The following is a 57,671-nucleotide window of genomic DNA, read 5'->3' as shown; positions in this document are numbered from 1 at the left end:
GAAAAAGAGTTATTTGCTACATAATTACTACGGGGGCATGATGAGCGAAAAGAAAATCGTGACAATCGGATGCGAGCTGGCATCTGGTAGCGTCAAACATGTCCAGTTTAAGTCGAAGTCCTCCCTATTAGACTTTGATATTGTGCTTTTTAGGCCGTTGATCAGCGATTTTTTGATCTATGGAGTCGACTACTTCCAAGGCAAGCCGAGTCTTAGCGACACACAATCCTTTCAACTTCGGGAATGTTGTGAGCACTGGCGTCGGGAGCTTAAGGAGGCCGTGGCCTCTGGAAAGACTGCCCTCGTCTTTCTCCCAGAGCTAACGTCGGTGTACATCGACACTGGCCAAAGAACTTATTCGGGTACCGGGAGGAATCAGAAGACAACTCGTCACGTTACTGAATATAACAACTACAACTCGATTCCCGCCGATTTAAAGCCTGTAATAGCGAACGGGTCAGAAATGAAATTGGCGTCATCTGTTGCGCCAGCACTCGCCGCATTCTGGAATCAGTTTCGAGAGTTTTTTACATATCACGTACTGCTTTCTCCTGAAAAAGCATCAACCGCAATACTGACCAGAACGGGCGACAAGCCAGTGGGGGCGATTTTTCCGAGCAAAGCGTCCACAGGCAGTCTAGTGGTGCTCCCGGACGTCGATTTTTATCCTGATGCCTTTGTAACTGAGAGGAACGAAAAGCAGGTTTGGACGAAGAAGGCGACGATCTTTGCCGATCGCTTTGTAGCTGCAATCGTCGAGTTGGACAAAGCCTTACGCTCCGAGAGTGACCTCACTGAGGAGCCCGCTTGGGCATCTAGTGACCTATATCTCATGGCTCCGGAGCGCACTTTACGCGCTGAGTTGATGGCTGCTGAGCTGGCTGTCGAAACGGCACAGCAGACTAAAGAAGAACTTACTGAGCGACTGCGGGTTGAAGGTCATCTTCGAGGCTTGCTCTTCGAGAAGGGAAAGCCACTGGAGGAAGCCATTATCGAAGCGCTGCGGAAGCTCGGCTTCACCGCAGAGCCTTTTAAAGATGTTGGGTCGGAGTTTGATGTTGTCTTTGAGTCAGCTGAGGGACGTCTCATAGGAGAAGCTGAGGGTAAAGACAACAAGGCAGTGAACGTCGACAAATTACGACAGCTACAAATGAATATTCACGAGGATTTGCTCAGGGAGTCGGTGGAAGTACCGGCGAAGCCAGTGCTATTTGGGAATGCGTACAGGATATTACCTATAGACCAGCGAACGCATCCGTTCACAGAGAAATGCTCCGCTTCGGCACTTACTATGAACACCGCATTAGTGTCCACGCCAGATCTTTTCCTCGCGGTGCAAAGCTACGTAGATTGCCAGGACGCTGATTTTGCAGCCGCCTGTCGCCAAGCAATATTGTCGTCCGTAGGGCAAGTGATTTTCCCCGGCCCACCAACTAAAGATCCAGAGCAGGAGACTGAAATTGAAACTGGTGGCGCATAACTATTCGTCAATTCTGAAGCCGCTCCTCGGCGCGGTTTAGTTACGATGTGGGCATCTACGCAATGCTTGGCTGACTCAGTCTTAGAATTAAGGAGTGCTTAATGAGAATCGAATTGTTGATACTTATACCTGAGTCAGAGTCCTTCTGCATAAGTAAAAAATCGTTTGTCGAGTTTTTGAAAATTGACTCTTTAATAAGCGTCGATGGACAGAAAATCTCTTACAGAAGATCCTCAAAAGCGAAGGATCTTACTGTCGCAAAATTTCGCGTGGAAACTGGCCTTATTATGTCTAAGCAGGAGCGTTACTTCACCTTGCTACTCGAAGCGATTGACGAGTCCGAAATGGATAATTTTAATGAGCTTTGCGATAGAGTGAGATCAATTGCGGAGAGAATATCCCCAGGAAAAACAACAATAAACACATTGTGGGATGACATTGGTCGAATGTATGCGGAGAAATCGTACCCGTTAATTAATGAGGTTGAAAATCTCATGCGTAGGCTGATCGCAAAATTCATGCTGATCACTGTAGGCGTAAATTGGTCAAAAGATACAATCCATCCAGATTTATTCAAAAAAATTGATAATTTCAGCGATGATGACCCACATGTAAATGACCTTTTTAAACTTGATTTCATTCATCTAAAAGAGGTTCTGTTTGGAAATAAGCGGGATATATCAATCGAAGAGCTAGATAGGTTGCTAACAAAAACAAAATTCTCACCAGATGATCAAGAGACGATAAAAAAATATCTACCCACCTCCAATTGGGAAAAATATTTTTCATCCGTAATCGATGAAGAAAGTGGCAGCGTAGATACCAAGTGGGCCTTGCTTTACAAACTTAGAAACAAGGTCGCCCATAATAGGCATGTTAAGCGCGGCGAGTTTGAGCAAATCAGAGGCCTCTGTGATAAGCTGAAGCAAATAATAAATAAGGCGTCAGCCAAGGTGGGTGAAATTGATATAAACGAGGAAGACCGAGATTTAATGATTTACACATACAACCTTGATTCCCCAGTCGCAATAGGTTATTTGTCAGAGAAGGCCGTTGCGGAGTTTTATACAAAGCAAGGCTACAATATAAATACAAATTCATCGCCTAACGAATTCGGCTTTGACTTTGTTGCAGATCGCACCGGCGAGCACATTGGAGTGGAAGTTAAGTCGGTATCATCACGGCATTTCTCCTCCTTTGCTCGAGTTATTCTACGAAAGCAGATGCCTCGTTTGCAGAACTCGTTGAAGAGAAACAACCTCACCAAGTGTCACGTGGTAATTCTTGTTCGAGACAGTGATGATTTAATACGGGAAGAACAAATCCTCCAGAAACTTTCCACCATGTATGGAGAGTTGGATCATAGGGTTGAATTCAAGCTTGGACGAGTCGGCGAAGATCATTCAATTAGTGCGCTTCAAGATATCATCCTTACGCATAATTTATGAGCGGGCTATCTTTGCATTTGACCTGAACGCCCAAGCCATGCAAGAGCGCCAACTAATTCATACAGTAGCGGTTTCAGCAGATGATGCGAGTGACCGCTAGTGGCCCAGAGTGTGTAAAAACGCATTTGTACACTGTCGGCGCGAAGCGCCGACGGCTGTTAGCTGAGTAATTGCTCACAACAAGTCCTGCGGATCATCACTTGGGTCTGGGAGCCCCCTGCGTCGCTTCTACCTTGCTGGGTGGTCAAAATAAAGACCTCTTCAGGCCGACAGTGCCTTCATTAAACTGCTGATACCGAGAATTTTCATGACTCGCTTCAAGTTGTAGGCGAGCACATTCAAGCTCATCTCCGCGCTCACCCCGGCCAGCTTTCGGGTCAGGAAGTGCGTCGCACCCATCCATTGCTTGAGCGTGCCGAAGGGATGCTCAACAGTCCGTTTTCGGACTCGCATCATCTCCGGTGCTTTGCTTAACCGGGCCTGCATTTCCTCCAGTACAGCTTCATGTTCCCAGCGTCGAATTCGTCGTTCCGTGCTCGGGGTGCACTGCGATTTCATTGTGCAGCCCCTGCATTTCGAACTCCAGTAACGGTGCAGCGTTAGGCCTTTTTCAACGTTGGTATAGCGCCAGATCAGTGCTTCTCCGGCTGGGCAAATATATTCGTTTTTTGCCGCGTCATAGATGAAGGCATCATTATTGAAACGCCCGTCCGCTTTGGCTCCAGAGGTCATCGGCTTGGGCACATAGGCCGTGATGCCTGCATCGTGACAAGTCAGGATCTCTTCGCTTTTGAAGTAACCTCGATCAGCCACTACCGACAACGTTTCTGACGCGACAGCCTCGCGGACCTGCATGGCCATCGAGCTGAGTTGATCGCGGTCGGAACCGACGTTAGTGACTTCATGTGCAACGATCAAATGATGTTGGGTATCGACCGCTGTCTGTACGTTATAGCCGACGATTCCGGTGCCGCGTGTCATCATGGAACGGCTGTCTGGATCGGTCAGTGAGACCTGTTTATCCGGCGATTCATTGAGCTGGATTTCGATCGATTGAAGCTCCTTCATTTGAGTTTTGAGCTTGGCGATTTTCTCTTCCAGCCGCACGGCACTGGGCTCGGAAGCTGTGGGTTCTTGCCGATCGGCAGCATCGAGTGCCACCAGGTAACGGTTGATACTCGATTCAATTTCTTCCATACGCCGCTTCAGTTTGGCGCTGGTGAAATTGCGGTCGCGGTTGTTGACTGCTTTGAATTTACTGCCATCAATGGCGACCAGATGTTCTCCAAACAGTCCCAACTGCTGACACAGCATAACGAACTGGCGACAGACGCCTCGGATAGCCTTGCTGTTGTCTTTTCGGAAGTTGGCGATGGTCTTGAAATCCGGCATCAAACGCCCGGTCAACCACATCAGCTCGACGTTGCGTTGAGCTTCTCGTTCCAGCCGCCGACTCGACTGAATGCGGTTGAGATAGCCGTAGATGTAGATCTTTAGCAGGATCGCGGGGTGGTAAGCCGGTCGTCCAGTATCGGCTGGAATGGCACCTTCAAAACCTAGATTAACCAAGTTGAGTTCGTCGACGAAAACGTCAACTACTCGTACCGGATTGGTATCGCTGACGTAGTCGTCGAGGCTTTCGGGAAGTAGGGTGCCTTGGCCTCGGTGTTCACCTTGGATAAAGCGCTTCATAGGCAATCCCCGCGATAAAATCCTCAGCAATCATAGCAAGGGATCACGGATTCGTTTCTACATACGCCGGGGCAATCGCAGACACCAATGGATGTCTATATATAGACGGTGTGAGGGCAGCGACTCTGATTGCTCAGCCTCAGGCTCCGAGATACCCTTTCTCCTCCTGACAGATAGGCACGGCCAACAAATCATGTCTACTTGCTATTCCATTCAAATCACGCCAGAAAGACCATTGCCGGCCTTCTATTGCATTGCTGAACATCTATGGGGAACCGGATGTGATGTTGACTCTGACGGTGACTGCGCAGGTTCAGATGATCGCCAATGGACGGAACTGACATTGTCGCTTCGCGGCACATCAGGAGAACGTATCGACATTGACCCGCTCTCGCTCATGCCTCTTACCCTCGTAATCCGTTCATCGCACGCCACCCTTTGCCAAAGAGCGGCCGACTACATCGTATCTGTTTCCGGAGGCACTATCGGCGCAGCTGTTAACGTCAAGACGGTATGAGTGCGGGGACACGAGGCTTATAGATTTCCGACAGGTGAAGAACCTAAAAGTGAGACCCCTTAGCGTTTTTACACACTCTGGGCCGATAGCCGCCATTGCCAAAGGCCGCTTCTGGCCAAAAAACGGACGATTTCAGACGCCTGCTTTCGACTCGTAGCTGCGGTCAGCACCCCACACCGTAGCCGTTGCATAACTAAAGGTGGGGGCTGATGGCCGGCTGTGAGGGAAGTGCTAGCTCAAGTAGTCAACAGTGGTGTGCCCAATGAGCCCGATCTCTGTCGTATCGGCAACCACCAGGTCGGCATTGGTGATCAAGTGCGTGTAATCGAATCCGGCTAGCGTGACCTGAAAGGCGTGCCCATCGGCACCTGGCTCGCTACTACGCAGGTAAGTGCGTTCGTTGATTTCATCGTAGGTCATGCGCAAGGTGCCGTTACGGCCGTCGCCCAAACCGGTTACGCCGAGCGCGGAGACGTCGAGCTTGTCTTCGCCCCAGATGAAGTCAGTGATCAGGTCGCTGCTGCCTGCATAGCTGTCGCCGCTGCTGGTGAACACGAAACGGTCGTTGCCTGTGCCGCCGGTGAGCTTGTCCGCGCCCAACCCACCGGTCAGCACGTCGTTGCCAGCGTTACCCTCAAGGGTGTCGTTTCCGGCACCGGCGGCCAGAGTATCGTCGCCCCAGTAGCCATACAGGGTATTGGCCTTATCGTCGCCGGCCAGATTCACCGGTGTGATCGGCTGCGGGGTAATCACAGTTGTCGCATTACTGGGCGGGGCGAACAGCACGCTGCTGGCATTAAGTTCACTGACGTGGTTCCCACTGAGCAGGATTTCGAAGCGGTTACCGTTGGCATCGGCCTCCAGTGATTTAAGCGCGGTGGTGTCGCCCGCCAGGTTGAGGACCACCTTCAGCGTGCCGTTGTAGCCGTTACCCAACCCGGTGAAGGTCAGCGCGGACACGTCGATCATGTCATGGTCGTTGCCATTGAAATCGGTGATCAGGTCGCGGTGGCTGTAGCTGCCACTGGCATCGTTGCGGTAGCTGTCGCTGAGCTGGTTATACACAAAGGTGTCGGCACCCGCGCCGCCGCTCAGTGTGTCGCCGCCGGCGCCTCCAAATAGCCGGTCATTGCCCGCACTCGCTTCGATAGTGTCGCGGCCAGCGCCGGCCTTGATGGTTTCGCCAGCGTCGGTTCCCACCAGCAGGTCGTCGTGCGAGGTACCGTTGATCAGCGGTTGCAAGTTGGCATCGGTAATCAGGCCGCTGTTGGACAGGAACTGCACGGCAAAATGCCGGCCATTATGGTCTTGCTCGTAGTTTTCCAAAATGTAGATGCCGCGCAGGGGCTCGCTACGTATGTGCAGGGTATCGCCGTAGCCATTGCCCAGATGGCTAAAGCCCAGAGCTGACAGGTCGAGGACATCGTGGGCGGGATCAAAATAGCTGATGGCATCGGTGAACTCGCTTCCGGCCTTGATATAGCTGTCGCCGAGGCGGTCGAAGCGAAATACATCGCTGCCGGCGCCACCGTACAAGGTGTCGAATCCGGCACCGGGGACCATCACGTCATTGCCACCCCCGCTGACTATCTGGTCGTTGCCGGCTCCGCCCATCAACAGCTCGTTGGCCAGCCCACCGCGCAGGTAATCACTGCCAGGGGTACCCTGCACGATGAGTTCGATCGGGTTCTTGCTGACCCGGCTACTGGCGCTCGTGACCTGCAAATCGTCAGGCACGGAGTGCTTGGTGAGATCGCTGATGTTGAAAGCTTGGGTCATGCGTGCTCCTTACCTGCGGTTGGTCCACTGCTAGTGTGGTTCAACGCCAATAACGCTGTTTCGTTGATAGCAGTGGGCCGCGTTTGATGAACGGTTATAAGCGCCGTCCCAGGGGAGTCGCTCGCTGAGTGCTCAGATTTGCGCCTGGCCGCCGTCGACAAACAGTTCGATACCGTTGACGAAGCTGGCGTCATCCGAGGCCAGGAACAACGCTGCGCTGGCGATTTCTTCGGCTTCACCGACACGTCCCATTGGGATCAGCGATGCCAAGTAGTCGAGTAAGCCTTGTTGCTGAGCGGCATCGGGGCCGGCCAATTCAACCAGGCCAGGCGTGCGCGTGGCGCCGGGGCTGATCGTGTTGATGCGTACCTGTCGGTCTTTCAAATCCAGAATCCAGTTGCGTGCAAAGGCGCGCACGGCGGCCTTGGACGCGGCGTAGACACTGAAGGCGGCGGTGCCCGAGCTGCCTGCCGTGGAGCCGGTGAGAATCACCGAGGCTTTTGGGGCCAGCAGCGGCAGCGCCTTTTGCACCGTGAACAGCACGCCTTTTACGTTGCGATTGAAGGTGTCGTCGTACTGCTGTTCCGTGATCTCGCCCAGTGGCAGCATGGAGCCGCCGCCGGCATTGACGAACAGCACATCAATGCGGCCGTGGGTCGCGCCAATCTGGCGGTACAACGCGTCCAACTGATCGAGCTTGGAGGAATCCACCTGCACGCCGGTGGCGTTGCCGACAGCGGCGAGGGCAGCGTTCAGTTCGGCTTGGCGACGGCCCGTGATATAGACGTGGGCGCCTTCTTGAGCGAAGCGTTTTGCAGTGGCCAGGCCGATGCCGGTAGTGCCGCCGGTCACCAATGCAATTTTGCCTTCGAGTTTGTTCGTCATGGTGTTTCTCCCGTATTTCGATTGAGTGATTTGCGGTGTGAGAGAAGCTTATCGACGGGGCGGGACTTTCAAAATAGAATTGTCTGAAACCTATCGTTGCAGAAATGAAATGAGCAAGCTTCCAGATTTCGAAGGGTTGGCGATGTTTGCCAAGGTGGCCGAAGAGGGCTCGTTCGCCGGTGCGGCACGTGTCATGAGCGTGTCGGTGCCTACGGTATCGCGGGCGGTCGCGCGGCTGGAGGAGCGCCTGGGTGGACGCTTGTTCAACCGCACCTCGCGGCAACTGGCCCTCACAGAATTCGGCGCGAGCATGGCAGCCAGGGCAGGGGAGATCTATCGGCAGGCTGAAGCGGTGGAAAGCGAGGCTCAGGCGTTATCGATCCAGCCCCGCGGCCAGGTGCGCCTGGCGATCCCCATGTCGTTTGGACTGCGTTGGGTGGCACCGCTGATGCCGCAGTTGATCCGGCTGTATCCCGAGCTTTCGATTGACCTGCACCTTTCAGACGCCTCGGTAGACCTGATCGCCGAGGGCTTCGATGCGGCACTGCGCATTGCCGTATTGCCGGATTCGTCGCTGGTTGCGCGGCATCTGTGCGCGGTCACCCAATACCTGGTTGCCTCACCGGCGTATCTAGCTGCCCACGGCCACCCCAGCCATCCCCGCGAACTGGCGACCCGTACATGCCTGAGCTATGCCTATCGAGCCCGCAGCCAAGTGTGGCGGTTTACCCACAAAGACGGCACCGAAGAAGACGTGGTGCCCAGCGGCCCGTTAAGAGTGACCAACTCGGATGCGTTATTGCCAGTGTTGCTTGAAGGACTGGCCATTGCCGAACTGCCGGAATTCATAGCCAGCGAATACCTGGCCGATGGGCGCTTGGTCGTGGTGCTGCCGGAATGGAGCATGACGCGTGGCGGCTTGTATTTCGTCACCCCCTCGGCCCGCACCCGGCCGGTAAAAATCAAGGCGCTGTCGGACTTTTTTGCCGAGCGTTTAAGTGAGCCTGTGTGGCGATGGGTGTAGTGATTGATGATCCACGGCATGTCTTTGTCGTGAGCAACTGTGCGCCGCTCATGACTTCCGAGAAGAGCGGATAGTTTTTTCGTCTGAATAAAATAAATGCAAATGAAGATATTACCTGTTGTTCTGCTTGGCTTTTCATGTGTTTTTCAGCCCTCGTTATCCTATGCGGATAATGCCAATGGAAAGAATCTCTATACACAGCGATGCGCCGTGTGCCATGGCGCCGACGTCAAAGGAACAGGGCCGTTGGCGAAAAAGAGCAATCCGCCAACGCCTGACCTGACCACGTCCGCCTTCAAGAAGCGACTCAATGATTATCCCGGCGTGATTGTTTCATCGGTCATTCTTCGCCCGAGTGGAAGCCTGATTCCAAAAACCTTGCGAGAAAACAACGTGAAGATTGCTCCGCACGCCTGGAGCATCAACGATCTGCGTGACTTGAATCAGTACATGAGTGAACTCATTACCCGGAAAAGATGAGCAGAGCGGACAAAGGTTGCAACCGTAGGAGCAGGTGTAAACGTTGAAAGTATTCCGGACAGATAGAATTTTCATATTTATCAATTGGTTATATTAGGGTCACGTTCTATTATCGGAAAACAGATTTCTGTTTTCCGATAATAGAACGCATTTTTCATTTTTCCGGTTAAGAACCGTCAGTAGTACCCCTTAACTCCGGGCGTACTTCGGGCGCATAAAGCCCTATCTATGAAGGGGCTTAAATACGCTAATGCGATGCCCTGCTACACAGACTCGTGAGAAACTCGAATTGGGTGATGAAATTCTCAGCACGATTCGGAGTTCGACCTTGAAGCGGGCTTGGCTGCGACAATCGAATATCCCTTTGCGCCTTTGGGTAGACCTTCGGTAGTGCTTCCACGACATTCTTAGAGTCGTCGAATACCTAAAACCAAAATAAATCGAGTTCGTCTAATGCGCGGGCTCGTACAAATAGAATATTTTGGAACTAAAAATGAAATTGCTATGCGCGCAGATGAAAGTGATGGGTAGTTGATTATCACATATATTGAATTTGATTTTTTTGTACTTTATTTTACAACTTTCTGATATTCAAAAAGTTTTCTGATTTTACACAATCTGACTACATAAAAGTTTTGGCTTTCAATATTCATAATAATCGAGATTTGGTCATCTAACAACGTTTTTGTGAGTTTCCGACAGCTTGCGCGAAGGGTGTCTTTGACTATGATGGACGTCATTCAATCTGAGTGAGAATCTAGATTTGGTTATGGATAAGAAGCCATTAGGCACAGAGGAAGCTATCGAGAATAACCTACCCTCCACGGAAGTAATCATTAATCCAAATCACGGCATCCCCAGAGACTGGAAAGAGTCCGGAGTTCCGCCAAGCAAAGAACTCATCCCTTACTATGAAAGAACTATTGATGAACGAGAGGAAGCAATCGCGCGTGAGCGTGCCTCTATTTTCGATCAAGTGATTCTAGGAATGCCACCCCAAAGAGGCATGAGCCTTTTGGGGTTAAAGCATAGTCAGTTTTATAAACTGCTGAATGATTACCGCAATGGTAAAAGTATCGTTCGAGAAAACAAGGGTACACCGAAAGGTAGTCATCGCTCTACAACAGGCCAAATAGCTGCACTAGAAAAATCTTTTCAAAATGATTACAAGGGCTCGAAGGCATCTATTAGCGTTCTGTTGAAATACGCACGGAGATATTGTGTTGTGTCGGGAGAGCGACCTGTCACCCGGCATGCTGCTCGAAGGTTTCTACTAGCGAAGCCAGAAAAGGAAAGAGATCGACAAAAACTCACGGAAGAAGCTTTCAATCAAAAATACGGATTCAGGCCAAAAAAACTTGTAATAGATCTATTGCTCCAGCGTGTATCAATGGATCACACCCGCGTTGACTTGCTGCTAGTGGACGAACAAAACAGAGACGTAATCATTGGGCGGCCATGGGTCACAATGATTCTGTGCGACAAATCAAGAGTAGTGCTAGGTTTTTATTTAAGTCTCGAAGCCCCTAACTTGGACACGGTAGCAGCTGCACTGGCATTTGCAGTTCTGACGAAAGATTTTCATTTGTTCACATTCCTAAAGAACCCAAATGAGTATCCATTTTTTGGCGTGCCGGTTGTGATATTTACTGACAATGCTGCGGAGTTTACTAGCGAAAGATTTATCCAGCAGTGCAGAGAGTGGGGGATGGAGTGGGATCATCGCCCGAAAGATAAAAAATGGTATGGAGGGATCATCGAACGAGTAATAGGGACATTCATGACAACTGCAGTGCACTTTCTTCCTGGATCAACTGGCAGTAACCCTGTAGAACGAGAGAGCTTTGAAAGTGAGCTGAATGCAACCATGGATTTCCGTCAGTTCACGGAGTGGTTTCTAAAGCAGGTCACAATTTACCACGGAACGATCCATAGATCTCTGGGGTGCACCCCTCGCCAAGCCTGGAGTCATTACCGTGATCAAGGAAAATATGATCCAACTCGCGTGATTGACGCAAAGGATCAATATCGTTTTATCTTGGATTTCATGCCGACGGGTTTTGATTACAAAATACATCCATATGGGATTAACTTTGCTGGTCGGAGGTTTGTTTGCGAGGAATTGAAAAAGTATGTAGGAAGCAGGCTAGATATAAAATATTCTCGTTATGACCTTAGCTATATCTGGGCCAAGACTCCAGATGGCTTCTTGAAGGTTCCATGTTCATATACCAAGGATGGTCTTTCTCTGAGCTGGGAGTCCTATGCAAACCATAAACAAATGTCGAAACGTAAAGAGGGTTTGATCAATATGCCGAGCGGTGTCATAGATGATGAGTTTGCCTATGACGCTATGGATCATCAGGCAGAAATAATTCAAGAAGCTGTCGCCCTGAAAACTTCCTTTATGAACTCCCCTAAACCACCAGTCCAGCCAGCACCTACTGTCCCGGCAATAGATCTTGCGGTGGTGGAGTCGAACGTTTCCGAGGCTGAAGTGATCGATGACTCCAAAATATATACGATGATGAGTGCTGATAGTGCTGAACAAGAGCATCAGTTTCTTTTGCCCAGAATAATTGAAGCGGATCTCGTAGAGGATATTTTTGTTCCTAGAATCATTGAAGACAAAGATCAGTCGTAAATACCATAGGGAAAAATATTATGCCATATGCTCATATCAAAGAAATTTTGAGGCACCAAGCAGACTTGCCGAATGAAGAACGTATCAGAATCGCACGTCATGATATCTGGATTGACACGCCTCGCTACGAGCCGCTATTTACTTGCTTGAAGCATATGTTATATACGGATAATCAGATACAAGCCTCCAGTATATTCATCCATGGAGAGGGAGGGGATGGGAAGTCCGCGCTATTTTATAGACTTCAACATCTCGGTGAGCTCTCTGGAAGGAAAATGATATTTATAACCCTCACGGAAAATATAAATCGTTATAAGTTGCACGATGCTTTATGCGAGCGATTTGGTGTGCAAGTTGGAAAGCGGACTACCGCTGCGAACCGTGTCGATATGATCGTAAGAAAGATTCAAGCAGAAAATATTGGAGCTATTGTCATTGATGAGTTGTCTGATGGGATGCTTGAAGCCTATGGCAACAAACGAACTCTTCTATCTCTGATGCGAAGTCTCGCCGAAGGAAATATTAAGCTTTGTATTATCGCCTTTGGGAACTCGGTTGCTAATGAAGCAATAGCTTTGGATAGAATTTTAGATCGACGGTTTGTTCAGTGGCCATTACGAGCTTGGAAGCTTGATCAGGATTTTGTTGACTTCATTGCCACTTATGAAACCTACCTGCCACTCAAGTTGCCGTCGAATGTTGCAGGTCAGAAGCTTAGATCTTTGATTCATGCGCATTCGCATGGGATACTCGATAATATCGTGAAAATACTAAAGTGCCTTACAATGGACGCAATCGAACAAGGCATTGAGCGTATTACGGCGGCTCAATTTTCTAAACTTGATATGATCGCCATGAGATATGGTTTTAATATCCACGATCCAAAAAAAATGAAGAAAAAAACAGTATGAACCTTTCGCCCTCGCAACTAATTGCAGTGAATTCAATATCCGGCGCTTTGGCTTGCGAAGGCACTTTGTGCCACGTCTTATCTCAGCCAGGGTTTGGGCTAACAACATGCTTGGGTTATATGAAGCATCGATCTCTCCGCCCCGTCATGTGTATCGCAGAGCATCCGGATCTTTCCGGGCTGGATCTGCTTGGACAGTTTTACGACTGCTTAGGCCTTGACATTGAGTTCCAGGAAAAATTTGGCATTCCAAGGTTTGTTGATGAGCTGTTTTCTCTAAGAAATTTTTCAACTATCTATATTGACGATTTTGGATTTTTTTCGCTATCAGAATCGTCTAAGCGACGATCTATTATACAGCTACAATGGATTTTGGGGGCGCTACCAAAAACTAATATTGTGATTTCAAGCAATGGAGAGGGGTCTCTTGAGCTGCTGAAGCTTTCGACGCTTTGCCAACATTCGTATAGATGCGTTGAGTTATCTGGGTTTCTAGATCTAGTTGAGTATAAGGATTTCTTTGAGTCTGTGATTGCGGAGAGATCAGGTGCTGAATTTTGCAGGCAGGCACTTGATCACCTTTTCAGGGTGACTGAAGGAAACTTGGCTAAAACAATGCTCAGACTATTTCACCCTGCTTACACATATCAGCAAAGTCATCGAGGCGACCGAAAATGAAATGCTTTGATTGGCCAACGCATGAAAGTGAAATTTTCTCCAGCTGGGTTTACAGGCAGAGCCTATTCTCGAAGACCTCTACGCTTGACCGCGAAGATCTTGCGCAGCTATGGACTTCCTGTGCGCTGTCAGAAGACTTTGATCCAGATTTCACGGCGTCATCGGCTTTTGCACGTTTGGCATGCGACGCACTTAATATAAGGGCGGATGAGCGGGCTATATTATTTCAGGCGCCCAGTGCATGGGTTATACCACGGTACTATCGTAGGAGTTTCTGTTATGGTTGCCTTTGTGAAAGCATTGCGAATTTTCAGTTTCCTGTGTTCAGGAAGGAATGGTGTTCGGTAGCTACCGTTGTATGCGCCCAACACAATACACCTTTGCTTGATGCTGTCGATCTCACCGCCCCAAATCTCAACATAGCAATGAAGGTGTTCCAGCTGTATCACGAACAGGGACTGCGGTGTATTTCAGCTTCTCGCTATGATGAAGCTAGCCAGTTATTCGATTCTTTGCTTCGAATGCAATCGCTATTGCGTGAGTTTGAATTTCGTGGAGGTAGGGATGCTCGCCTAGTCAATGAGAGTGGTGGAGTTGAGCTGCCCGAGTGGAGATCATCGAAATTTTTAATTTCTTTATTTCTATACCCAAAATTTGGCTTAGTGAACCGCTTAATACCGTATCGCGCTCTGCACAATCATAATCTCGCATTTCAGCAGGCTTTCAATTTGGGGCCGTTGATTGCCGGTGTTGCCCATAGGAGAGCTGCAATAATAATCCTTGGTTGGCTCCATGAGGTCTTTTCCTCTAACGACGATCATGGCATTGAGCAGTTTATTCGCTCAACTGGTAGTACGTTAGGTTTTACGGATGCCAAGGAGCTTGGAGCGGCAAGCAATGGCTTTTCGCCTGAGCACAGTGCTCTAATCAGCCGACGGCTCATGCAGTGGAAGATCGAATGCATTAATAGCAGGATGCAGCAGTTCGTATCCGGCTTTATGGAGTCGGCTCATGTCAAGAATTGGAATGACTGATTATCAAATTTGCTTCTGTGCTGATGGAGTTGGTGAGTCATGACTGGTAAATTCTCCTACGTGATAGACGTATCGATTCCCTTAGGTGCAATCTGCGTTGGGTCGCATGGAGAAAATACTGGAGCTTGGATAAACTGCATCGTATCGGTTCCGGTTGTTCATGTTATTAAGTACTCGGTGCAGCCCAGCATGAGCTCCGTGGGAACTGGTTGTTCGACTGCCGGCTATTTCAGGTCAAAAACAAACCATGCCTCACGCACTCATCAGCGCCCAATGCGCTTCAATCAGATTGATATCTATTCACCTTGGCCGACTGGGCGCCACTTCAGCTTGGCTCGCGACTTTGCGGATCTGTTTCTGTTTGAGTTTTATCAGTGGCCAGTGGGGATGATTGGATCCAGGGCCAATATCTACCAAGCAAACCTTGATCACATTAGATCAAAGGCTTCAGCTGCTTTGGCGAAAATTCATCGTACACGTTTACAGGGACAGGCTACCCCGGCGAGCTGTGATCAGTCCTAGCGAGAAGTTGATATGGTCAATTCCAATAGCGCGCCAGTTTAAAGCCTTCGTTCGCAGAACCTCCAGATGCATCGCCTTTGTTAATGGTACAGGTTAATTTCAACCTGATAATTGGATACCCGCGTCAGACCTGCGTGCATATCTCAATCTCGAAGACGCAGTTAAAACGGATTTTCCAAATTGAGTAGAGAGTTCTCCTTGTCTTCAGCAGAAGATAATCGTCACCCACAATATTATTGAGTGTCATAGGTCGGTGAGGCCACGGCGCCGCCGTTGGGGTTGCTAGAGTGAGGGGTACTCCGCGCAAACATCCGAAAGTCACTGATGTTCCTTCTGTTCTCCGCCCGCCAGTGCTGACACTTTCTCCTGTGTCGGAGTCTGATCGGTAGAGTCAGGTGCTCCTGGAGCTATCTGGCTGGCAGGGGTGTTTGGTGGTGTGGCGAGAGCCGCCATACCGCCAAACGATATGCGCGCATCGACATAACGCAAGGCTGACTTCACATCCTTCCAGCCCACATAACTCATCAGTCCCTTGATATCCCAGCCATTCGCTGAAGCCCAAGTGGCAAAGCCACGACGCATGGAGTGGCTGCTGTAAAGGTCAGCCGAGACACCCGCCTGCTTGAAGATACGGCGAAGTAGAGGTATCAGGCTGCCGGAGTTGATGCCGTCCTCAGCAAGATTTCCCCAGCGATCCACTTTCCTAAACACCGGCCCGCGCGTAATGCCGGCTACGGTGATCCAATTGATGTAAGCCTGCACAGGGCAAAGCCCCTTCAGGGCAGGGGTGTGGAATGAAGCACCCAGATGCTGCCGATCGCCCTTCGTGTGCGGCAGATAGAAGGTGATACCTACCCCTGATTCTGCTTGGGTGTGTTCTACCTGCAGACGCGCCAGTTCATCCCCGCGGAATCCCCGCCAGAATCCAATCAGCACCAGGGCGATGTCGCGCCGATGCCTCATCACGTTTCTATAGTTTCCACGCTCAGCCGCAAGACCCGCTTCGCGCTCCAGCCAGCTCACCGCTTGTTCCAAGTGAAGTAGAAGGAGAGGGGTCGCCTGTTTCTCTTGGGCTGGATGCAATGTCCGAATGCCCTTGATCATCTGCTTAACGGTGGGTGTCTTCGTGGGATCAGGGAAGCCCTGCGTGATGTGCCACTGGGCCAAAGCGGCCAGGCGCTGCTTCAGCGTGTTTATGGTGTGCTTGTCCGCGTACTCGGCGAGGTAGCGCACGATGCCGTCGCCAGTCGCCGGCAGAAACCCGCCCCATGTCACTTCAAAGTGTTCTATCGCTGCGCGGTAGCTGCGCCGGGTGTTTTCCCGTGTGCCGGCCTGCAGGTACCGATCTGCCTTGTTCATCTCGACCCTTCTACGCAAAACGTACTTTTTCCAGCGACGGAAAAGGCAAAAATCTGCTCTATGATGTGATAAGCCTCCATTATTTGATCATAGAAATGCGAATTATGTGACTGTATTTTTAGGAAAGTGTAAGATGTATTTACGTAATACGTTACACACTACGAAATCGTAGGAGATGGCATGGCACGCGGCGGTATAAATAAGGCAATCGTCCAGATCGCACGAGATGCGCTGATCGCTCGGGGTGTAAATCCGAGCCTCAACGCTGTGCGCGTCGAGCTTGGAAATACTGGCTCAATGACGACCATTGCCCGGTATCTAGGTGAGCTCGGAAAAGGGGCGGCGCTCCCGAAGGAGCGCCGCGAACGCTTGAGTGATGAACTCACCGGGCTGGTCGGCCAGTTGCTGGATCGATTGCTTGAAGAAGGTGCCGAAGAAGTAGCCGAGGCGCGAGCTGAGCTCGATAAACACCGTGCATCAGTCAATGAAGAGCTTGCGAAGGTACAAGTTGCCATGGCGGACTTGCAGCGCCGTCACGATAGCCTTCAGGCAGCCCTCGACGTTCAAACAAGTGAATTGAGCACGAGCCAAAGCAGCTTGCAGTCTGAGCTAACGCGTAACGCTCGTCTGAGCCAGAGCTGTGCTGATCTCGAAGTACGGGTGCATGAGAAGGATGAGCAGATTCGTTCGCTGGAAGAAAAGCACCTGCATGCCCGTGACGCACTTGAGCATTACCGCACAGCCGTGAAGGATCAGCGGGAACAAGAACAGCGCCGGCATGAAGGCCAGCTCCAGCAAATCCAGGTTGAGCATCGTCAGTTGCAACAGACACTGTCGGTGAAACAGGACGACCTCAGCCGCCTGAATCGTGACAACGAGCGCCTGCTTAGCGACTCCCGCCAACAGGCCAAGGTAATGGCCACCCAAGACAACACCATCGCGCAACTGACCAGTGATCTCAATGCCTTGGCCATCGCGTCAGCTAGAGAGGAGGGGGCCAAAGAGCAGCTTATCGATCAGCTTGCCCAATACCGCGAAGAATCCGCCTCTCTTCGCCAATCCGCCAGCCAGGCCGATGCACGAGCTAAGAATACGCAGGCGCTGCTGCAAACGACTCAGAGCGAGGTCGAACAGTTGCGACATGAGCTGAAGCAACTTCAACATGAAACCAATCCATCACGGAGCGAACGAACAGATGATCAACGCCAAGAGTGATATTCGTAGGGATGAATCACGCGTTGCTGGATTTCGGGATGCCCTTCAGCGGCTCAGGGAATATGCGATTGCTGGACATCTGCAGCTACGGGGAAAGCAGTGCTCTGGTGAACACTTTTCGAAGGACGGAGCCGTGGCGAGTTTGCGCGAGAGATAAATCGACAATCATCGTGTCTGTTATGCCAGCCCCGATGCCAGTTAATACCCTCGGAATAACTTTGGTAAGCCCTGTTCCCCAGGCAGGCGCAACCGCAACGTGCGGATTGCTCGTTCATAACTGCTCCGATCTCGGGTTGTATGAATTGCTTGAAAATAGGGTGGGGCTCGCAATCTACGTCTGAAGCAATTGCAAAGTCATCCGCTGGATGAAAATCCAGGCGGTTACCAGGTGCCATGAACTGCATACTCAAGGGCGCGTGAGCATTGAGGACACATTGAGTAATTTGATGATTAGGCCCGCGAACACCCAGTGTTAACAGAGCTAGCCCTCAATTTTTTCCCCCGCTGTAGACGCAAGTGGCGGAGAAGGGGCAGAAGGGGTGCCCGATTTCCTGGCGCGACTTGTTGCAGTGCTGCGAGTTTCGATTTGAAGACGCCATGCTTCCAAGGCCTGAATGTCATTGAGCAGTTCATCCGGATCCGGTACCGCTACGTCACCTGCCATTGCCTTATCATGAGCATAATTGGAGCACTTGCTCATTCCGGCAGATACCTGCACGTAATCATTGTCATCCACGGTAACTTCAGACAGTCGCTGGGTTTCTATACCCTTGCGGAATCGTAGTACAACGCGTCGCAAAAGCACTTCCTCGACCGCACGCTCCCACGCCATTCGGAGGAGGACATATGCCTCGACTGTTTGTCTGCGATGCTCATCCTCTTCACCCTGTCTGAACAGCTTCGCTATGTGTTGATGGCGAGTCTTGAGCGATCCGATGCGCCCAGTCGTATTTTTGCCCTCAAAGGGCAGTTCAGGCGTTGAGACACCAAAACCTTCAGCACGCCGAGAGATACTTTGGGTCAGCGCGGTAACACCGGCGGAGTCTGCTTGCTCCGCTAGTACACATAAAAAGTAGATATCGTGGGTGAAAACGACTACCTGCCTGCGTGCCGCTTCCTTTACCAGCCGTGCGGCTACTCGCTCACGGCGTTGGTGATCCAAAGACGAAACCGGGTCATCAAAGATGATGCCTCCAGAACTTTCGCTCAGTTCAACCTCGGCCAGAAACGACGCTAACGCAATGGCCCTCTGCTCACCTTCACTGAGTAAGTCTTTTGGATTTCGGCTCTGAGGCAGTTCCAGCTTTAGCTTATGCAGCATTTTTCCACGCCCTGATCGACTCTGGAGGGCAACCTGGAGACCTCCCACACCTAGCGCTTTGAACTCGGCATTAAGAGCGTCCTGGAGTGACGTGGAGATTACAGTCTCACCAATCTGAGTGGCTTTGGTTGAGATGGCATTTGTCCGAAGCGAGGTGATGCATTTGGCCAAAATGGCCGTGTGATTCATTCGGGAAATGGCGTTTATGACTGCGTCTTTTACCTTGCTCAGCAGCACGCGTGCTTCCAGTTCTGCGTACGTCTGCTGAAGTTGAATTCTTGCCACCTCATCGGACGCCTGCTCAAGGTTGAGAGCTTGTTGATTGAGTTGGTTTACCAGTGCCTGTAATCCAGATGAGGGATTTGACGAGGGAGGCGTGATACCTGTCCAGTTGTTGGACTTCACAGCGTCAACCAATTGGTCACGACGCTCCCCTAATGCACGCTCATACGCCCGACAGTCCGCCGCGACCTTTGGAGCCAGTACGTGGATTTCCGCATGCGTGGCCTCATCGAGTCCAATCGTCACATCCAGTGTCGTGAGCGGTGTGTATTTCTCAACCATTGCTTTACGGCGGGCGCGCGACGTTTTTTCAGCCTCTTGTTGGATGAACTCCTCAAAGCGAGCAAGTCGCGTAGCGCCATCATTGAGGGTTTGTTGGCAGAGTGGACATGGGCTGTTTGGATCGAGCGATACGAAGTCCTGTCCTGGGTGGGATTCGAGAGCGAATTTACGGGCTGCGTCGAAAAGCTCCCGCCACGCATCACCACCAGTGCCTGGTAGTAGATTTTGCTGCTCTTTGAATTTATTCGCGGCGAGTTCAGCCGCCGATTTTGCTAATAGATAATCCTCAACCGATTGCCTGAGGCCTTGTTCAACGTCCTGGTCAACCTGTGGCGATTTGTTCAAGGCGGTGCCGGCAACCACAGATATACGTTGTGCCAGTAGCCTCAACTGGTTGGCCTTTTCTTTGGGATTATTTTCCTGAAGGCTCTTGCCAATGGTCGTGTGCTGGGTGAGCTCGCCTTCTGAAAAGGTGCCGAGCGTTTGAACAGTATCTGGATTGGTCTTGGCGGAGAGAGCGGCAATCATCCTTCCAACTTCAGTCTTGCCTTGCATCGGGGAGAAGGCAGTGAGGTCAACGGAGTACTCTCTCTGCTCCTGCTCGATCGCCGTTTTTAACTGTTGCTGAAGCGCGGCGAGTCGTTCAAAAACATCCAGACCGTGAGGGACATAAGAGTAGTCGGCTTCGTTTACCAGGTATGCATTTGCACAGCGAGAGTCAAAAATTGAAAGGCTGGAGAGTTCCGGCGGCGCAGGCTGGTTATCCGTCCACATCACATCGATACCGACACCATTTACGCTAATGCTAAAGGTGGCCCGGGCATTGGCATCCACTGGTAGGGGATGATTGGCATTCGGGTAGATGGTTTCTGACTGATCCCGCGCCCGGCATGCTCGTTTCAAAACTCGGGAGTACCCTGATTTACCAGAGCCATTTCCTCCGTAAATTACAGTCAGCCCCTGCGGCGCGAATGCCAGGCTGTGTTCTGGCGCAATCGCGTTGACGTTCACCAGGTTTTTGACTGCAAGCAGTTCGATGTGAGTCGTTGGTTTTATTGCAACGGGAATCTGATCCTCATTCAGTGGCGAGGCAATACGTCCCTGCGGGTCAGTGATTCCATGATCCGCTTTGAGCAGGGCGAGCACATCCTCGAAGTCCTGCTGGGTCAAAGACTCCTGCCCCAGCAAGCGCCTCACACAGTCCCCTTGCCAGGCTGGTAAACCTTTCGACCACATCAACACTTCCTGCAGAACTGACATGGAACCTCCTTTTCCGTGCGATACCATCCAGCTCTAAGTCTGTGGTTTCGCCCAAGCTGCGATGTAGGTGACCAGCAAGACTGCGGGGGAGTATTTCGCGGTACGCGATCACACCTGATCCACATGGATTGTGAGTCTAGCCTGGCCGTGAGATTCGCGTTGCAATGCCAGTGGCTACCTCAGGTACATAGTTCACAGTTTATCTGGTGGCTAGTGCCGCATCATTCGGGTGCGAAGCCATCGCTGGGACGAACTGTTAGATATCCTCTCCTGATGTTGCCACCTTCAGACTGTCGTTCTTGAACCGTGGCGTATCTTCCGCCAGATCCAAGAGGTCAGCCAAACATGCGCCTCTGACATCTTGAATCACTTGGTAGCTGTCAATGATCTCTCCACCCAGCATCTCCAGAAGATGCTCAAACAGCTGATAGTGATGGTGCTCCTGATCCGGATTCTGCCATTCCCCCAAAAAATCTCGGGGCAATGCAAGTGATGAGGAGGTTGCCTGTGGGATGAAGAAGGGACAAAACAGATCGGAAGTAACATCAAATCCATCGGCGCTCGCCGTGGCGGCAAAGTCCATAGTCATGAGATGCGGGCGGTGCAATAGCTGCACCGGGGCATGGAGTGCATCACTGTCGATAAAGTCTTTCAGTGCCCAATTGTCAAAGCTGCTGCTGAATTCCCCAGGTATCAAGTAGATGTCAGGGCGGAATTTTTTTAGAAAACCATTGATGTTTGCTTTGAGGCGATCCCCCGTTTTTTTGCGGGGAAGGAACGAGTCTTGGGTGATGCTCTTGGCAACGTCAACAATCACGATCTCACCTGCAGAGGGGCGGTAGGTGAGAATCTCGTCTAGATCGAGCGCGGGGCAGTTGATCCGGAGTGCTTCCAATCTGTGAAAGATGTGTTCTGCGTTTTGTCTGCCTTTGGGGTATTCGGCAAAGAGAAAGGTCGTTTTCAACCGAAGGGATTTTGCTATCGCGGCAAGGTACATGGCCACGGTTGTCTTGCCGACGCCACCTTTCAGATTGGCGATCGCAATGATCAAGCCCTCTTTGGGTAGGTGCACTCGGGGCTCATCGCTCGTCATAAGCTTAGATCGCACCAATTCCGCAATCCAGCCCATGAGAAACGGGTCAACCGGTCTCGTCCCATTCAGCCAGCGGCTGATCGTCTCAGGTGCGGTGCGTTTGCCGTCGTCTCGCAATGCGCTGACCTTTTCAGCCAATGCCACGCCACTTAGATTGAGATACTTCATCGCGCGCTTGAGAAGCAGTGCATTCATCATGATGAATTGACTCTCGATCAATCTTGAATTTATTGTTATTGATCGTAGGTCAATTAAATGGACGTCGCAAGCAAGATCATGCGAGCAATCCGAGTTTATCCTCAAGCTCGGAGCGCTTCGTGCCTCAAGCTGGCCTGACCACCACCCCGCGTGCCATTCCTTCTACCCTGAGCACATAGGCACCACCTTCTTGGATAACCTTTGCTCGTGGCATGTAGGCGTAGAAGTACTCGTACTGGTAAACGGCTTGTCGCCATTTTCGACCGCCGTAGAATTCGAAGATGGTGTCGGTGTTCTTGAAGCCCTTGAAAGCTCCGCGCAACTGACCTTCAGAAATGATCATACGTTTATCCTTGTTGGAATTGGCTACCCGGAAGCGGATAGCCCCTGAGATGAAAAGACAGCCGAACTCGCTGCGCGAGGATCAGGCGAGTTCGGTCGACCTTTCTGGAGGGCTAGTAACCTCGTGAACTTGTCTGCTTTTGTCCGCATCGGTTTTTTCTGCCTTCTCGCGATTTTTCTCGTTTAACTCCTGGTGTTTGATAGCCAGGTCAGTCAATGAAATCATCCGTTGATAGCGGACTACGTAGACGCTACCGAGAATGCCTAAAGTGGAGATGACGACGTTCGCCCATGCAACCGAGGTGGCCAATATGGGTGGTGCACCTGCGCTCCCAGTTGCAAAAAGGATCGCCATGCACCCTGGAATGAGACCTATTTTTTCGATTGAACCGACGACCCAGCCAATACGTTTTTCGAAAAAGAGCGCCTCGTATTTCAAGCTATTCAGGCCCACATCAAGGTCGATCCGAGGCAATGCCACAAGCCTTGGAAGATGGCGTTTATCGATCTCCATTGGGTTCTGAACGTTTGCCCGAACGCATGCGCTGAAGGGCAGCCTTAATGTTTCATGCAGTGCGTGCCGGTGAATCCAGGCGAGCAGAAACGGTTGCAACAAGATGATGAGATAGCAGGCTGCGATACAGCCCAGAGCCGCTGTTGCTGTCCACTGCGGGCCGCCGAATTTTGCCCATCCACCGAGTAAAAGCGTGAGTAGCATGAGCGCAAACAACGCGCCTACCGAAAGGTATCGATGCAGGCGTGCTCCTGGCCTCTCGCGCTCCAAAGTGCGTTTGGATTTCACGAGTTGTTTTTCGTCACGCTCGATGTCTGACAGGATCGACAAGAAGTTTCCATTGTCTTGAGTCATGGAGCTTTAGTTTCCTTTCTTTGTTATCAACCCAAGGCTGCGTGCTCGAAATCGCCCATGGGGAAATGGTGTTGCCAGACTAATAGCATTGCCAAGATCATCGTCGTAAACGATCGTATATCCGGTAATCATGATTCTCTGGGTGCTCTGAAGCAATCTCCATGAAGACGCACAACATCCTAGCGAGGCTGAGTTGAGACGACACGACTATCTGCAAGGCGACGTTGCACGATTTTGCGAATGGCTATCCCAGCGACTGGAAGGGCACCCCATTCATTTTTCGATCGCGGGATACCATAGGCAATTTTCAACGCTGCAGGACGCGCTGAGCGCATACAGTTGGCCAGTGAAGAAGGTGTCCGGTCGACCGAATCCTGATGGCAGTTTTCCCTACATACACCCCACAGTACCTACGTTAGTGGCGAACAGTACTTTGGCTGCCAATTCGGCCGTCCTTGACGTTATCCAGAAGGCATTACGTGCTGCGTACGTTAACGTTCCAGCGATGAGCAACGCGCTTGCTGGGGCAGTGGCAGCCACGCTCCACTGGGGTGGCGTTTATACGACAACCAAACATGGTGGTAACAAGCCGTGGCTTGCTCAAAACCACGGCAATTTGTTGTCCATCCTTCAAAATGTAGTGAATGATCATGCCTTGGGAGACGATGTCAGCGGGGTCACCTCTCTGCGCTTCAATGCCGGGATGACAAAGGTATATTCGCTCCTCATAGATGACTTCATTATCTACGACAGCCGGGTAGCTGCGGCTTTGGCATGGTTGGCCCTGAAATGGTGGACGGTTGTCGAAGACAAGCCGCAAAACCAAATAAATGAGCACCTCCGCTTCCTATGTCTTCCTGGCAACGGAAAAGCGCTGAAACTTCGAAATCCTGCGCCCTCATTGTTTACGACCCACGCAACCAAGCCCTATGAGCACTACAAATGGAACGTGCGAGCCAACTGGTTGCTACATCATGCCCAGGGGCTAGCAGGCACGAACAGTCGCTTCAGTTCATTGCGCGAAGTTGAGGCGGCGCTGTTTCAGATGGGTGAGAGGGTGGTTTAGAGCAGCGAGTGATTAAGGCGCTCCAATTAAAAAAGCTTGTGTGGTTATCTCTAGATCCTTGGTCGCTGCGCAAGAGGTTCAGTGTGGTGATCCAGTAGGTGTAATCCTGGCCCGTAGTTGAGGCCGAGGGCGATGCACCTGCGTGCATAACTGCAAATAGTGGAGGCGGGGTATTTCGGGTGGGAGCGCGGTGTAGCGCTCCTGCACCGCGCTTCCATACTTCAGCGGAAGTGTTCATTCGGAAGTGCCCGCTCTTCCCACCAACCTGGCGATCCCCTGCTTGATGTGCCCGGCGTTCTCACCAATCCTTTCAAGCGCACCACGCGCGTTCTCACAAGCCTCAGATGACCCGCGCTGTTCCTCTAACAGGACGAGCTACATCAGCGCGGCTTCGATCGCCAGTTGGTTTTCGTACAGCCTAGCCAGCACGTCAGGAAGGGAATATTGCTCGGCCATGACTCGACTCCGTTCGGATGGAGAACACAGCATAGCAGCGGCGTCATGATGGGCTGGAGTGGTCAGTGGGTGAGGGCGCAAGCAAAAAAGAAAAAGCTCAGCTCGAACGATGCCAATGGCGCTGAACCGTGGTCTTTGCCATCCCCAGCTCTCTCGCGATTTCAGCCTGCGTAAAGCCTTTCCCTTTGAGTGCCTGGACAGTCTCTCGTGCCTGTGCGGCAGAAACAACACGAGGGTGAGGCGACTCCTCAATTTCCAGCGGAATCGAATCCTTTAGTAGCGCGATGTCCTGGAGATCTTTTTCGGCGATTTTCAGGACATCGCCTGCGCTTTGTGAGTCTTGTGCTCCGCACACCAGTGCCATGAGGGCGACAGGACTTAGCTCCAATACCCTAGCGAGCTCGAAAATTGATTCGAGACTGGGGGAGGTCTTTTCATTTTCGATGCGGCTTACATGCGATTGATCGACCTTCTTGCTCAGGTCGTCCTGCGTGAGGCCACGCTTTGTTCGCAAAAGCTTCAGCGCTACGGCAAATGCGGTGCGGACAGACATTTTTCCGTTCCGTAAAAACAAAGCTGTATGCCGCGATTGCCATGATCCACTCAAATGTATATATTCATACGAGTGGATCTGGTGGCGAAATTGTGCGTTATCAATCTATGAGAACCAGCCGCGTACCTGTCTTCAGGTATTCAATTTAGCTGTAAATCGAGATCGGGCTACAGATGAAGCTCTACGTGCTTTCAGATCTGCATAACGAATTTTCTCCATTTGCCCCTGAGCCTGGAGACTACGACCTGGTGATTTTGGCCGGGGATATCGACGTCCACACTTGCGGTGTGAAATGGGCAAACGAAAGCTTTCGTTGCCCAGTAATTTATTGCGCAGGAATCACGAATTCTACAGAGGTCACATCGACCACACGCTTCGCAAAATGCGAGAGGCTGCTTCGCAGCATGTTCACGCCCTGGAAAATCAGATGTGGGTTTGCAACCAAACGCGGTTTTTGGTGACAACGTCGTGGACGGATTTTTCATCGACCGGCGACGGTGTAGCTGCGTCGACGATGTGCGGGCAGTGGATGAATGACTTCCAGGTGATCCGAGCAGAGGAGTGTTTTCGACGGCTACGCCCGGCAGATGTGATTGAACGAAACCGGGTTGCGTTTGACTTTTTGGTGAGTGAACTCAACAAGCCAATTGAAGGGGCAACGGTTGTTGTTACACACCGTTGTCCGATCCCGGAAGTTGTAGGCGACAAGCATGACGGTCATCTCAGCGCGGCTTATACAAATCGATGGCACTCGCTTCTGCCGATGGTGGACGTTTGGATTTTTGGGCATACGCATCGTGCTATCGATGTCGAGTTGGATGGGTGTCGGCTCATCTCAAATCCTCGCGGTTATCCCCAAGAGGCCACTGGATTCATTTCTGATTTCACGATTGAAATCTGACCCATTTAAGGAATGGTAGCCGGGATGTACTGGATAAAAACTTATGGAGCCAAGCTCTGCGATCTTCGCTTTCACAGGTACCCAACGGTCATTGACAAAGCACGTGAAGCCATTACTGATCCGGATGTCGTCGGGTACCTGCTCTGCGCCTTGGAGCGACCTCCAAAAATCACAGGTCTGTTGTTTTGCGACCCGGCGAAAAAGTACCCGGAAGGTCTGCCCATCCATGCTCTGCCGGTCATCAACCGGTGTCGGCGTGCAGGCTACGACCTTTTCACGATAATCGATGGCGGGATTTTCGTCGTTGCTCATTGGTTGCATGAAAATGGCGCTTTAGACCGTTTCGACCGGGTTCATTGATGTCGCCTTCGGTGGCGTTTGCAGGCAAAAAAGGTAGGGAAATGGGGCTTCCACAATGCGTGCGGGACGCAAAGAAAATCGATTTCGGTGTGCCGATTAGTGGGTATCTATGCTGCGCTGAGTTTCAACCTCCCTGCGTGATTGGAGTCGTTTTTTCTGAAACGAGAGGTCGTTTTACGGATGGGAAGACAATCCGTACGTCGCTGGTCGAAAGAGTGTATGAGCTTCGGGGGTATCAGCTTTGCGAGACGCACAACGGCAGCCGGTATGTCGTTTGTCACTGGTGGTACGAAAATGGCGCCGCGCCCGAGGTCAACATGATTCACTGACGTAGCCCAGGCTTTTCGAACAGCAGGTGAATCTAAAACAATACTCACGATGCAAGGCCAGCAGATGCCTGGATGGCTTTCGTGCAGCTTTAAAATTTCCAAAGAGTTGGGCAGCAGTGTGCAAACCGAATTGATTGAAGATGTGCTTTATGGCCCGGCGCTTATGCTAGGGGGATCGCGATTAGAGGATGACGAGCTGATCAAACTGGCACGCGAGGCGCTCGATGGCCAACCATTTTGCATCGTTCGAAACTGGATGCTCCTGGACATCTTGCTCCCTGAAACTGAAGAGAGGGAAGTCAGAAAACGAGGCCTGCAACCTTCTGTTCTGCTCGTCCACGAAGCAGTATTCGACAGCGAAGGGCGAGTTACAGCACCCGACAGTTTCATCACTGGATTTCAAAAAGACCTCCACGGATGTTTTTTTGAAAGCGAAGACGCCCTTTACATCTTGTCCGGCAGAGGCTTTCGCAAGCATGTGAGCTTGCCAGCTTTTCAAGCGCTGAATGCATACAGTAAGGCACGCTGATCGTAACTGCCTTCCTGGTTCGCGAACACTTTCCAGAGTCTTCCCATTACTCACTTAGGATATTGTGAATGCTTGATTCACGCAACGAGCTCCCCTTGTGTGCCAGCCACTACATACAAGCGGTTGAGGCTGTGCGGGGACGGGGGGCCGCTCTACAACTTCTAAGGAAGTTTTTATGCCTGAGCGCTGGCGCCGAAATGGTTTATGCGCCAGGTATCAATGCCTACTTTCTTCGCTTGGACGACGTCGATCGGTGGAGCAACAAACGCGTCGGAATGCTCGATGCCACGGCCACCATGCCATTTAAATCTGTGGAAGTGTTCCAGGCGGAAATTGCGACTTGGACGCTTCAGGACTACGCACACGTCCATGACGCCACGGGGATGAATGCCTTGATCAGATTAGGATTGCTTCCGGGCAACTGATCTCGGTTTCACATCAGGTTCGAATCATCGGTCACTCCAGTCCCTGCGAAGCGACGTACTCCAACACTGCGAGATACCCCTATGCTCGATCCCAAACTTTTACGTAGCAACCTTCAGGGCGTGGCGGATCGCCTGGCATCTCGTGGCTTTGCCCTGGATGTAGCGCGCATCGAAGCGCTGGAAGAACAGCGTAAGGCCGCCCAGATCCGAACCGAAGCACTGCAGGCCGAGCGTAACGCGATTTCCAAGAGCATTGATCAGGCCAAGCAACGCGGCGAAGACATCGCACCGCTGATGGCCAATGTCGAGAACAGGGGCAGCCAGCTGAACGAGAACAAGGCTGCGCTGGACAAGATCCAGGCCGAGCTGGAGGCGATCCTACTGGGTATTCCCAACCTGCCGCACGAGTCCGTGCCGTTCGGCAAAGACGAAGACGATAACGTCGAAGTGCACCGTTGGGGCACTCCACGAATCTTCGATTTTGAGATCAAAGACCACTCCGTCCTGGGCGAGAAGTTCGGTTGGGTGGACTTCGAAACCGCCGCCAAGTTGTCCGGCGGGCGCTTCACTCTGCTGCGCGGCCCGATCGCCCGTCTGCACCGCGCCCTGGCGCAGTTCATGATCAACCTACATACCAGCGAGCACGGCTACGAAGAGGCCTACCACCCGTACCTGGTGCGGGCTCCGGCGCTGCAAGGTACCGGTCAACTGCCGAAGTTCGAGGAAGACCTGTTCAAGATCGGGCGCGACGACGAAGCCGACCTGTACCTGATCCCTACCTCCGAAGTCCCATTGACCAACCTGGCGGCAGGGCAGATTCTCGATGCAGAACAACTGCCCCTCAAGTTTGTTGCCCATACCCCGTGTTTCCGCAGCGAAGCCGGCGCGTCGAGTCGCGACACCCGTGGCATGCTCCGCCTGCACCAGTTCGACACGGTCGAGATGGTACAGATCGTCGAGCCGTCGACGTCGATGGAAGCCCTGGCAAGCCTGACTACCAACGCCGAGAGAGTCCTGCAACTGCTGGGCCTGCCTTACCGAACCCTGGCGCTGTGCACCGGCGACCTAGGCTTTAGCGCAGTTAAAACCTACGATCTGGAAGTGTGGATTCCGAGCCAGAATGCATACCGCAAGGTCAGCTCTTGCTCCAGTTGCGGGGATTTCCAGGCCCGTCGCATGCAGGCGCGTTTCCGCAATCCGGAAACCGGCAAGCCGGAACTGGTGCACACCTTGAACGGTTCTGGCCTGGCGGTCGGTCGTACGTTGGTGGCGGTACTGGAAAACTATCAGCAGGCCGACGGTTCAATCCGCGTGCCGAACGTGCTGAAGCCGTATATGGACGAACCCTTATTGGACATTTTCAGCTCAGAGCGTGTATCCGTGTAGTGATCTCTCATTCCCAAGCCCCCTTTTCATGGGGGGGTAGTCGTCTTCTCCACTGTGCACCACGGTATCCCCGGAGCCAATTGCAACGCAACCCTCGCTCAAGGCTGTCCGATCTGCAGTTCCTGTCGCGGTTTTTGCTCGGCGGCTCCAACCTGAGAATTCGATGTAAATTGCCCCCCAAATCAGAGCTGCCAGAGGTACTGAAGCAGCGCGACGAGGAAATGGCCAATGGCTACAAATGGCGTTTGAATCTATGGTAGCGTGGGCCCATCCCAACGGCTTTGGTATGACGGCCTGGCCGTGTCAGTTTGCCTTCAACGTAGCCCAACCGACCCCATGTATTAGGATTTGAGTAGATGGATCTCAACACTCTGGAAGAGCGCTTGGAGCAATATGGATCGGGCGGATATCTTTTCTTAGAAGCATTTATCATCAAGCTTCTACAGGTCGAGGGAGAGCAGCTAGGCCAGAAAATTGAAGGGCAAGATAGCCATGGTTCGACTTTTGACGCCATTGCTCCAAGTGGCATCGGTGAAATTTCTTCACCGCTATTAGTGGAAATCGTATTTTCAGTTTCCAGATCAAAACTCGATGCTACTGTTGAAAAGTTTAGAGGGTATGGTACGCGCGGTTATAGCTTGCTGATTATCGCTCCTAAAATATCAGATCTGAAGAAAAGTATTTATATCAGTGAAGAAAATCCAAGAGCGGACAGTCTTGTTTATCTATGGGGTGAGAAGGAAGTTAACGAGCTGATGCTTAAGCATCAAGCGGCTGTTGAGATGCTCACGACTAATCTGTTTTCGTTGCGTTTAAAAATGGCTGCGGAGCGCACTGTCAGATCTTGGAAAGAGGATCGTGATCAGCTAGTGAAGGTGGTCGCGGAAAAATACCGAGCGGGCAGATTTTCTCTAATACTAGGCGCCGGAGTATCTAGTAGCGCTGGATTGCCTGATTGGAATACGCTGCTGAATTCCTTATTTGTTTCCATGCTATCGCAGGAGAATTTTGGCGGCGCTCAAGGCGATCCGGTGAAAGTATCTGCAATCGTTGCCAGGCTAATGGAAGTAGATGGGCCGTCTACACTGATGTTAGCAAGGTATATCCGAAAGGGGCTTGCTGTGGGGTCACCTGTAGAGCAGCAAGGATTCGTTGATGCAATCACGCATCAGCTTTATTCGTTACGTGATAAGCGCTTTTCAGTTGAATCGGATCTAATATCCTCCATCGCGAAGCTATGTACCCCGACCCGAACCGGCGCCAACGTGAAGTCTATCTTAACTTACAACTTTGACGATTTTATCGAGAGAGCGTTGCTCTCGCGTTCGTTGATACACAAAAGCGTTTTCGAAGAGTTTGAGACACCAACCGCTGAAGAACTACCTATATACCACGTGCATGGTTTTTTACCGGAGGATAGGCAGCGCTACTCCAATCTGGATCGATGCACCTTAGTTTTCTCTGAGGAAGGCTATCACCAGATTTACCGTGACGCCTATCACTGGTCGAACTTGGTACAGTTGAACAGCTTCAAGGAAAGCTCGTGCCTTATGATCGGCCTTTCACTGACTGATCCGAATCTGCGCCGGCTATTGGAGATCGCGTCCAAATCGATCGAGGAGCCCAAACACTTCGCTTTCATGCGGCGTTTGACCCCCAAGAAATTCATGGAAGGGACGAGTGGCAAGCCTCTCAAAATCTCAAATACTATGGTTGAGCGCTTCCTTGAAAGACACCATGCCACCAATGAAGAGCTTATGCGCGAGCTTGGAGTGAGCGTCATTTGGTACGAGGAGTATGGCGACATCCCGGAAATTTTGAACAAGATACGCGCGGGGTGAACGGCCTGTGTTTGCCTAGGGCGAGTTCACCCAAAAGCTAATCGGTGAGGCCACCTAAAGCTAGCAGGCGGGGATGATTAACTGCAGACCCGCCCAGACCTCGCCCTACCTGCATCAAAGCAATCATCCGACGCATCACTCAACCAACGGCACAATCCGCTGCAACGTCCCGGTGCCCGCACCCCTCGGAAGCCCTTCGATCTCATACACGCAGTGTTCAATCACACGAACCCCTTGCGCCTGCAGGTTCCTGACTAAGGCCAGCCGCGCCGGCGAGCATGCTCGTAACTTCCTGCAAGGCTGGAAAGGCAAGTTGGTCTGCGATGATTTTGACGGTTACAAGGCCAGCTTCGAACTCGGCGTGATCGAGATCGGCTGCATGGCCCATGCCCGGCGCAAGTTCTTCGAGTTGCACGCAACCAACAAGAACCAGATCGCCGAGCAGGCCCTGCGCTACATCCAGCTGTTGTACGAAGTCGAGAGCGAAGTGCGCGACCTGGAGCCGAATTTACGGCGCCGAATACGGCAAGAAAAAAGCCGTACCGGTAATGGATAGGTTGCATGCCTGGATGATCGCGCAGCGTGATGTTGTGCCCGAAGGGTCGGCTATCAGCAGAGCACTCGATTACAGCCTCAAACGTTGGGCAGCGCTGTCACGCTACCTCGATGACGGGGCGGTTCCCATTAATAATAATTGGGCGGAGAACCAGATCCGGCCATGGGGTCTTGGGCGCAAGAACTGGCTCTTCGCCGGGTCGTTACGCAGCGGAAAACGGGCTGCGGCGATCATGAGTTTGATCCAGTCAGCACGGCTGAATGGCCATGATCCGTACGCCTATCTAAAGGATGATCTCACGCACCTGCCGACGCAGCGGGCGAGTGAAATTGAGCAGTTGCTTCCGCATAAGTGGCAGCCGGTTTAATCACGCAAGACGTGATGCCCGGACGCATACCCATGGTCGACTGTTTTCAACAGAATCGACCCAAAGCAGACGCTCAAATTAGCTACTAAACTGGGCGTGATTCACATTAAACCTAATGCCACTCAGTCAGGTACGGAGCAATAACTTTCTAAAAGGATATTAATTGTGAGTAGTGACAGACTGTTAGGTGCTCTTTCTGTGAGGCTTTTGGCTGTTTTTATCGGGACTGGATTGGGATATGTCTCATTTTCTGAAGCATCAACCCAAGGCTATTGCTCTCCAGAAATGAGTAGCCAAGCAGAATCTTTGCTTGCTGAGGCAAGTGGAGATTGGGGTTCCCTTCAGAAGCATCAAAGAGTCTTCATTTCTTGTGACGATGGCGCACTTGGAGAGGGCTACTCTGAAGCAGTGGTACATCTCTTCGCCCAGCAGTGGGGCCAACTCAGTATTTTTGCCTCGCTTGCCGAAAAAAATACGGCTTTTAAGCATTGGGCCTTACGCCATATTGATGCATCGGCCTCGGATGAGGATCTGAACAGAATCGTAGCGAACGCGGCGACTTGCGCTGATGATGGTTCAAAGGGACAGCTCTGTAAGATAATTTGGCATGCGGCTAAAGACGCGTTGAGGGAACTCGCGAAAACAAAGTAATAGAGGCGCAGTGAATCGCTCTTGAAATTTTAGACATCGCGATGACTTCTTTTGGCCGATTCTTGCCTGTCGCTACGGCAGCTATGGGTTGTGGATTCAACCGTAAGCGGCTGGCGAAGTCATTTACCAAACCAGCAGGTCAAGAGCGATAAGGGCAAACGCGTCCACGATTTTTTAAGCGGACACAATTAACGCTAGGATCCGCATGCGTCAACGACATACCTATCTGTTCGATGTTTGGGCCGTAAGCGAACAGATAAGCACTGTGCGGCTTCGCCGCACCGAATACCGCAACCACACGGGCCAACGCAGTTTCGGTACCGGCGCGCATGTCCATGGGCTCGGTGGCGAGCCAGATGGTGTCGATACGGATCATTGCGAGAGGCTGCGGATGAAGCGCGCGCAGCCGTCCGGGTCGGAGACGGGCCATTTGACCGTGATAGTTTTCTCGCCCAGCGGCAGTGCATTAATCGCAGTTTCATCAGCGTACCGCTTGGGCGTCGGATGTAGCGGCACGAACGCGGGCAGTGGCGCGGTAAATCAGCAGCGACTTGCGGATCACGTTGGCGTTGATGCCGTGGCTGATGGCAACACTGGAAACCGTGGCGCCTGGTTGCAGGCATTCCTGCACGACCTGGGCCTTAAGGGTTTGGGGTAAGAGCTTCGTTGGCGCATGGAAATCCTGGCGATAAGGGTGATCGCGTCCGCTAAAAATACGCGGACACCATCGCCCTTAATGCTGGATTTCAGAAGGTGTGTTCGCCATCCGCTTACCCACCGCAATGCGCTGCACGTCCTCTTCGTCAGGTTCTGAGGCCTCAATTTACTGCTAAATCGAGAAATGGGGTTGGTGAATGGGCGAGCGATGGCAAGACTGTGATGTACAACGACGGCAAAGACATGAGCGCAGATGATCGCTTGTTCGTGGAATGGATGCTGAAAAAGAAATTCCACTCCACCGCGCCTGGGCGCCCTAAGGTCGTTGACTGGATCAATGACAACTGGGCTGCGAAGGCTTCTTTCAAGGGCTTGAGGCCTAAGAAAGCGTAAGTTGGCCAGCCGCCGTTGCCCTGTGTGGAAGCCGTTGTTGGCTCCCACAGATCCAGCCATTGTGTGGGACGCGCTTCGATCCAACGAACCTCTGATTACAACGAGCTGACCTCTTGGTAGAACGTCTCGAAGGCTGGGTCAGTTGTTCTGAGGAGCTGCAGATTGATGCCATCTATCGAATTGGCGAGGTGTGCCATCAGTCCCCCGCGACGGCGCAGACGCATCGTTTCTTCGACTGAGCATCCAAGCCAGGTCTCGATCGCGGGATTGACGACAATAGGTGTCCAGTTGTCGGACTCGATGATGTTCTTAAGCATCAGCTCTGAGCCTTGAATGTCACCATCACTGTCCACCACAGCCAGCACCTTAACATCTGGGTTAGCTGCCAATACGCTGTTGGCAACATGCGGCACGGCCACTTTACCCAGAGCTGATATGAGCTGAATTTTCTTGGTGGCCCTAGCGCTCTTCAAAATCCGCTGCACCAGGTTGGCCAGCAGTTCACGGTCAAAGTCCCCTTCGCACACGATAACCAAATCTGGGGTGGTGGCAGGCTGATCTGCTGGGCTCAACAACGTTCCGGTCACTCGATCGTAATGCACTCGCTCGATGAGGACGGGCTCCGACGGGGAGGTTTTCACCTGTTCGGCGACAGTTGGGAAGAATGCCAGGCCTTCCTCAGCAGCTTTGCGAAGCTTGTCCTTGAGGATTTTCTTGAACCCCAGCTGCTGGATGATCGCCGCATCCATGTCCTCTTTTGTGAATAGGATCAGGTTGAGAGATTTGCCGGCGATGAGGGCGTCCACGGCGTCATCGGAGTAGCCAGACATCGAGATGAAAACGCCAACGGTACCCACCAGTTTGCCATCCACTTTGCCTTTGAACTGATAAAGCGTCGAGGCAGGGACGGGCAGGGCATGCCATTTGGCTTCCATCAGGAGGAAGCTACCGTCCAGGTAAAATGAGCCGTCGATTTGCTCACCGACAGACTTGTAACTGGAGCGGGGATCAAGTCCCTCAGATGCCAAGAGGCCCTTGAGAACCTTCTCGAAAGCGAACCCGCGAGCACGCTTTTCAGGGGCAGTAGCCTCCGGGGCAAGCTCAGAGAGTTCGACGTACCATTCACGGAAGTGTCGCTCCTGCGTCATATCGGAAATCCTTTTAGATGAACATTATGTGTCCACGCGTGGAATGGAAGCGGTGCGGTCTAGAGCGGACTTCATACCATGAAGCAGGGCGCAGATCACGCTCCAGTGATGCTGTCCGCTAGTAAACGTTATGTTCCTGGCTTGGGAGGGGGGGCTGGATAAATCGCTCCATATGCCGGCAAGAACCAGATTCTGCGCCACGGTAATGGTAGCAGCCCCAGCTCTTGGCCTTCTCCCGATAGACACTATCAAGCGCGGGGGGGCTCAGGTTCCAAGCCAGAAAAAAGCAGGCTCGCTCCCTTGCCTTATCTTATGCGCCGAGGAACCGGTTCTGGCTGCAGATGACGAGCCGTTTGGCACCCCGTGTCATTGCCACGTAGAGATTCCTGGCGTTCATGTTCTCTGGCTCCAAAATGACTGCGACGTCCGCTTCCAAACCCTTCAACAGCAACGTGCTGCCAACCGCCCGCCGGGTCAAAGGCCGACCTTGGAGGCGGTTGCGCTCTCGGATCTGAACGGCTGCTTCAAAGAATGTGTGGGTTCGGGACGCGGCCATCCTCAGTGCTGCAATGCAGCAGCGAAGAATTTCCGGGCGGTAAACGCGGCAGTCCTGCTGCTGAGAGAACCGTTGCAAAAGATCGATCACCCCCAGAAACGTCGGCTCGGCGAGGAAGCCCACGGCGACGGATTCTGCAACCGTAGGCGGGGTGCGGTGTCGGTTGTTTCGAATCGTCTCGACACGTGTGAGGAAAGGATTGATGCCGACGCCGGTCATCACAATACCCGCGAAATTCGTAATCTGGTTGAGGGCCCATGGCCCTGCAAGGTCGAAGTTCTGAGCGAAGGAGATGAGGTCTGGCAGGTCAACGGGTTCAACCGTGGTAGCGCCTGACATTTGGCTTGTTAGGCGTTGTCGGCCAACGGCGTTTCTTGAATCGCCGATGATGAGTGCGGTCTCCCCTTGGCGCAGAGGGGTCATGGCTGCGTTTCGCCGCTGCGTATCTGCAGTCGCGGCCTGGATCTGAATACACTGAACTTCGGGTGGGGCTGAAGTGAGATCTAACCGCTGGCCAGCTTCCAGAAGTTGTCTGACTTGCAGGAGCCAGTTGCCCAGATTCTCGGCGCCGGCGAGTCGCCAACGCCAGGGTGTGGCCAAAGCGCCAATGACGGGAAAGTCTCGGATCACCTCAGTGTGCCAATCAACCAACCTGTTTTGCGCGATGTCGAAAATGGACTGCATCGGATCGCCCAGCACGTACGTGGGCAAGGTAGCGGCCAGGCAGGTGACTATGGCGTGTTGCACCTGATTGCAGTCTTGGTACTCGTCGACCAACACATGGGAATAGCTTGATCGCAATACCTGATCAACATGCCTGGCCCTCAGTAGCGCCAGGGCTGCTGCGCGAATAGCCGGATAATCGTTTGCCCGGTTGGCGAGTTGCATGATTGCAGGGTCGTGCCCGCTCCTGGCAGGGAATCTGCCAATGAGCTTCAATGTGAAGCCATCCAGTGTGGCAACTCGGTACGAGCCCGAGGCGACTCGGGCACGGGCCATACGCGCGCGCAGTGCTGTGACCCCTGCGTTGGTATGGGTGAGGATCAAAACGGGTCTTGGGCCGATGTGCTGAGCCAATGTGTCTGCGATCAGCTGAGTTTTGCCACACCCGGCAGGAGCCGTTATGGAGCCTCCTGCGAAGTCGAACAACGCGATCTCAGGCGGCATGTACCCAGCCCCTGATCCGGTTGATGGTCGCTTGCAGATCGGGGCCAGAGGCCTGGAGCTCAGGGCCGATGATCGTTCTTGCGATAAGCTCGTAGGTGGTGACCGACTTGAACCAGCCATTTTTACGAATGCGCGACGCGAGACCCAATGACACCCTCGTGGGTGCGGCATAGGCCGTCCCTTGTGCGCGAAAGGCTTGAATAAGCTCAAGGCTCAGAGCGTTTTGCGATCGACCACGAATGTGGCTGTTTACCAGGTCGCGATCGCGCGCGTCGATGGCTATAGCGATCAGTCTGTCGATCGCAGTATCTGGCAAACTGATGAACAGTTCGTCCTCAAGGGCTCGACCCTGCCCCCAGGTTGCCGATTGTCCACCTGCTGCATGAAACGCGGCCTGGATTGCGGCAGTCGCGGGCTTGTCTGCGTCTACGATGACGAGCACTTGGTACCCGAGGCTCAGCAGTGCTGAGCCTCGCGTGTAACAGTTATCAGGGTCGCCGCCGTTGACGTTGACATAGGCGCCGCCGAGGGCCAGAAAAGAGATGTGACCCAAACCGCGCCAGTATTGATCCAGGCCACGCATGAGACCGACCTCGCTGGCTCCCTCACACACCACGACGCGCTTGGCCAGGAAGGCTTCAGGGTCAGTTCGTAGCGTGCTTTGTACGTCATTCGATATGCCGGCCTGGCGCACTACGTGATGGCCCTGCTGTGGTCGAACCACAAACAGTTGATGTCCTGACAGCTCTCGCAGAGCTACAGGCGAGTGCGTGGTCAAGAACACTTGCAGAGGCTCAGGGGAATTCTTGGCCCCCAAGGAGTCCATGAATCGAATCAACCGGTGTGGCTCAAGCCCAAACTCTACCTCGTCGACCAATGCGATTGATGCAGCTTGGGCTGCTTGGCGCTGGAGTCCAGCGATCAGCAGTCGAGAGGATCCGGTGCCCAATGATCGCAGTGGAATGCCTTGCTCATTATGCAAGGCAATGGCCCCGTCACCGATTGAGACGGCATGGGCATCGAGCAGGGCTTGGGCAAAGGCGCCCACCGGTACGCCAAGCTGAGTAGCCGTTTGGGTCACGATCTGAAGGGGCTGCTGGAGCTGCGCGCCGGCTTGCACCCCGAAGCCGTTGCGGGCGTCCCGTGCTGCCGCTGCCAACGCACCGCCCAAAGCCGGCCTCTCCTCTGTCAGTCTGTTGAGGATGGAGTTACGGCTCCATGAAAAGTTGGTGTTGGCATAGCTGCCTATGCGAGCTGGGGCAATCCGTGCCCGATCTTTCCAGGCAAGATTGCGCTCGATGCCTTGTTGGAGTGCCCGTTCTGAGTGAAGCTGCCAAACCGGCTCAAGATCACTCTCGACTTTGAGCTGTACGGTTAAGACCGTTTCAATGCCGAATCGCGGCTCGTCTTCCAACGCTCCATTAGCGGGGTCGTAGCCACGCAGGAAGTCACCATAGCTATCCAGGTTGATCAAGTCGTCAGGGAGGTCGCCCAAGGTCGCTGTAATCAGGATTGGGCGAATGACGTCTAGCCTGTAAAAGTCAGTGTCGCCGAACGGTGCACTGCGCCGCGCCCCCAGGCAAAGATCAATGGCATCGAGAATGCTGGATTTGCCGCTATCGCCAGGGCCAACCAAGCAATTAAAGCCCGGTGCGGGACACCAATCCAAGCGTTGGATGGAGCGGAAGTTCTCGATCTGAAGCCGACGAATTCTTGCCATGCGCTTATTCCCTGCGTACTGATCGCACTAATACCGTTGCGCTTTGATCATAGCCATCTTTCTGAAAAACGCTGGACTATGCCGCAGCTGCGAATCGACGAACTCAGGGCTTAGATCGCAGGTGATGAACCGGTGGTGATGAGAGCAACCGTTGGCCACTTAGGTCATAATGACACACTCTTTAAGCTCGCTGCCTCACGCTGTCCTACCCAAGCGTGCAGTGCCGTCTATGCCGTGTGAGCCGCCCCAATGACCTTGAACCTGAGCGAAGAGGAAATACGCAAAGCACTGTTCGGGAGCGCCGGCTCTGTTGCGTCGGAAGTAACCGAATCCCCTGCGGCGAAGCCTGTGCTGCGTAGTGTTGCCAAAGCTGCGCAGCGCAAATCATCGTCTCCTAGGCTTCGTGTAACGCTGAAAGTGACCAAGACGTTCGAAGGAGAGGAAGAGGTTTTTACGTTCGATGCCAACACGCTCAGCACGTTGATCGCAGAGCAAGAAGCGAAGAGCGCTGCCAAAAAGAAGCGTTACAAATACTCTGAGGTTGTCTCCATCGTGTCTGTGTGAGCACCGCTCCTGGATCGCACTGATTGAATCGTGGCGAACGTCGATTCAGTTGGGGCTGAAACTCTGAACAAATATGGAAGAGTTCCTGGCGCTGAGCCATCCGTGCCCCTTCGTCCTAGTTGGTAAACTCGTCTATCCCACCCGTGACGGATAACCGCGTGAAGCCTCGCCAAAAACCAATCTCTTGGGCTCTCCCTTTGGACTTTCCTCTGGACGACCTGATGGCCACGTCCGAATTGCTCAAGGAAGCAAATTTTCTGCTTCCTGGATATGTGGCCCCGGAAGTGGGCATCTACCAGCCGGCAGTCTATTTCCACAATCGGGATCTCGGGATCAAGACCGTGATACTCCCGGATCGCAACGTCGCATCCCGGTTGGCAAAGGTTGTTCAGGGCGGTCGCACGATTGATAACGACCAACTGAGAGCGTGCGCGGGCCTGCTCGGATTTGCGCACCTATTGGACATTGAGTTCGAGCCGAGTATCGCCTATCACGAACTCGCTCATGGCTGCGGCAACGAAAGTGCTGCGGAGGAGCTTGGCTGGTTCCGCATCGCGAACAATGCCTCTCCCCAGGACATGCTCAATGTGGCTTTGGGTTACTCAGACGGTGTCTCGCGCTCATACGTTGCCCAACAGGCGCATATCGGTGATATGGCTGCACCTCTCAAACGTTGGAACCGAAATTACATCGTTGCATTGAAAGTGCTGGAGCTGGATTACGCCAAGCTGCCCGCCTTGGAAAAGGCCTTGCGGCTGGTGGACTGGATGGCGAATGAAATGATCTTCGCCGGGCCCGCGATGATGCTCGCGGTCATCTATCTAGGGTCGAAGTCGCCAGGCCGTAAAAAGGTGTTCAAAAACAAGGGATCTGCCGACAGGTCTGCGGCAATCGACGGGGTGAAGAATGCCGCCTGGGACATCACTCATCTCAGTGATTTCGTACGGCGCATCAACGAATCGCTTTCTGAAAACAAGGTTCAGTACCTGTTCGCGACGTTTGATAATCACCTGAAACTCATGGCAACGCTGCTGGCTGAAATCGGGACTCAGGGAGCTAGCCGGGCAGTCATCGCGCGAGGTTTGTCCCAGTGGTGGGCACCGAAGGAGGCGGGGCTGATCGCGCAAGTCCTCATGGAGCAGGTCGAGCGGATCAACAGTGAACATCATGTTCCCAAGATGTCCGACGATCCCGATTTCATTCCAAAGATGATCGCCAAAGGCGAGCGAGCCATTATTGACTCGCTATAGGGCCCACTGCCACGGGTGTCTCATGGAAAGATGACGTGGTCGAGTTCGAGCTTTCGGCAGATGCCTTTCAGCTGTTTACCTTGTTTCTTGGCCCAATCTGCCTCGATGCTGAAGCCGTAGGCAATCTTCCCACTGACATGATTGATCAGCCCCTGGAGCGATTGAAACCCATGACGCTTGGCGTGGGCCATAGGGGCGATCTTGGGGTGGGACAGGTAGTAGAGGTGATCACTCACGTACTTCTTATAGGACTTGGAAAGCCGGGGCTCATCGCCGTCGACCAGCAGTCCCAGCACGATCTTGCGAGCCCCGGGCGGGACGATTTTCGTCTTCGCCTCGTTGAGCCAGAACCCCTCCTCAATCAGGCACTCGCCGATCAGCTTGATGTGTTGGATTGCCGCTTGCCGGTCGAACGCATTCTTCGACGAGAACACCAGATCGTCCGCGTACCGCGAGTACACCAGCTCATTGTCGCAGGCGTAGTCGTGCAGGCTTTCATCCAGAGACTGCATCACTAGGTTGGCGATCCTCGGGGACGTCGCGGCGCCTTGGGGGAGGTGGCCGATACGGGGATCTGCGGGGTAAGGCAGGCCTGCAGGAAGCTCCCTATTGCCGAACCTTCGATCAGGATTACCGCTTGCTCGGACGCGGGTGCAGAGCCGGGCAAGCTCGAATGCCACCAGCGGTTGGTACCCGAACGACCTGAAAAGCTCGTACACCCGAGGCTCCAGGATAGACTCGAAGAAGTTTGTGAGGTCGAGTTTTATCAGCCATTGAGCCCCGCAATGAAGCTCAGCTGCATCCAGCACACCGTGACGGTTGTCATAGGCATAGCTGGCTTCGTGGGGTTCAACCTTGGACAGAATGTGCGTATTTATCCAACGCTGAACTCGGAGCAATTCTTCGCTCGGTGCGCATATCCACCGGAAGCGATCCGCGCTATGACCTACGTTTGGCTTCCTGAGCTTGAAGACGTTGTACGCCTCCGTTCTGTAGGTTCGGCTGACCATCCGGTGCAGGAAGGAATGGGGAACGCCTGTCAGATGCGAGAGGTGATTCAGGGTGAGGATAGGCGGGCAGCCTTGCTTCACCTGCTTTGCCGTCTTCACAGCATTCTTGAGTACGTCCCCAGGCACGCCCGCTTTGCGGCCTGCCTTTAAATAGGGCTGAGAGCTCCAGCGACTCATCTACCTTTAAATTCCGCCCTGGCGGATGGCAGGCTTCTGGCGCCAGACTTCGATAGCGAACACCACGGAGCCTGCCGCCCTCCAGTAGGCGTGAGATCGTCCAACGGTAAGCATAGTTTGCTCCCAAAACGCCCCGCACAATGTGCGGGATACTAGATTCCGCTACAGCGGAGCCCTCAGCTGCGTTGGATAATAAGAGGCGAAGGGATCCGGGGCCACAAAATTCTTCCTCCCTTGACGACGGAGCAAGCGGATCGCCCTATGCCCCGCGAGGGTCAGCGCGCCCGATCGTGTGAGCCAGCCTCTGCTGACCGCGCGGTCTTTTGCACTGATGAGGACGTCCAACGACAATGGCAATACTCGACGAAGCTCTGCCAGTCGCCGCTTCCCTTGAGCATGGGCGAGCAGAATGATGAAGGCCGATTTGTTCTTGGTGTTTGATTTGCGAAAGCGGGGGGATTTTGAGATTTCTGGGATGTTCAGCTCATTGAGGGCATGGGAGATGACCTCGCTCATGTCGACTTCGGCTGTTCTCCAGAGGTTTTCCGTAACGCGCTTGGGGAACAGCGGCGTCCATTTTTTTGCCCCCCTGGATTTCCCTGAAACGAAAATCGCAGGCATGTTGTTCGGTGCCCCATGCTCGAATGCCAACAGCGCTGCGGTCTTTTTCCAGCCCAATGGATCCTTGCTGAAGGAACCATACTTTTTACAGAGCTCGATCATTTCGTCCTTACCCTCCCCGAAACTGTTGAACAGGGTCGGGCACTCGTTGACGATATGAACATTGGGAGAAAACCGGTGGCTGCAGACGTTTTGCACGCCTATGTCTGTGCCGCTGTAGGCCATGACCCAGAACTTGATAAATTTTCCTGAGTGCCAGCTTCGTATGGATGCAACGTTCCACATGGCATCGAGCAGCGTTCTTGCCCGGTCGCCACTGCCAATGAAATCGGTCAGGATGACAAAATTTCTGACTTTGGAATTTCTTACATTTTCGGCTGTAGGGTGAAGCAGGAATCGGCGGTCATTCTTGCGGCACAGTGTACTCGCAACATGCGCTGTGAGCGCTTCACTCCCAATATCTTGAGATGTGTATCGGAGCGATTTTATGGCCTGTATTGCGGCCCCATGCGCCCGTTTGTGCTTTTTCTTCGAAATTGGATTGAGAGTTTTTTTCTGCTTGTAGATGGGGGGTGGAAGCGTTGCTTTAGTGGACTGTAACTCTCGCTCTATGAAAAGAGCAGAAGGCTGCCTCAGTGGAAGCTTGGTTTTTATCAGTTTGATTAAGTTGTTTTTGAATTCGCTCAGTGTGCAGTAGAGAATTGAATCGACGAGCTGTTCAGCCAGTTCCAAATCCTTTGCGCAGTGGTCGAACTGGCTAAGCCAGAGCTTTGTCTCCTCTTGTTCTTTCAACTGATACACGCTAGTAGTCCTTTAGGTCTGCCCATAGGCAATGCATGTCTGAGGGGGCTCGCAATCCTAGCGGCATGATCGCCCTTGAGGGGGCTGGTAGCAACCAGTGTCCAGCGTGGTAGGCCTCACTCTTTATCCCACAGACGTGTGCCGGCGGTCAGGCAGTGCCAGGACATCGGGGAGCTTCTGTCGATTGGTGGAGTTGCCCCACGCCGACCGACATCAACAAGCCAGGCAGCATCGTCTGGAACCCTCCACTCTGGTTGCCAGCAGTCCAAATCGCATCTTAAAGTGACCGCCTGGTTCATCAAGGTCAGACACATGGAACAACCCACAAGGAGCTTGAACGAGCTCAAGATTGCGTTGGCAATCCTGCAACTGAGCGTGGAGGTTGGAGCGTCTCGCTCCCGTGTAATCAGCTCGACTGCACTCATTTTCTGCTGGAGAAATTGCCCTCCTGACACCTTGATCGAGGTGCTTCAGCCCCGCATTAAAGGGAAATATCCGCAGGCGATCTTTGAAGTGCTCACAGATAATATGGATGAGATCGACCTCGGCAGAGGCGCCGTCGATGCCGAGGCATTTCTAAGTGCCCGCGTCCCGTCCGTGGCTAGCGTACCGGCCACCATCAGACACCCCGTGTTCAAGCGAGCGATCAGCGATGCGGTTGTGTTTTCAGCAAAGATCGATCATTTAATCGCACGCCTGCAACGCCCAAAACCTGCACCTGACGGCGCTGTCATTCAGTCACGGAACACCTACTACAGTCGGGAGCCAGTGCCGCAAAACTACACGACTTATCCGATTTTCTACGGCACAGATCGGTTACTGGAGCCTGGACGCACCGTGAGGTTCGGCGGGTTTCGTAGCGATGACACGATCTCGCTCGGTATCGCCAATGTGTCCATCCCCGACATCCACAGAGAAGGAAATCTTGAGCGACCTTGGCTCTGGCCTACCCAATCCAAGGGAAGCCCCAACAAGCACATTGTTGTTCATGACAATGACGTCATGGCTCTGGAGGCGTGGCTAGCAAGCGCGAAGGGTTACCTGAGCAAACTGGAATTGGGTCATGATCCGTCCAGAAAAGAAGGTTTGCTGTTCATCCACGGGTACAACGTCAGCTTCGATGCCGCACTATGGCGAGCCGCGCAGCTCTGTCACGACCTCAAGTACCCAGGCATGATGCTTTGCTTCTCCTGGGCATCACTTGGTACGCCTGGCGCTTATCCGGCGGATGAGGCAACGGTAGATTGGTCAGCAGGAAATCTCAGGCAGTACCTGAGGCATGTGACGGAGGAGCTGGGTTTGTCAGCCTTGCATATCGTTGCCCACAGCATGGGCAATAGAGCGCTTTTGTCAGTGCTTGAGGGCTGGACGCACACACCCGGGACTACGCCCATCCACCAGGTCGTCCTGGCAGCTCCAGACGTGGACAGCAGCCGTATGAAGCAGCTTGGGAAAGTCTTCGATACCTACGAGCAAGTCACGCTTTACGCCTCCAGGCATGACAGGGCGATCGCTGTGTCCAGACTTGCGCACCGCTATCCTCGGGCAGGTGATGCCAACCCACCTCTGGTCATGCGCTACTTATCCACTGTAGACGTCTCTGCTGCCGGTAAAGACATGTTCGGCCTTGGCCATAGCTACATGGCTAACGTCTCCAAGGTATTTCGGGATCTGTTCTACATCGTCAGGCATCGCCACAAACCTGATCAGCGCGCCGGCATCCGAAAGAGGGAGGAAGGCTACTGGGAGCTCACCTAGTGTGAGCGTCGATCACCCGTCTGAGACTTGAATTCCTCGGCATGGCGGAGCAGGGCGTCGGCATCATTTCGATTGAGATCAAAGACAACCATGTTGATTTCGGGGCCTGGATGAGTAGGGGGTCAAACGGTGAACCCGTGACTGAGCCTTTCGAGTTCAGCCTTCACAAATTCGTATCCTGCTTCACTGTGAGCCGCTTGCAATCGTGAGCACTTAACGACACCAACCATCGGCTGATTTAGCCAATGGTCGGCTTTCGTTTTGTTGCCAAATACGAATTCGGCTTGCTGTTTGATCAACTCGACATACTTCATTTCTGGCTCTCAGGAGGCCGTCGGCAGCCGCTCGAATTTAGCGAGCAGACGAGGTCGATGCTGGCGTCTTTGCGCAATATTCGCGAAACGACTTGATACCACGCTGGATAATCAGCATAGGTTTGATCATGAACTTGTAGCTGAACCACAAATTCAATGCGATCCACGAAAGCTGGTAAATCGAACCTTGAAAGCGTCCTGGGTTTGCGCTGTTTTCCCAGAGAAGATGCGCTACGAAGAGCGTGAAAATGCCGACCATCAGGGGGGCAAGACTCAAACGCCCTAAAGACAGCGCAATAAAGGGAATATTCACAACCGAACGAACAGGCTCTCCCTCAACCTGAATGGCCCAGATTCTGCTGACCTTGTCTTTTCCGTACTGGGATATCGCTCGAACCCTATCACCCGCCTTCACATGCGCATCCAGCACATCCGGGATTTCCAGCGCTTCGAGTTTCTTGCCGTCGATTTTCCAGTAGTGGTAGCTGACCATGTTGCCCCCGAAGCCACGCGATTTTTCGTCGAGTCGCCCGTCTACGATCTGCATTTCCTTCATGTTGATCCCTGTCCTTGCGTTTGGAGTGATGGCAAAAGGATATTTCTGGCCAATACTAAGGAATACTTAGTATCCGCTCAAGGAGAATCTAAGAATCTCTTAGCCTTTCGGCGATGAGAAATGACGACGTTCAGCAAGCGCTTGAAAAAGGCGCGCAAGGCAAGAGGGATCTCTCAGGAGCGTTTGGGAATAGATGCCGGGATTGAGCCGGCGTCAGCGTCGGCAAGGATGAATCAGTACGAGAAGGGGATTCATCAGCCAGGTGAAAGCATCGTGAAGCAGATCGCTGCCGTCCTGAATCTTCCAACGGCGTACTTTTACTGTGAGGACGATGAGACGGCGCATCTGCTGCAGTGCTTTCATTTGTTGAAAGCGAAGGATCGAAAGGATGTCGTTGATCTAGTTGAGAACCTCGCCTTTAGGAACTGATATCTGGATCGGATAAAGATTTTGTGGTCGCTTTGCCCCAACGCTGGGGAGCAAGCAGAACCCCTTGCTTTCGGTCTGCCATTTTTCGGCGATCCCGCTGCCGCCAGCCTGGTCTATGATCTGCTCCTAACCGCTGACTGGAGTAACCCTGTTGAATCGAAATAAGACGGTGTCACTGGCGGAGGATGAGGGGCTGCAATCGGTGATTAATAACGCGCAAAAGCATGCTGAAGCTGGCTATCCAGACTTCACGGACACCGATCCTGCGGCATTCGACGCGGACTTTGTTATTAACAAAGAGCGAGAGGGGATGAGTGTCGCTCAGGCGCTTGAGGCGTTGGTCGCACTTAAGCGCAGTCGCAGGTCATGAGCTTTACCCTCTACTTCAGCTGTAGCAGCTTACAAATGATACGTCGTGCCGCTGTTTGAAGATCACTCTGATCCGCGAAAACGTTTACTCGCTTGCGCTGTGGTCTGAGGCCCGAATGGTAGCCATACGACATAAGTACGAGCGGTTAATATCAAAGGTAGGAGCGTGACGTGTGATTGCTAGCATTACTGCATATGCCCGACAGAAGCGACGGCAGAGGATACCGACCATTTGCAACGCGCTGGCTTTGTCGTACTGGCTGAGAATTCTGGAGCCTGAAACTTAATTAGAGCGGCATCGCCTGATCACAGTCGCATTGGCGATATTGAGTATGTTCGGTGCTCAGATGCACTTCGTTACCTTCGTTTGACCCTTCAATCGCCAGTTAGAGCATCTTGTGATTCAGGAGTTGTGTCGCCGTTAAAACGGTGGGCAGCGGATCTGAAAACTTGCCAAGTCTACATGTTGTGCTTTAATCCATTAAAACACACATCATGTGGTGCTTTCCATGAACCGATCGGGTATTCAACAAGAAGTCGCTTGGTTGCATCGGGAAATTTGGAAGCAAAAGGAAATGCTGTGGCCCGAGCGACAGCTCATGCCCCTACAAATGCTGGAACCCGACGCTGCAGCGTACCTGCTTGATGTTGAATACTTGACGCTTCCAAATCTGGGCTCCGCCAGATTCATGCGCTCTGGCCAAGGCCCAGGGATCGCAGGACTCATCGATCGCCAAGCTAACAAGATTGCCATTTCGATGGCCTACCCTGAGGAGGTTCAGCGTTTCACTGGCGCTCACGAAGTGGGGCACTTCATGCTTCACCAGGGCCAAATCATGCACCGTGATCGTCCATTGGACGGCTCTGCCAATGCGGGTCATAGATCAGATATTGAACGCGAAGCGGATTATTTCGCGGCAAGCTTTCTCATGCCGCCGAACCTTCTGACGGCACATTTTGAAGCGCAGTTTGGATGCAAAGGCGCGTTCAAGTTTACCGAAACGATGTCCTTTCACCTGAACCACAACGATCCTGATTCCTTGCAATATGCCTCGCAGGGCTCTCTGGATCGCGAGTTTGCCTTGGCTCGCTGTGAAAACTTTGGCAGCCGAAGAATGACTTCCCTGGCTAAACAATTTCGGGTTTCGGACAGCGCGATGGCACTTCGGATCAAAGAATTGGGGCTGGTGTTGTGGCCATGACATCCAACTGGGAGAGCGGCATGAATATTCCCGAACAACACACCATTCAATGCCCTCAATGCGGTGGTATTGAATTCGAGCAGCCGCAGGTTTTGAACGACGGTGATTGGGTCACCTGCGTGACTTGCGCGCAGTCTTTTCCACTGGATGACATCCGCCAGGTGGGACTCGACCAGGCGATGGCGGTCGTGATTCCCGAAATCAAAGCTGAGGTTGAAAAAATGCTGGAAGGTCTGTTCAAGGGCAAGTTCAAATGACTTTGTATGAGACGTTGACGCTATTGGCGTCTCTCCTCGCTCTCGTGGTGTCCACAGTGTCTTTGGTTCGCGGTCGTAAATTGGGACAGGTGCAGGAAGATCTGGCCAAGATCACCTCAGAGCTCGCCCTGCGACAGATCGATTCACTCGAAATCGCCAAGCTGGAGAAAGCGGTTCCGCAACTGGGTGTGCATATCACGAGCTTGACCAAAACAAGCTATTTCATCATCACGAACACGGGGCAGGGGAGCGCTTTCGATGTTGATCTGGAATTGATCGACTGTCCCGATAATCCGTTGGTCACGGCGCGTGATCTCTTGCCATGTCCCGAGCTCAAGCCTCGTAGCACTGTGAAACTCTTGGCGAGCTTTCATCTGTCGAGCCCGCTTCGGTACCAGATCAAGTTGAGATGGACGACGGAGAATGGGGGAGGGGAATCCGAGGTTTTTTGGGTTTCTCAGCATAGCGTTTGAACTCGGTCATGCCAGAGGCCTCCTTAGGGAATTAATTTTTCATAGATGTGTAAAATCCAGCCGATTGTTTGAAATTTACACCCTTATGAATGGTGGTGTGCAGCGTAACTTTTTGATTTATGAAGGGATTATATTTCCATCTTCGCGATGAGGAATGTCAATGACGCAGGAAGAGGTAGATAGGTTGTTTCACGCCGCCAGTTTCTCCATAGCTACCGGCGACCGATAGTCGTTGTAGCTATGGAGCCTGACGTTGTTGTAACGCATCACATAACGCTGCACATCCACGCGGGCTTCATGCTCCGAGCTGTAGCCATCTTCTGGCACCCACTCTGATTTCAGGCTCCCAAAGAAACGCTCCATCGGGGCGTTGTCCCAGCACTCACCTTTGCGACTCATGCTTTGCAGGAGTCCATGCTTGCGCATCTCATTCCTGAATTTGTGGCTGGTGTATTGGCAACCTTGATCAGAATGAAACAGCACCTCTTTTGGACGGCCTCGCAATTGCACCGCCATCCGCAACGCTTCGCAGGTCAGCGTGGCATCGGAAATCATTGAAAACGACCACCCCACGATCCTGCGAGCAAACAAATCCAGTACTGCCGCGAAGTACATCCAGCGCTTACCCACCTTGATGTACGTCACATCACCACACCACACCTGATTGATCGCCGTGACATCAAACTTGCGCTTGAGCACGTGCGGCGCCACCAGGGCTTCCACGCCGGAAGATTTGTACTTGTGCCGCCGCCGCTGATGACTGGCAACACCGGCTTCGCGCATCAAGCTGCGAGCCATATGTCGCCCGACGCGATGCCCCTTTGCTTGCAACTCCTTAGGCTCTGTACGAAAAGAGATGTCGCAAACACCGCATGGAGCATGCGAGTGAGACCATGGCGGCATAACTTTTTGCGAGCTTGTCGAAGCGTGTCGCGATCCGACGGTTCTCTTTCAGCCAGCCAAACATGCGCTCGATGATGTTGCGCTGTCGGTACTTGGGCCGATCAAACAGTCTGGGTAAACCAGGCTTGGGCTTGCGCTTCATTGAGCGCAGCGGGATGACGGGCTGCATTCGATATTGGTCGCAGTAGCGGCGCAGCGCTTCGGCATCATAGCCCTTGTCGGCGAGCAGCCATTTACAGCGCTTGCGCGGACGGCCACGTTGGCTCGATGGAATGCTGACCTCGTCCAACAGTGGTTGTGCGTAGCTGATGTCACTGGCTTGACCGCCAGAGAGGAGGAAGCGCAACGGTGTTCCGTTGGCGTCGCAAAGCATGTGGATTTTGGTTGTCAGGCCGCCGCGACTACGGCCTAGAGCGTGATCGGCAGGCTCGTCAGCCCCCCTTTTTTCCCGGCGCCAGATGAGGCCCGGGTTGCGCGCACTGCTGTTGAGTCGATCATCCAGGTTTGCAGATCGATCAAGCCCTGCTCATTCAATCTCAGGTGCAAGCGTTTGAGCATCTGTTCGAACGTTCCCTGATTTCGCCAGCCCCGAAACCGTTGATACACCGTTGACCATGGGCCGAAGCGCTCAGGCATATCTCGCCATGCAGCACCCGAACAGAGCACCCATAGCACGCCGTCAAGCATCAGTCGGTCGCTCAGTCGAGGCCGCCCCCGGCCATGAGTTTCGATGAAGAGATCGGAGACCACATCCCAGGCCTCATCCGAGAGTTCATAACGCTTTGCCATCACAGAATTCCTTTCCGCTGATGGCGGGTGACTCTACAAAATCTCAGCGTGCAAGGAGCGCCAATTGGGTTTCTCGGGATTTCGTACAGAGCCTAGAAAGGGTGCGAGACCCTGCGGACGCTCTGGATTCCTTGTGATGTTCGACCAGCACGGCTTTAAGTTTCTCCCGCTCAGGCTTCACCTTGCCTTGGCGCTGACGCCAGGCGTAAAAGCTGCTGCGGTTGACTCCAAACGCCCGACAGCAATTGTTAACGCCGTACTGCTCGTCCAGCTCATTGATCAACGAGAATGATCTTTGGAGTCCAAAAGCAGGAGAGCACTGGCCTTTTTTAGGATTTCAATGTCCAGGTCTTTTTGCCTGAGCAACGTTTTGAGCTGCTGGATCTCTCGCTGATCGGCGGTAATCGCCTTGGCCCCTTCCGGGGTCGAACCCAAGCGCTCTTTGCGAACCTGGTCGACCCAACGGCGCAAGGCAGTAGGGCCAATATCCAGAGTGGCACAGACCTCAGGAACTGACTGGCCTTCGTCCAGCACCATACTGGCAGCTTTGAGCTTGAACTCACTGGAATAAGATTTACGCATAGCCAAACACCTCAGATTTGGGCGCCATCATAGCGCCCGATTGAAGTGTCCAAAATCATTAGGCCAGTTCAAAATGCCACCCACCCGTGGTGCTTCCTGGATGGGGGAAATTGATGGCGGCTTTGCCTGTTATGTAGTGCTTGCGCGCGACACGTTTGAGGTCAAGGTCGAAGAGCGGCTGGGCCATGTAATTAATATCCGAAAATGAGATTGGGTACTTCATAGGCGTGACAATAGCTCTTCTAAAACGCTCTCAAAACGTGCTCAAGCGTCTGATGTTGGGCCGCTGACGCTGCTAGTGGTGCAGTCACCTGCGGTACTGGCACGGGCTGTCGAAGAAAGGTCTCCACATCTCTACTTCGGTCAAATCTGTGTTCTTGGAGTTTCGCGTGGGGGATCTGCTGCTGGTCTGATTTCACCTGTCGGACGCAGTCGAAATCGCAGCCCTGTGGACGATCTGTGCATTCTTTGAAGGTCTAGGAGGCCAAAATTGTAACAAGTCAGAAGATTGGTGCAAAAAAAGGCTTCCGCACCAGTGCTAAAATACTATCTTAATCACTTTGTGCCATTACGGTGTTTCGTTGAATTTCGTTGTCTTGAGGATTTCATGGACGAAAATTTTGAATATGATGCGATATTGATCGACACATCGATCTTTGATGCCAATGGTCTCAGGCTGGAAAAAGGGTTGCTGAGCAAACTTAGCCAGTTCAAAAGAAGCCCAATTGAGATTATATTTCCCGACGTGATACGGGGGGAAGTGAAGGCTCACTTGGCGAAAAAAATCAAAGAATCTAGAAGCGCATTAGAAAAAGCGATCAATGATGCTGGCGATCATCTGTTCTTGAAGGAGGACAGGCTGGCGAAAGCAAAAGAACTGATCGCAGAAAGCCTTGATGTTGATGCGCTGGCGGAGACGCGAATTGCAGATTTTATTGAAGCGGTTGGTGGTACAGATTTTGAGTGTGGGAAAAATTTAGAAATCTCAGCGCTACTTGAGAAGTATTTCAAAAATCTTGCACCATTTGCCGAGAGTGGAAAGAAAAAAAATGAATTCCCAGACGCTATAACGCTGCTTGCTGTTGATAATTGGGCTGCTGCCAATAATAAGCGCGTACTGGCGATTTCACAGGATGGGGATTGGAAAGCCTACTGTGAGGCCTCTAAGTATATGGAGTGCAGTGAGAGCCTTTCTGATGTGCTCACAGCCTACAACAAAGCGAATCCCGTGTACGGACTGATTGGCAAGCTAGAGAATGCCATCGAAGCCAATGCCGCTCAAGATTTTATCAAGGAAGTGGAGAGTAGGCTCGACTCTGTCCTAGATGATTTCACTCCCAATCAAGACGCTGACTCTGCTTTCTATTGGGAGCCTGAAGGATGCTCTGGCCGTTTCAATCGATTTGAACTATCTACTCCGCAGCTCCGCCTTATTGAGCACGGAAATGGTTTTATAGTTTTGGAGTTGGATGCTGAAATTACAGTAGATGTAGAAGGGGAGTTCTCCCTCTCTGTTCATGATTCCATAGATGGTGACAATGTGCCCATTGACTCATGTACAGTAGAGGTTGAGGAAACCTTTAATTCGAAAATATTGGTGACTTTGGCTGCTGAGTTCGGAGATGGGTCTGAAAACCTGGAGATCAGTGATTTGGAAGTGGAAGATGTCGAGGTTGTGAGCGTCCCCAAAACGATCCACTTTGGTACGTTGGAACCGTTTCAGGACGAATACGAGTGATTATCCGCTGAGTAGAATTGGAGACCCCCATGCCAGTCCGGCGTTAGGGGTTCTCCAGCGCATTCAAGCTGTAGAAAAAGCAAATGGGGAAGTTGAATGCCAACACTCGGAGTATCTAGGGAGTGAGGATGGACATCAGCACTGCTAGGACGCTGACTCTTTAGGAACGGCCTGGTTCACGACTGTCGACACATTGCGGCGCGTCCAACATCTGATCCTGTGACTCACGAGGCTCTAAGCATCCGCTCAAGCGTTTGATGTTCCCTCGTCGGCAGCAGCGCTATTGGATCAGGCCACGCCGGACTCCCGATCAAGATAGGAAAGGAAATGCCATCCACCGGTGGTGCTTCTGGGATTTGGAAAGTTGATGGGGGCTTTGCCTGTTATCTGGTTTTCTCGGGAGACGCGTTTGAGGTCAAAGTCGAAGAGTGGCTTGTTCATGGGCAAGCTTGCCTCCACGGTTAGCTTTGTTAAGCCAGGCGTTGGGCGCTGTTCACTAACCGTAAAGGGGCGATAGGTACGTTCAACATGAACTGATTCTTCACCATCTCCGTGCTCAAGCCGGCAGCAGCGAGCACGCGATTCCACGTCGCGTAGTCCAGTAAGTCGATTGCGCGCTGAACGAGGAGGGGGGACTCCATCGGAATCAACTCGTCAAACTCTTCGCTTTTTGTAAACCCTTTACGCGCTAGGTAGGTAAAGCCACTCTTCGCTTGATCGGCAGTTAGCAGATCCAATGCACGAGCCCGATAGATTAATGCCTTGAAGCTCACCTTCCAGCGAAGCTTTAGCTCCTTGAGCGCTGGCCAGTTCAGGTACTTCCCTCTCATGGTCGGAAACTCCGCAGCGAAGCTTGCTCGTGGCATCAGGAGTGCGCTGGCGAACTGGTTGGCTTGTTCCTCAGTCTCACGACACCCTGTCTCGATTCCTTGGTGCATGACTAGATGGCCTAGCTCATGGGCCAAGTCAAACCGTTGCCTTCCAGGGTTGGCCTTGGATGTATTGCGAACGATTAAAGGACGCTTGTTAAAAAGAGAAAAAGCATCAATTCGGTCATCAGCGTCTGCGAGGTTGACCACCAGAACGCCAATCTTCTCTGCGAGCTTTGTCACACTTGATAGCGGGCCTAAGCCTAATCCTTGTTCCCTGCGAAATCGCTCTGCTACCAATTCAATCTTCCCTGCACCGGAGACAGGTTCATCAAGCGCAGCGAAGTCCATGACAGGAAATGCGACCTCTTTGTCCAGCTCATCAACCAGCAACTCGAACATTTCAACTTGAGCGGCGATGGTTTTTTTGAGAGTAAGGGTCGAAGTTCGAACGCTCCGGAAATGGCATTGCTCTAGCTCGACGCCACTTTTTCGGGGGGCAAAGAAAAAGCTTTCCCTAACACTAAGGACTTCGCAAAGCCGCTCCAGTTGATTAGGGGAGGGTATCGCGTTGACCTCAAGTTTGTGCGCGTACTGCCTGGTAACGCCAAGTAGCTCACCAATCTCAGCAAGGGATCGCCCCGCCGCACACCTAGCGAGGCGGAGCTTGTCGGGCGAAAATTCATCACCCAGAGGCAGGAAGCCTGTCGTGTTATTCATCTTTCGAGTCAGTATCTTTCATTTCAGTCTGTGCGACGTCTTTGTCGCGACGGGTTGGCAGCGAGTCAACAATCTCTACGACCGGCGACAGCGTGGTCGTGCGAACCGAGACCAAAGGCTCGTAGTTGTGAACCCATTTGCAGATCACGTTCCGGTTCGTGTCGAAACCCAGGATCGAAACTGTCAGGGTCGGCCCATCTGGGTTGCGGTCACTGTCTACGTATACCCGCCAGGTGAGGTTTCCATCGTTGGCTGGCCCGAGAAGGCTGTCGTGATATCGCTCAACTTGGTTTTTTTGTAAGCGGTGCCCTTTCTTACGAAGATCAGGGTCATCAGTCACGAACTGCATCAAAACTCCATCGACGCTGACCGTGTAATCCAAAGTTTTGTTGACTAGACGAAACCAAGGGAGGTCACCCTCACGTTGGAGGCGTATGAAGCGACCATGGATGCGTCCATAAGGAAACACCCCTCGCGTCCAATTGGTGTCATCGTCTGTTGAAGTAGCCTCTAGTGCCTTATACGCAGCGTCCAAGAGGTTGTTGAAAACGACATCGAGATGGGCTCGGCTGAGCTTTGGCTCAAGCTCGCTTGGATGCTGGAATTCTGGCATTTGACTCTCCGAAAAGCGTGCAAATTCTAAGTAGTGTCAACCGGCATTTTTGTGCATTTTTTATCGATTGTCAACCAGCTGGGTGTAGGCGTTACTGTGATCGCTCTGCTCGTGATTGGGCGCGTTTATCAGTACAGTCAGGACTTGATTGAGGGCGACTCGGTCACTCTGGATAGTCCCGATGGACGAGCTGATGGCACTGAGCTATGTTCGCTTGCAAGATTAAGCGCGAGACCGCGCGATGGCTCAGGAAAGGAATCGGCGCGATGATTTACCAATGCAGTGGATGCAATAGGGCTACCTTCGAGACAGCGTGCCCATGGTGCATGGGCTCCCAGGTGTCGCCATCATCAGAGATCACGTTGCGCCACCTTACACCACTGGATCCTTCCTTTTATCCCGATTTTCAATACAGATCCAAAGGCTTGATTCAAGACTTTTTCGGGAAGAAGAAAGAGCAAGCCCAGCTCAACGATCTTCTGAACAACGTATTGAGAAAATACTCCGAGCTAAAGCAGCCGTACTTCACGAACTTCATTCACACCACCCGTGAACGCGCAGGTAGCAGCGATGACGCAGGCGTACCCGGCCCACGGTTGGATGGTGTGTACAGCGAGAGGGAATTGTTCAGGGAAGTCTTGATTCGCAAAGGCTTTGACGAGCTTGAAGGGCTTCCATCTCTTCTGGACAAGCTGTTACAGACCACCGCCTTCAACTCTGCCTACCTGGGCTTCTCCAGAGAGTTGACGCGACACATTCGAACTGAACTTGCCGACACCTTACGTTCTTGGATTGAAGAGGCAGGAACGACCTTCAGGTCTGACTTGGCCTTGTTCTATTACTACCTGTGGGAAAATGACGTAGCTTTCCCCAATGTTCAATTCAATCCCCAGGCGGCTTCGACATCTGGTGTGCCACTCCTCCCGCTACCGGTTTTTCGGAATGGCCTGAGCCTGTGCGAAGAGATTTATTTCGATATTCTCGTCGAGCGGCTGGGATCTCAGCTAGAGCATTTTAATCCGAATCAGTTCATCACTATGTACCTGGTGGATGCCATGGATGGGTTTCAGTTTGAAGCCTTCTTGGTTGAGATCTTCCAGACCATTGGCTATGACGTCAAAGAGACCAAGAAGACGGCTGATCAAGGCGCCGACCTTTTCGTTACCCGATTCGGTAAAAACATGGTCATCCAGGCTAAGAACTACTCTAGCTCTGTAGGAAACGCGGCTGTGCAGCAAGCCATCTCTGCTAAAGCGTTCTACGGGTGCGACGAGGCTATGGTGGTCACGAACTCCTATTACACAAAGTCTGCAAAAGAATTGGCCGGCACGGCGGGCGTGCGGCTGATCGACCGGGATGGGCTTCAGAGTTATCTGGATGATTACAACCAGAAGCTCATTGAGGCCTTCCAGGCCGAGGAAGAAAGCGCCTAATCTTTTCCATAAGCCTAGAAGGAATTATCCATGGCTCGAAATGTGTTCTTCAGTTTCCACTTCGCTAACGACTTCTGGCGTACTCAGCAGGTACGCAATATCGGCGCTTTGGAAGGGCAAAAGCTCTATACCGCCAATGAATGGGAGGAGGTCAAAAAAAAGGGTGACGCGGCGATTAGGAAATGGATCGACGATAGCCTGGTCGGAAAATCATGTGTAGTTGTCCTCGTGGGCTCAGAAACCGCTACCCGGCCTTGGGTATTGGAGGAGGTCATCAAGGGGTGGAACGCAGGAAAAGGCGTTGTCGCCATTCGGATCAACCGTCTTTTAGATAACCATCAGAACACCTCCGTCGCTGGCTCTAACCCCTTCGATGCTGTCACGCTAAAAAATGGCACGGTGAGGCTATCCGGCTATGCGAAGCTGATGACTCCAGCGGGGAACGATAGCAAAGAGGTTTATGCTTCCATCCAGGCCAATATCGAAAGCTGGATCGAGGACGCCATTACTATTCGTAAAAATTACAAACCTTAAAACCTCACTACTCGTCCGTATGGGTGGTTTAGCTTGCCAATTGCACATATAAGAGCCCGATATGACCAAAGTGGCCATGAATCGTTTTCTCACCGAGTATCCTGACGCTTTGAATGATGGGCTCGGAGCTGTATTTATAGGCGCTGGTGTCTCCATGGCTGCAGGCTACCCTTCGTGGTCGGGCCTACTGAGTGACATCGCCGATGAGCTGGAAATCAATTCAAGAAATGTACACGACCTCGCCGCTCTTGCTCAGTGGAGCATCCAGGAAAGCGGTGGTGCTACTCGTGTTCGCAATGTCATCAGAAAAGAGATTGGCCCAGACAAGCCTATTCCTGAAACTTTGGATATCCTCGCCCGACTGCCTGTCAGGCATATTTGGACGACTAACTATGATCGGCTCGTGGAGCGCGCATTTGCGGCCATTAGCCGCCCGCTCAACTCTATTTCCGCCCCAAAAGATCTTGCTCTAAGAACCACCCCTGGCGCGGCATTGCTCTACAAAATGCACGGTTCGGTGGATCGTCTCGACGATATTGTGATATCCACAGATGACTACGAGCTTTTCCGATCCCGGCGTGGCCAATACCTCCCGCTATTCCAAGCACATCTGACCAGCATGTCGATGCTGTTCATCGGCATCAGTTTCACTGACCCAAATGTTAGACATGTGCTTTCGTTGATCAGAGAAAGTTTCACTGAGTCGCCCCCAGAACACTTTGCCATCGTCAGGGCGCCGAAAAGATCAGATTTCAAAACTAAGGATGAGTTCTCAGCAAGGCTCGCTCAGCATAATCTTTGGACTAAAGACCTGAAGCGCTATGGTCTGCTTGCAGTAGAGATTGATAACTATGACGAGGTGCCCGCTCTCCTTCGGCAGATCGAAAGGCGGGTAGCCGCGCGCAGGATTTGGGTAAGCGGTAGCTGGCCACTTGAACACGGGGGCACTGAACCGGCGAATATTTATGCCTTGGCCGAAGAAGTTGGCCGCAAGGTAGGTGAGACCAATAGATATCTGGTCACGGGTGCTGGCTTATTGGTCGGCTCTGCTTCTCTGTCTGGCTTTCTTGCTGCTTTGCGCAACGGTGGAGGTTGGGATTTAGATCGCCGACTGATCGCTAGACCGTTTCCTCAACCACTTAAGGGAGGAGTTCCCAAAGATAAGGAGTGGGCTGCCCTTCGTCAGGAGTTAGCCCGCCAGGCGGGTATTGCGATTTTCATTGGTGGTGCAAAGTTAGTTAATGGCCTCCCCATACCTGCAGAGGGAGTTGAACGAGAGTTCGAGTTTGCAAAGGCCGCTGGCGTTTTCGTTCTGCCTATTGGTGCTACAGGCGG

At 52.5% G+C, this 57,671-nt stretch carries 45 protein-coding genes and 8 pseudogenes (1 of these 53 cut by a window edge); 27 read left to right on the top strand and 26 right to left on the bottom strand.

The features are described 5' to 3' along the window. Positions 1-40: 40 nt before the first annotated feature. Positions 41-1,480 carry a hypothetical protein gene (locus VM99_26660; protein ID AKK01880.1) on the top strand — a complete coding sequence of 480 codons (1,440 nt, stop codon included), beginning with the start codon at positions 41-43 and terminating at the stop codon, positions 1,478-1,480. Between the two features lie 101 nt (positions 1,481-1,581). Next, positions 1,582-2,928 carry a hypothetical protein gene (locus VM99_26655; GenBank protein AKK01450.1) on the top strand — a complete coding sequence of 449 codons (1,347 nt, stop codon included), beginning with the start codon at positions 1,582-1,584 and terminating at the stop codon, positions 2,926-2,928. Positions 2,929-3,189: 261 nt separating this feature from the next. On the opposite strand, the gene VM99_26650 is transcribed toward VM99_26655, so the two are convergent. The 3 genes from VM99_26650 to VM99_26640 all read right to left on the bottom strand — a co-directional run bounded on the left by VM99_26650 (position 3,190) and on the right by VM99_26640 (position 7,801). Then, on the bottom strand, positions 3,190-4,620 hold the full coding sequence (locus tag VM99_26650) for a transposase (GenBank protein AKK01449.1): 1,431 nt from the start codon (positions 4,618-4,620) through the stop codon (positions 3,190-3,192). A 748-nt stretch (positions 4,621-5,368) separates the two neighbouring features. Beyond that, positions 5,369-6,916, bottom strand: coding sequence for a calcium-binding protein (locus VM99_26645; GenBank protein AKK01448.1), 1,548 nt, complete (start codon positions 6,914-6,916; stop codon positions 5,369-5,371). A 132-nt stretch (positions 6,917-7,048) separates the two neighbouring features. Next, on the bottom strand, positions 7,049-7,801 hold the full coding sequence (locus tag VM99_26640) for an oxidoreductase (GenBank protein AKK01447.1): 753 nt from the start codon (positions 7,799-7,801) through the stop codon (positions 7,049-7,051). Between the two features lie 109 nt (positions 7,802-7,910). Here VM99_26640 and VM99_26635 point away from each other — a divergent pair, with 109 nt between their 5' ends. The 3 genes and pseudogenes from VM99_26635 to VM99_26625 all read left to right on the top strand — a co-directional run bounded on the left by VM99_26635 (position 7,911) and on the right by VM99_26625 (position 12,770). Continuing rightward, positions 7,911-8,825 (top strand): LysR family transcriptional regulator, encoded by a 915-nt coding sequence (locus VM99_26635; GenBank protein ID AKK01446.1) that lies wholly within the window; start codon positions 7,911-7,913, stop codon positions 8,823-8,825. 1,738 nt (positions 8,826-10,563) lie between these two features. After that, positions 10,564-11,499: pseudogene (locus tag VM99_26630) on the top strand (hypothetical protein). 839 nt (positions 11,500-12,338) lie between these two features. After that, a pseudogene (locus VM99_26625) lies at positions 12,339-12,770 on the top strand (hypothetical protein). Positions 12,771-15,537: 2,767 nt separating this feature from the next. On the opposite strand, the pseudogene VM99_26620 reads toward VM99_26625, so the two are convergent. The 3 genes and pseudogenes from VM99_26620 to VM99_26610 all read right to left on the bottom strand — a co-directional run bounded on the left by VM99_26620 (position 15,538) and on the right by VM99_26610 (position 17,616). Continuing rightward, a pseudogene (locus VM99_26620) lies at positions 15,538-16,452 on the bottom strand (recombinase). A gap of 609 nt (positions 16,453-17,061) precedes the next feature. Next, the gene (locus VM99_26615; GenBank protein ID AKK01445.1) at positions 17,062-17,397 is read right to left on the bottom strand and encodes a hypothetical protein; all 336 of its coding nucleotides are present in this window, start codon (positions 17,395-17,397) and stop codon (positions 17,062-17,064) included. Between the two features lie 33 nt (positions 17,398-17,430). Next, a complete protein-coding gene (locus tag VM99_26610) occupies positions 17,431-17,616 on the bottom strand; it encodes a hypothetical protein (GenBank protein AKK01444.1) in 186 nt (61 codons plus the stop codon). On the opposite strand from VM99_26610, the gene VM99_26605 reads away from it, so the two are divergent. After that, complete coding sequence (locus tag VM99_26605) at positions 17,615-17,824, top strand: hypothetical protein (protein AKK01443.1); 210 nt, start codon at positions 17,615-17,617, stop codon at positions 17,822-17,824. The genes VM99_26610 and VM99_26605 overlap by 2 nt on opposite strands. A 324-nt stretch (positions 17,825-18,148) precedes the next feature. Here VM99_26605 and VM99_26600 read toward each other — a convergent pair whose 3' ends face one another. The 4 genes from VM99_26600 to VM99_26585 form a co-directional block, all read right to left on the bottom strand. After that, the gene (locus VM99_26600) at positions 18,149-20,812 is read right to left on the bottom strand and encodes an ATPase (GenBank protein ID AKK01442.1); all 2,664 of its coding nucleotides are present in this window, start codon (positions 20,810-20,812) and stop codon (positions 18,149-18,151) included. A gap of 256 nt (positions 20,813-21,068) precedes the next feature. Further along, positions 21,069-22,103 (bottom strand): hypothetical protein, encoded by a 1,035-nt coding sequence (locus VM99_26595; GenBank protein ID AKK01879.1) that lies wholly within the window; start codon positions 22,101-22,103, stop codon positions 21,069-21,071. A 124-nt stretch (positions 22,104-22,227) separates the two neighbouring features. Beyond that, complete coding sequence (locus VM99_26590) at positions 22,228-22,446, bottom strand: hypothetical protein (protein AKK01441.1); 219 nt, start codon at positions 22,444-22,446, stop codon at positions 22,228-22,230. Positions 22,447-22,527: 81 nt separating this feature from the next. Continuing rightward, a complete protein-coding gene (locus VM99_26585) occupies positions 22,528-23,313 on the bottom strand; it encodes a hypothetical protein (protein ID AKK01440.1) in 786 nt (261 codons plus the stop codon). A 625-nt stretch (positions 23,314-23,938) separates the two neighbouring features. On the opposite strand from VM99_26585, the pseudogene VM99_26580 reads away from it, so the two are divergent. Then, a pseudogene (locus VM99_26580) lies at positions 23,939-24,283 on the top strand (hypothetical protein). 330 nt (positions 24,284-24,613) lie between these two features. Here the strand turns inward: VM99_26580 and VM99_26575 are convergent. Then, a pseudogene (locus VM99_26575) lies at positions 24,614-24,835 on the bottom strand (hypothetical protein). A 97-nt stretch (positions 24,836-24,932) separates the two neighbouring features. Then, positions 24,933-25,388 carry a transcriptional regulator gene (locus tag VM99_26570; protein AKK01439.1) on the bottom strand — a complete coding sequence of 152 codons (456 nt, stop codon included), beginning with the start codon at positions 25,386-25,388 and terminating at the stop codon, positions 24,933-24,935. Positions 25,389-25,561: 173 nt separating this feature from the next. Here VM99_26570 and VM99_26565 point away from each other — a divergent pair. The 3 genes and pseudogenes from VM99_26565 (at position 25,562) to VM99_26555 (ending at position 26,978) form a co-directional block, all read left to right on the top strand. After that, a pseudogene (locus tag VM99_26565) lies at positions 25,562-26,289 on the top strand (serine/threonine protein phosphatase). 12 nt (positions 26,290-26,301) lie between these two features. Then, positions 26,302-26,649, top strand: a complete 348-nt coding sequence (locus VM99_26560; GenBank protein ID AKK01438.1) for a hypothetical protein — start codon at positions 26,302-26,304, stop codon at positions 26,647-26,649. Between the two features lie 41 nt (positions 26,650-26,690). Then, entirely contained in the window at positions 26,691-26,978 is a 288-nt protein-coding gene (locus VM99_26555; protein AKK01878.1) for a hypothetical protein, read from the top strand. A gap of 181 nt (positions 26,979-27,159) precedes the next feature. On the opposite strand, the gene VM99_26550 is transcribed toward VM99_26555, so the two are convergent. Further along, on the bottom strand, positions 27,160-27,456 hold the full coding sequence (locus tag VM99_26550; protein AKK01437.1) for a hypothetical protein: 297 nt from the start codon (positions 27,454-27,456) through the stop codon (positions 27,160-27,162). A 182-nt stretch (positions 27,457-27,638) separates the two neighbouring features. On the opposite strand from VM99_26550, the gene VM99_26545 reads away from it, so the two are divergent. The 5 genes and pseudogenes from VM99_26545 to VM99_26525 all read left to right on the top strand — a co-directional run bounded on the left by VM99_26545 (position 27,639) and on the right by VM99_26525 (position 32,733). Beyond that, a complete protein-coding gene (locus tag VM99_26545) occupies positions 27,639-27,932 on the top strand; it encodes a hypothetical protein (GenBank protein ID AKK01877.1) in 294 nt (97 codons plus the stop codon). An 81-nt stretch (positions 27,933-28,013) separates the two neighbouring features. Beyond that, positions 28,014-29,318, top strand: coding sequence for a seryl-tRNA synthetase (locus tag VM99_26540; GenBank protein ID AKK01436.1), 1,305 nt, complete (start codon positions 28,014-28,016; stop codon positions 29,316-29,318). A 356-nt stretch (positions 29,319-29,674) separates the two neighbouring features. Continuing rightward, complete coding sequence (locus VM99_26535) at positions 29,675-31,159, top strand: hypothetical protein (protein AKK01435.1); 1,485 nt, start codon at positions 29,675-29,677, stop codon at positions 31,157-31,159. 506 nt (positions 31,160-31,665) lie between these two features. Next, positions 31,666-32,082 (top strand): hypothetical protein, encoded by a 417-nt coding sequence (locus VM99_26530; protein ID AKK01876.1) that lies wholly within the window; start codon positions 31,666-31,668, stop codon positions 32,080-32,082. 360 nt (positions 32,083-32,442) lie between these two features. Continuing rightward, a pseudogene (locus tag VM99_26525) lies at positions 32,443-32,733 on the top strand (hypothetical protein). Between the two features lie 372 nt (positions 32,734-33,105). Here the strand turns inward: VM99_26525 and VM99_26520 are convergent. The 4 genes and pseudogenes from VM99_26520 to VM99_26505 form a co-directional block, all read right to left on the bottom strand. Next, positions 33,106-33,408, bottom strand: a pseudogene (locus VM99_26520) (transposase). 470 nt (positions 33,409-33,878) lie between these two features. Then, positions 33,879-34,931 carry a hypothetical protein gene (locus VM99_26515; protein ID AKK01434.1) on the bottom strand — a complete coding sequence of 351 codons (1,053 nt, stop codon included), beginning with the start codon at positions 34,929-34,931 and terminating at the stop codon, positions 33,879-33,881. 310 nt (positions 34,932-35,241) lie between these two features. Further along, positions 35,242-36,654, bottom strand: coding sequence for a helicase UvrD (locus VM99_26510; protein ID AKK01433.1), 1,413 nt, complete (start codon positions 36,652-36,654; stop codon positions 35,242-35,244). Then, positions 36,644-38,374 (bottom strand): chromosome segregation protein SMC, encoded by a 1,731-nt coding sequence (locus VM99_26505; protein AKK01432.1) that lies wholly within the window; start codon positions 38,372-38,374, stop codon positions 36,644-36,646. Before VM99_26505 ends, VM99_26510 begins: the two co-directional genes overlap by 11 nt. Before the next feature lie 249 nt (positions 38,375-38,623). Between VM99_26505 and VM99_26500 the strand changes: the two genes are divergently transcribed. Together VM99_26500 and VM99_26495 are read left to right on the top strand one after the other, a co-directional pair. Further along, positions 38,624-38,938 carry a hypothetical protein gene (locus tag VM99_26500; protein AKK01431.1) on the top strand — a complete coding sequence of 105 codons (315 nt, stop codon included), beginning with the start codon at positions 38,624-38,626 and terminating at the stop codon, positions 38,936-38,938. Positions 38,939-39,159: 221 nt separating this feature from the next. Beyond that, positions 39,160-40,188 (top strand): hypothetical protein, encoded by a 1,029-nt coding sequence (locus tag VM99_26495; GenBank protein AKK01430.1) that lies wholly within the window; start codon positions 39,160-39,162, stop codon positions 40,186-40,188. 20 nt (positions 40,189-40,208) lie between these two features. Here the strand turns inward: VM99_26495 and VM99_26490 are convergent, their stop codons facing one another. Then, positions 40,209-41,375, bottom strand: a complete 1,167-nt coding sequence (locus VM99_26490; GenBank protein AKK01429.1) for an RNA-directed DNA polymerase — start codon at positions 41,373-41,375, stop codon at positions 40,209-40,211. Between the two features lie 162 nt (positions 41,376-41,537). Continuing rightward, the gene (locus tag VM99_26485) at positions 41,538-42,797 is read right to left on the bottom strand and encodes a hypothetical protein (protein AKK01428.1); all 1,260 of its coding nucleotides are present in this window, start codon (positions 42,795-42,797) and stop codon (positions 41,538-41,540) included. Between the two features lie 312 nt (positions 42,798-43,109). On the opposite strand from VM99_26485, the gene VM99_26480 reads away from it, so the two are divergent. Next, positions 43,110-44,555 (top strand): hypothetical protein, encoded by a 1,446-nt coding sequence (locus tag VM99_26480; protein AKK01875.1) that lies wholly within the window; start codon positions 43,110-43,112, stop codon positions 44,553-44,555. 351 nt (positions 44,556-44,906) lie between these two features. On the opposite strand, the gene VM99_26475 is transcribed toward VM99_26480, so the two are convergent. Then, positions 44,907-45,425, bottom strand: a complete 519-nt coding sequence (locus VM99_26475) for a hypothetical protein (GenBank protein ID AKK01427.1) — start codon at positions 45,423-45,425, stop codon at positions 44,907-44,909. 120 nt (positions 45,426-45,545) lie between these two features. Here VM99_26475 and VM99_26470 point away from each other — a divergent pair, with 120 nt between their 5' ends. From VM99_26470 to VM99_26450, 5 genes are all read left to right on the top strand, one after another. Continuing rightward, positions 45,546-45,854: a transcriptional regulator gene (locus VM99_26470; protein ID AKK01426.1), complete on the top strand. Its 309-nt coding sequence runs from the start codon at positions 45,546-45,548 to the stop codon at positions 45,852-45,854. Positions 45,855-46,005: 151 nt separating this feature from the next. Further along, positions 46,006-46,224 carry a hypothetical protein gene (locus VM99_26465; GenBank protein AKK01425.1) on the top strand — a complete coding sequence of 73 codons (219 nt, stop codon included), beginning with the start codon at positions 46,006-46,008 and terminating at the stop codon, positions 46,222-46,224. Positions 46,225-46,732: 508 nt separating this feature from the next. Continuing rightward, a complete protein-coding gene (locus tag VM99_26460; protein ID AKK01424.1) occupies positions 46,733-47,425 on the top strand; it encodes a methenyltetrahydrofolate cyclohydrolase in 693 nt (230 codons plus the stop codon). Positions 47,426-47,445: 20 nt separating this feature from the next. Beyond that, a complete protein-coding gene (locus tag VM99_26455; GenBank protein ID AKK01874.1) occupies positions 47,446-47,682 on the top strand; it encodes a hypothetical protein in 237 nt (78 codons plus the stop codon). Then, entirely contained in the window at positions 47,679-48,155 is a 477-nt protein-coding gene (locus VM99_26450) for a hypothetical protein (protein AKK01423.1), read from the top strand. The genes VM99_26455 and VM99_26450 overlap by 4 nt, the downstream gene beginning before the upstream one ends. Positions 48,156-48,344: 189 nt before the next feature. Here VM99_26450 and VM99_26445 read toward each other — a convergent pair whose 3' ends face one another. The 4 genes from VM99_26445 to VM99_26430 form a co-directional block, all read right to left on the bottom strand. After that, positions 48,345-48,953, bottom strand: a complete 609-nt coding sequence (locus tag VM99_26445; GenBank protein ID AKK01422.1) for a transposase — start codon at positions 48,951-48,953, stop codon at positions 48,345-48,347. A 37-nt stretch (positions 48,954-48,990) separates the two neighbouring features. Beyond that, complete coding sequence (locus VM99_26440) at positions 48,991-49,431, bottom strand: transposase (GenBank protein ID AKK01421.1); 441 nt, start codon at positions 49,429-49,431, stop codon at positions 48,991-48,993. A 35-nt stretch (positions 49,432-49,466) separates the two neighbouring features. Then, positions 49,467-49,847 carry a transposase gene (locus tag VM99_26435; GenBank protein ID AKK01420.1) on the bottom strand — a complete coding sequence of 127 codons (381 nt, stop codon included), beginning with the start codon at positions 49,845-49,847 and terminating at the stop codon, positions 49,467-49,469. A 279-nt stretch (positions 49,848-50,126) separates the two neighbouring features. After that, positions 50,127-50,429 carry a transposase gene (locus VM99_26430; protein ID AKK01419.1) on the bottom strand — a complete coding sequence of 101 codons (303 nt, stop codon included), beginning with the start codon at positions 50,427-50,429 and terminating at the stop codon, positions 50,127-50,129. A gap of 607 nt (positions 50,430-51,036) precedes the next feature. Here VM99_26430 and VM99_26425 point away from each other — a divergent pair. Continuing rightward, positions 51,037-52,167 (top strand): hypothetical protein, encoded by a 1,131-nt coding sequence (locus VM99_26425; protein AKK01418.1) that lies wholly within the window; start codon positions 51,037-51,039, stop codon positions 52,165-52,167. Between the two features lie 470 nt (positions 52,168-52,637). Here VM99_26425 and VM99_26420 read toward each other — a convergent pair whose 3' ends face one another. Both VM99_26420 and VM99_26415 read right to left on the bottom strand, forming a co-directional pair. Next, positions 52,638-53,756 (bottom strand): DNA-binding protein, encoded by a 1,119-nt coding sequence (locus VM99_26420; protein ID AKK01417.1) that lies wholly within the window; start codon positions 53,754-53,756, stop codon positions 52,638-52,640. Then, complete coding sequence (locus VM99_26415) at positions 53,749-54,369, bottom strand: hypothetical protein (GenBank protein AKK01416.1); 621 nt, start codon at positions 54,367-54,369, stop codon at positions 53,749-53,751. Before VM99_26415 ends, VM99_26420 begins: the two co-directional genes overlap by 8 nt. A 266-nt stretch (positions 54,370-54,635) precedes the next feature. On the opposite strand from VM99_26415, the gene VM99_26410 reads away from it, so the two are divergent. The 3 genes from VM99_26410 to VM99_26400 form a co-directional block, all read left to right on the top strand. Next, positions 54,636-55,802 (top strand): restriction endonuclease, encoded by a 1,167-nt coding sequence (locus VM99_26410; GenBank protein ID AKK01873.1) that lies wholly within the window; start codon positions 54,636-54,638, stop codon positions 55,800-55,802. Between the two features lie 30 nt (positions 55,803-55,832). Then, positions 55,833-56,336, top strand: a complete 504-nt coding sequence (locus tag VM99_26405; protein AKK01415.1) for a molecular chaperone Tir — start codon at positions 55,833-55,835, stop codon at positions 56,334-56,336. Between the two features lie 61 nt (positions 56,337-56,397). After that, positions 56,398-57,671, top strand: the 5' portion of a protein-coding gene (locus VM99_26400) for a hypothetical protein (protein AKK01414.1). 190 nt of this gene lie beyond the right edge of the window; 1,274 of the gene's 1,464 nt are visible here — the first part of the coding sequence; the start codon lies at positions 56,398-56,400; the stop codon falls past the right edge of the window.

Origin of the sequence: Pseudomonas chlororaphis (assembly GCA_001023535.1) — a bacterium.
Classification (GTDB): Bacteria; Pseudomonadota; Gammaproteobacteria; order Pseudomonadales; family Pseudomonadaceae; genus Aquipseudomonas; species Aquipseudomonas chlororaphis_E.
Note: the sequence above shows the minus strand (reverse complement) of the source record. Positions and strands in the feature narration are given on the sequence as shown.

What these genes read in the sequence shown, in the direction of transcription:
- VM99_26660 (AKK01880.1), top strand. Translation starts at nt 41, where the DNA reads ATGAGCGAAAAGAAAATCGTGACAATCGGATGCGAGCTGGCATCTGGT.
- VM99_26655 (AKK01450.1), top strand. Translation starts at nt 1,582, where the DNA reads ATGAGAATCGAATTGTTGATACTTATACCTGAGTCAGAGTCCTTCTGC.
- VM99_26650 (AKK01449.1), bottom strand. Translation starts at nt 4,620, where the DNA reads ATGAAGCGCTTTATCCAAGGTGAACACCGAGGCCAAGGCACCCTACTT.
- VM99_26645 (AKK01448.1), bottom strand. Translation starts at nt 6,916, where the DNA reads ATGACCCAAGCTTTCAACATCAGCGATCTCACCAAGCACTCCGTGCCT.
- VM99_26640 (AKK01447.1), bottom strand. Translation starts at nt 7,801, where the DNA reads ATGACGAACAAACTCGAAGGCAAAATTGCATTGGTGACCGGCGGCACT.
- VM99_26635 (AKK01446.1), top strand. Translation starts at nt 7,911, where the DNA reads ATGAGCAAGCTTCCAGATTTCGAAGGGTTGGCGATGTTTGCCAAGGTG.
- VM99_26605 (AKK01443.1), top strand. Translation starts at nt 17,615, where the DNA reads ATGAAACCAATCCATCACGGAGCGAACGAACAGATGATCAACGCCAAG.
- VM99_26610 (AKK01444.1), bottom strand. Translation starts at nt 17,616, where the DNA reads ATGTTGAAGTTGCTTCAGCTCATGTCGCAACTGTTCGACCTCGCTCTG.
- VM99_26600 (AKK01442.1), bottom strand. Translation starts at nt 20,812, where the DNA reads ATGTCAGTTCTGCAGGAAGTGTTGATGTGGTCGAAAGGTTTACCAGCC.
- VM99_26595 (AKK01879.1), bottom strand. Translation starts at nt 22,103, where the DNA reads ATGATGAATGCACTGCTTCTCAAGCGCGCGATGAAGTATCTCAATCTA.
- VM99_26590 (AKK01441.1), bottom strand. Translation starts at nt 22,446, where the DNA reads ATGATCATTTCTGAAGGTCAGTTGCGCGGAGCTTTCAAGGGCTTCAAG.
- VM99_26585 (AKK01440.1), bottom strand. Translation starts at nt 23,313, where the DNA reads ATGACTCAAGACAATGGAAACTTCTTGTCGATCCTGTCAGACATCGAG.
- VM99_26570 (AKK01439.1), bottom strand. Translation starts at nt 25,388, where the DNA reads ATGTCTGTCCGCACCGCATTTGCCGTAGCGCTGAAGCTTTTGCGAACA.
- VM99_26560 (AKK01438.1), top strand. Translation starts at nt 26,302, where the DNA reads ATGGTAGCCGGGATGTACTGGATAAAAACTTATGGAGCCAAGCTCTGC.
- VM99_26555 (AKK01878.1), top strand. Translation starts at nt 26,691, where the DNA reads ATGGGGCTTCCACAATGCGTGCGGGACGCAAAGAAAATCGATTTCGGT.
- VM99_26550 (AKK01437.1), bottom strand. Translation starts at nt 27,456, where the DNA reads ATGCTTGCGAAAGCCTCTGCCGGACAAGATGTAAAGGGCGTCTTCGCT.
- VM99_26540 (AKK01436.1), top strand. Translation starts at nt 28,014, where the DNA reads ATGCTCGATCCCAAACTTTTACGTAGCAACCTTCAGGGCGTGGCGGAT.
- VM99_26535 (AKK01435.1), top strand. Translation starts at nt 29,675, where the DNA reads ATGGATCTCAACACTCTGGAAGAGCGCTTGGAGCAATATGGATCGGGC.
- VM99_26515 (AKK01434.1), bottom strand. Translation starts at nt 34,931, where the DNA reads ATGACGCAGGAGCGACACTTCCGTGAATGGTACGTCGAACTCTCTGAG.
- VM99_26510 (AKK01433.1), bottom strand. Translation starts at nt 36,654, where the DNA reads ATGCCGCCTGAGATCGCGTTGTTCGACTTCGCAGGAGGCTCCATAACG.
- VM99_26505 (AKK01432.1), bottom strand. Translation starts at nt 38,374, where the DNA reads ATGGCAAGAATTCGTCGGCTTCAGATCGAGAACTTCCGCTCCATCCAA.
- VM99_26500 (AKK01431.1), top strand. Translation starts at nt 38,624, where the DNA reads ATGACCTTGAACCTGAGCGAAGAGGAAATACGCAAAGCACTGTTCGGG.
- VM99_26495 (AKK01430.1), top strand. Translation starts at nt 39,160, where the DNA reads ATGGCCACGTCCGAATTGCTCAAGGAAGCAAATTTTCTGCTTCCTGGA.
- VM99_26490 (AKK01429.1), bottom strand. Translation starts at nt 41,375, where the DNA reads ATGAGTCGCTGGAGCTCTCAGCCCTATTTAAAGGCAGGCCGCAAAGCG.
- VM99_26480 (AKK01875.1), top strand. Translation starts at nt 43,110, where the DNA reads ATGGAACAACCCACAAGGAGCTTGAACGAGCTCAAGATTGCGTTGGCA.
- VM99_26475 (AKK01427.1), bottom strand. Translation starts at nt 45,425, where the DNA reads ATGAAGGAAATGCAGATCGTAGACGGGCGACTCGACGAAAAATCGCGT.
- VM99_26470 (AKK01426.1), top strand. Translation starts at nt 45,546, where the DNA reads ATGACGACGTTCAGCAAGCGCTTGAAAAAGGCGCGCAAGGCAAGAGGG.
- VM99_26460 (AKK01424.1), top strand. Translation starts at nt 46,733, where the DNA reads ATGAACCGATCGGGTATTCAACAAGAAGTCGCTTGGTTGCATCGGGAA.
- VM99_26455 (AKK01874.1), top strand. Translation starts at nt 47,446, where the DNA reads ATGAATATTCCCGAACAACACACCATTCAATGCCCTCAATGCGGTGGT.
- VM99_26450 (AKK01423.1), top strand. Translation starts at nt 47,679, where the DNA reads ATGACTTTGTATGAGACGTTGACGCTATTGGCGTCTCTCCTCGCTCTC.
- VM99_26445 (AKK01422.1), bottom strand. Translation starts at nt 48,953, where the DNA reads ATGGCTCGCAGCTTGATGCGCGAAGCCGGTGTTGCCAGTCATCAGCGG.
- VM99_26440 (AKK01421.1), bottom strand. Translation starts at nt 49,431, where the DNA reads ATGCTTTGCGACGCCAACGGAACACCGTTGCGCTTCCTCCTCTCTGGC.
- VM99_26435 (AKK01420.1), bottom strand. Translation starts at nt 49,847, where the DNA reads ATGGCAAAGCGTTATGAACTCTCGGATGAGGCCTGGGATGTGGTCTCC.
- VM99_26430 (AKK01419.1), bottom strand. Translation starts at nt 50,429, where the DNA reads ATGCGTAAATCTTATTCCAGTGAGTTCAAGCTCAAAGCTGCCAGTATG.
- VM99_26425 (AKK01418.1), top strand. Translation starts at nt 51,037, where the DNA reads ATGGACGAAAATTTTGAATATGATGCGATATTGATCGACACATCGATC.
- VM99_26420 (AKK01417.1), bottom strand. Translation starts at nt 53,756, where the DNA reads ATGAATAACACGACAGGCTTCCTGCCTCTGGGTGATGAATTTTCGCCC.
- VM99_26415 (AKK01416.1), bottom strand. Translation starts at nt 54,369, where the DNA reads ATGCCAGAATTCCAGCATCCAAGCGAGCTTGAGCCAAAGCTCAGCCGA.
- VM99_26410 (AKK01873.1), top strand. Translation starts at nt 54,636, where the DNA reads ATGATTTACCAATGCAGTGGATGCAATAGGGCTACCTTCGAGACAGCG.
- VM99_26405 (AKK01415.1), top strand. Translation starts at nt 55,833, where the DNA reads ATGGCTCGAAATGTGTTCTTCAGTTTCCACTTCGCTAACGACTTCTGG.